Raw genomic sequence first — 55,898 nt, forward strand, 5'->3', positions numbered from 1 at the left:
TTGCCAAGACCTTGGGCATCGATGAATCCCAGGTCAATGTGAAAGCCAAGACGGCCGAGAAAATGGGCCCGGTGGGCCAGGGCGCTGCGATGGAAGCGCGTGCCGTCGTGCTGCTGGTGCGGGCGAACGCCTAGTCCGACCAAGGCTGTGGGTTTGCTGGCGTCCGCCAAGCGTTGAGTGGCAGAAGAGGCGGTAGCGCGTCTTCTGCGCCAGAGTTAGGCGTCATCCGTGGATGCGTCTTCGTACTGCGCCATGACCTGCGCACCGGTCAGTTTGGGCGTGTCGTTGGCCAGGTCGTAGTGGCCTGGCTTTTCATCGATAAAGATCTGCAGTGCCAGCTGCATGCCGTCCTCATCCTGGAACAGGCCGGCCGACAAAAAATGCTCATTGGTGGCCAGCAGGCGGTAGAACAGATGCGTGCCGCAGTGGCTGCAAAAGGCGCGTTCTGCCCAGGGGGATGAGGCGTAGCGGGTGGCAGGGCCCGTCAGCTCCACCTCGGTGCCGCCATGCACAGTAAACGCGGGGCCTCCGCCCCAACGCCGGCACATGCTGCAATGGCAGACGTGGACATCTTGGACAGTCGGGGCAGTCACATGGACCGCACCACAGAGGCACTGGGCTTGCATGTCAACTCCTAGGGCAACGAGGTGCCTGCATTCTATGCACAGAAGGGGCTTTGTGCCAGCGGCGTGTATGCCGCTGGCAGGAGGGCCTTATTGCAGATCTGCCAGGTTGGTCGGGGCGCCCGGCAAATGGCGTTTGATCTGCGGGCGCAGCAGGCGGCGTTTAGGCTCTTTGCCGATGGCCTGATCGGGCGCGCGGCGCAGGTAGATGCTGGTGACGAGGCCGGTGCTGCCGTCCGAGGCATTGACCATGCTCAAGCGGCCGCCCATGCGCTGCACGGTTTTCTCAACAATCGACAGGCCGAGGCCCGCGCCTGCAGCCGCCGTGCGGGCGGTGTCGCCCCGGTAGAACGGCTTGGTCAGGCTGCTGAGCTGATCCTTGGAGACGCCGGTGCCATGGTCGCGCATACGGATGGTGACGGTGCTTTCGCTGAACTTGACCGTGATGTCCACGCGGGTGTGCGAGGCGCCGGGCGTCTTGCCATAGCGGCGGGCGTTTTCCAGCACGTTGGACAGCACGCGCGAGAGCTCGATCTCATCGGCATTCACCATCAGTTCTTCCGGCACCTTCATGTGTACCTGCAGCTCCTGGTGGTCTTGCACCGCATAGACGCAGGACGATACAACGCCGTAGACATTCACCGGCGCAAGCTTGGCGGCGTGGTCGGGGCGGGCGTAATCAAGGAACTTGTCGATGGTGGCGTCGAGCTGCACGATGTCGGCCACCATGTGCTCACGCGCCACCTGGTCGAACACGCTCATTTCGGTCTCCAGCCGCAGCCGGGCCAAAGGGGTGCGCAGGTCATGCGAGATGCCTGCGAGCATGACGGCACGGTCTTGTTCCAGTTTGGACAGGCGCTCGCTCATGCGGTTGAAGCCGATGTTCACCTCACGGATTTCGCTGGTGACGGCATCCTCATCCAGTTGCGCCGCAAAATCACCTTCGCGCAGCCGGTTGGTGGCGCTCGACAGCTGCTTGAGCGGCCGGTTGATGAGACCGGCAATCACTGCCGCACCCGCCAGCGACAGCGCGGCTGCGGTCAGCACCCAGACCAGCCAGGTTTTGCCGCCAGCCGGGTTGAAGCGTGAGGGCTCGATCAGAAACCAATTCTGGTCTCCATCAATGGTGAAGCCGACCCACAGACCTTCTTCTCCATTGACGCTGCTGGCCACGATGGTGCTGGAACCCAGCCGCTTGGTGACTTCCTGGGTCAGGCGTGCGCCCAGCGGGGTGGAGTTGTCGATGGATTCGTAGACGTCCTTGGGTTCGCGCGGGACAATGCGCACCCCTTCCTGGTCGGCCATGGTCTTGACCAGCGACACGCGGGCGATCGCATCCGAGTGCAGCAAGGCGGCACGGCTGAGGTTGACCAGAGAGGCGATCTGCTGGGCGGTCTGGATGGCGCGTGGCTCGGTCTCCAGCGAGCGCAAGGTTTGCACCCAGGCGAGGATGCTGCCAGTGAGCAGGATGGCGAGCAAAAAGAAGGTACGCCAAAAAAGATTGAGGCCGACGCGGGTGCGCTTGTTGCTGTGCGCGGCTGCGGCAGCACTGCCCTCCAAGGGGGCCAGGCCGGATTGGTCGGCGTCGTTAGCGGGAGTGGAGGCCATGGTCCGTGTGCAGGTAAACAGGTAGAAGAGTCGGTTCAGTATGCGGCCCAGAACCTTCATAGGTTCTCACCACATCGCCTATTGGACACCATTGTGTGCCTCAGGTGTAGATATAAAAAACCGCCCTCAGCCAGGCTGGGGCGGTTGCAGGGGTTGTGGGGGCTGAGAATCAGTTAGCACCATCGGGTACGAACACATAGCCCACACCCCAGACGGTCTGGATATAGCGCGGTGCGGCGGGGTCTACCTCGACCAGCTTGCGCAGACGCGATACCTGCACGTCCAGGCTGCGGTCAAAGGGCTCGAACTCACGGCCACGGGCCAGCAGTGCCAGTTTTTCGCGCGACAGCGGCTGGCGCGGGTGGCGCACCAGAGTCTTGAGCATCGCGAATTCGCCGGTGGTCAGGGGCAGCTCTTCGCCATCCTTGGTCAGCACGCGGGTGCTCATATCGAAAGTGAAGGGGCCGAAATTGACAACTTCGTTCTCGCCCGATGGGGCACCAGGCGCTTCTTGTGGCGGGCGACGGCGCAGCACGGCGTGGATGCGGGCCAGCAATTCGCGCGGGTTGAATGGCTTGCCAATGTAGTCATCCGCGCCGACTTCCAGACCCACGATGCGGTCCACGTCCTCACCCTTGGCGGTCAGCATGATGATGGGCGTGCGGTCGTTGCTGGCGCGCAGGCGGCGGCAGATGGACAGACCGTCTTCACCGGGCATCATCAAATCGAGCACGATCAGATCCACCGTCTCACGCAGCAAGATGCGCTGCAGGCCTTTGCCATCCTCGGCAATCATGACTTCAAAGCCTTCATGCGACAGGTAGCGGCGCAGCAGATCGCGGATGCGTGCGTCATCATCCACGACCAGGATTTTGTCGACGCGATTGGTTGCGGTAACCATGGGTGGAGTCCTCCGGTTGATATGTAACTTTTACATTTTGACCGGGTTTTGCGAAAAATGCGCAAGTTGGCGCTTTTTTTGACCCAAAGTTACAAAATTTGCGTTACATATGCACTGAGGGAGCGGAGTGCTTACGCCGAAAATCGACTTTTTCCTGCATTTTTCGATGAATTTGCCTCTTTTGCAGGGCCTGTGGATTTATCTTTCATAGATGTTTCATAGTTATGCGTTTGATGCATGGATTGTGAGTCGTTAAAAAAGGCGCCGTGGCGCCTTGCTGCTGAGGGGCCGAAGAAGCCCTCGCATGCGCGCTATTGCGCGACCCAGCCGCCGTCCATGTTCCAGGCCACGCCGCGCACATTGTTGGCAGCGGGCGAGCAGAAAAATACGGCCAATTCGCCCAGCTCCTCCGGCGTGGTGAACTGCATCGATGGCTCTTTCTCGCCCAGCAGCAGCTTTTTGGCTTCTTCATTGCTGACGCCCATTTGCGCTGCCTTGGCATCGACCTGCTTTTGCACCAGCGGGGTGAGCACCCAGCCGGGGCAGATCGCGTTGCAGGTAATGCCGCTGGCAGCGTTCTCCAGCGCCGTGACCTTGGTAAGGCCCACAATGCCATGCTTGGCCGCGACGTAAGCCGACTTGCCGGCCGAGCCGACGAGACCATGGACCGAAGCAATATTGATGATGCGGCCCCAGCCCGCCTTTTGCATGGGCGGCAGCGCGAGCCGGCTGGTATGGAAGGCACTGGTCAGGTTGATGGCGATGATGGCGTCCCAGCGCTCGACCGGGAAATCCTGCACATTTGCCACATGCTGGATGCCGGCATTGTTGACGAGGATGTCGACCTGTCCAAAGGTTTGCGTGGCATAGTCAAACATGGCTTCGATGTCGGCGGCCTTGCCCATGTCTGCGCCGTGGTAGCCGACCCGGGCGCCCGAGCCTGTGCTGCTGATGATGTCTTGTACCTCCTTGAGTGGACCTTCGGAATCCCCGAAGCCATTCAAGATGATGTTGGCACCCTGGCGCGCCAGTGCCTTTGCGATCCCCAGCCCGATGCCGCTCGTCGATCCGGTGACGAGCGCTGTTTTTGCTTTCAACATCCAATATCTCCAGTTACTCGGTTAGTATTCATGCAAACGCATGCATCCATCCTAAGGCAAACCCCAGCCAAGGTTTGCCTGGTAGCGCTGCGTTCTTCTATATAAGAGGGACCATGTACCAAGATCCACGCTTGCAGTATGTCACCTGTGCGGTGGCGGGGAATACGGACACAGGTCGCCAGGGTGCCACGCACCGCATGGCGTATTGGGAGTGGAACGATACGGGCGATCTTCACCATCCGCACGTGATCGTCTGCGCCCATGGTCTGACCCGGCAAGGGCGTGATTTCGATGTGCTGGCGCGCCAGCTGGCCATGCAGGCCCGGGTGATCTGCCCGGACGTGGTGGGCCGCGGCTACAGCGATTGGCTGGAGGATCCCGCCGGCTACCAGGTGCCCTTGTATGTAGCCGATATGCTGGCCATGCTCCAGCAGGTGCACCAGAGCGCTCCCATTGGCAGGCTCGACTGGGTAGGCACCAGCATGGGCGGCCTGATTGGCATTGCGTTGGCGGGCGAGCCCAGCATTCAGCCGCTGATGCCGGCAGCCATCCGCCGCCTGGTTCTCAATGATGTCGGCCCGACTATTGAGGCCTCGGCACTGGCGCGGATTGGCAGCTATGTGGGCCAGCATATGCGCTATGGCTCCGAGCAAGAGGCGGTTGCAGCCATGGGGCAGCTGTCCAAGGGCTTTGGGCCGCACAGCGATGAAGACTGGCTGGCCTTGTCGCGCCCCATGTTGCGGCCGGAAGCAGGTGGCGCCGTTCGCCTGCATTACGACCCAGCCATTGCGCAACCCATGCTGGCGATGACGCCGGAGATGGCGACCGCTGGCGAGCAGCTGCTTTGGCGACTCTACGACCAGATCCAGGCCACCACCTTGGTGTTGCGAGGCGCAGAATCGGACTTGCTTTCAGAGAAGACGGCCCAATCTATGGGCGCATCCGGCCCACGTGCGCGGGTGGTGGAATTTGCAGGTGTGGGCCATGCCCCCACCTTGGTATCTTTTGATCAAACGGCTGCAGTGCTGGCTTTCTTGTGCGGTACGTAGCGCACGTCCCCGTTGGGGCGTGATGGTGGTGACAACATGAAAAGTCTTACAGCAGTCGCTCAGCCCGCGCCCGGCGCGGAATTCCTTCCTGCAGAACCCGTCTCGCCATTGGTAGCTGCTACTGCCAACGCCTTGCCCATGCAGGACAACGTACTGGCCCGGGCCCGTGCTTTTTCGGTGCCATTGATCGCCGAGGAGACCCTGGATACCGGCGAGAACGCGCTGGTCCATGCAGATGCGGTAGCGGCCATCCTCAAACACATTGGTGGCTCCGAGGCCATGCAGGCTGCGGCTTATCTGGTGCACACCAGCGAACAGCTGAACAAGCCGCGCGAAGTCATTGGCAAAGCTTTTGGTGAGAGCTATGCGGTGCTGGCGGTAGAAACCGTGGCGCTGATGAAGGTGCAGGCCCAGGCGCGCCAGGCCGATGCGGGCCATCTGGTGGACGACCCTGCGACGCAGACCGAGAATATCCGCAAGATGCTGCTGGCGTTCTCGCGCGATCTGCGTGTGGTGATGCTGCGCCTGACTTCGCGGCTGCAGACTTTGCGCTGGTATGCGGCGACCAAGGGCCCCGTATCGCCCGCCGTGGCGCGCGAGAGCCTGCAGGTGTTTGCGCCGCTGGCCAACCGCCTGGGTATCTGGCAGATCAAGTGGGAGCTGGAGGATCTGGCCTTTCGCTTTCTGGAGCCCGACACCTATAAGAAGATCGCCAAGCTGCTCGATGAGACGCGTGTAGAGCGTGAGCTGTATATGGTGAGCCTGCGCGAGCGGCTTGAATCGGAGCTGCGCGCCCACAGCATCAGCGCGACGGTGGCCGGGCGCCCCAAGCATATCTACAGCATCATCAAGAAGATGCGCGGCAAGTCGCTGGGCTTTGACCAGCTCTTCGACATTCGCGCGCTGCGCGTGGTGGTGCCCACGGTCAAGGACTGCTATGCGGCCCTGTCCTTTGTGCACGAGAGCTTTGCACCCGTCGAGTCCGAGTTTGACGACTACATCGCCAAGCCCAAACCCAATGGCTACCAGTCGCTGCACACCGTGGTGCGCGATGAGCAGGGCCGGGCCATAGAGATCCAGATCCGCACCCAGGCCATGCATGACCATGCCGAAAACGGCGTGGCTGCCCACTGGGCTTATAAAGAGGCAGGCACCAAGGGTTATGCGGGTGTATCCGCCACCAGCGACTACGACGCCAAGATTGCCGTGCTGCGCCAGCTGCTGGCCTGGCGCAAGGACATGGTCGGCCAGACCCAGGACAGCGGTCTGTTCGATGACCATATCTATGTATTGACGCCGAATGCGGCCGTGATCGAGCTGCCCCAGGGCGCGACGCCGGTGGACTTTGCCTATTCGGTCCACACCGATCTGGGCCACCGCTGCCGGGGTGCCAAGGTCGATGGGCAGATGGTGACGCTCAACACCGCGCTGCAAAACGGGCAGACGGTAGAGATTGTTTCCGTCAAGGAAGGCCGGCCATCGCGCGACTGGCTCAATGCCGAGCTGGGCTACCTCGTCAGCTCGCGCGCCAAGGCCAAGGTGCGCGCCTGGTTCAATGCCCAGGTCATGCACGAGACGGTCAGCCGTGGCCGTGAACTGGTGGAGAAACTGCTGCAACGTGAAGGCAAGACCTCCATCCGCCACGACGATCTGGCGGAGCTGTTGGGCTTCAAAACGGCAGAGGCGCTGTTTGAAGTGGTGGGCAAGGATGAGCTGTCGCTGCGCACCATCGAGAACATCCTGCGCCCGCCCGAGCCGCTGCAGCCCGATGACGAGTTCTTGCTGAGCCGCCCACGCAAGGCGACCGAGGGCTCTGGCAAGGGCGGCGTGCTGGTGGTGGGCGTTGACTCCTTGATGACCCAGCTGGCCAAGTGCTGCAAGCCCGCACCGCCCGACCGCATCGGTGGCTTTGTCACACGCGGCAAGGGCGTGAGCGTGCACCGCCATGATTGCAGCAACTTCCGCGAGATGTGCGCCCGCAACCCGGAGCGCAGCATTGATGTGGAATGGGGCCAACCGACCAGCGGCCAGCGATCCACGGAAGCTGTCTACCCCGTCGACGTGGCCGTGGAGGCGCACGACCGCCAAGGCCTGCTGCGGGATATCTCCGAGCTGTTTGCGCGGGACAAGACCAATGTCATTGGTGTGCAGACCCAGTCCGTCAAGGGAACTGCCTGGATGACCTTCACGGTGGAGGTCTCGGATTCCGGCAAGCTGGCCAAGGTGTTGGCCTCTGTGGCCACGGTTTCGGGCGTGCGCTCGGTGCGCCGCAAATAGGGCGCAAAAGCACTATTTTCAAAAAAAGGCCCAAGTTTCCATTCGGGCCGTTTTTTCTGGCTATAATTTGAGTCTTCAACGACAGGCGCGTAGCTCAGCTGGTTAGAGCACCACCTTGACATGGTGGGGGTCGTTGGTTCGAGTCCAATCGCGCCTACCAAATTTTCCCTCTGAAGAGAACCAGACTTCAGGATAACAGGGATTTGGTTAGAAACCTCACAGAGGTTTCTATTTGAACAAACCGCCTTCTGGGCGGTTTTTTTATTTCTAGAATCTCTAGGGGCCCTCTGCAAAACTCCCTGCTGTGGCCTGAACGCGGTCTCGGGCGATCCGCTGCGTTGTCTTTCTTGTCAATAACTACGGCTATTGCCTGCAAAAGACGCCTTGCGTCTTATCCCGATCCGCGTCCATCCCGCTTGGCGAGGGTTTTGCGGAGGATCCCTAGCGGAGTGCTTTGGGGTTTTCACTTGCCATTCTCTAGAGTGTTAACGCGGGAGTTTCATCAAATACTTCGCCAATGCCTCGAACGCCGGCAATGATGTCGGATCATTCGCCGCATTGGCCGCAACCGGGTGCGAGCCATATCGGGCAATGACCATCTCCGCCTTGGGATCGATATAGAGCGCCTGGCCATGCACGCCGCGTGCGGCAAAGGCGCCGTGGTCGTTATGCGTGATCCACCACATATTGCGGTAGCTCCAACCGGGCAAGAGGGTGTAGCCGGCGTTGGCGAAATCTGAGCGCTTGCCGCCTTGGCGGATGTCGGCGACCGCGGCAGCAGGGATGATTTGCTGGCCGTTGAAAAAGCCGTTGTTGCGGACCATCTCGCCAAAGCGGGCCAGGTCTCGCAGGCCCGTGTTCAAGCCGCCGCCGGCGAACGGGGTGCCGGTCGAATCGACCGACATGTAGGCATCCTGCTCGGCACCCAGGCGGCTCCAGATGCGGTTGGACAAGAGCTGCGCAACGGACTGCCCGCTAACCCGCGCGATGACCCAGCCCAGCGCATCGGTATTGGCGGTTCGGTAGCCAAAGGCCTCGCCGTGCTGGCCCTGCGCTTGCACCGTTTGCATAAACTCGTAATAGCTGCGCGGGCCGCTGAAGTCTTTGGGTTTGGGCAGCGGATTGCCTGCTGCCGCGTGCGCCCAAACCTCTGCCTTGGGGTCGGCATAGTCTTCGCTGAACCGGATGCCTGTGGTCATGTCCATGAGCTGGCGCACCGTGGCGCTGCCAAAGGCCGATGCGGCGAGTTCGGGGACATAGCTTGCGACTGTGCGGTCTGGATCCAGTTTTCCTTCCGCGACCAGCATCGATGCCAAGGTGCCGATAAAGGACTTGGTGACCGACATGGCCGCATGCTGGCCATCGGGCTGAAGTGCGCCGGCATAGTGCTCGTAAACAATGCGGCCTTGGTGCAGCACGACAATGCCGTCGGTGTAATTGGCGGCCAGCGAGTCACGCCAGCGCATGGTTTCCCCGGTATCCAGGCGCTTGAATTCCACACTGTCGATATCGTCGTGCAAGACCCTTGGCAAGGGTGCCGCGGGCTGGAGGCCTCGCGAGACATTCACGGTGGGCATCAGCTCGCGGAAGTGCGCAACACTCCAGCGCATGGCAGGAAACTGGAAATACGAGCCGTCTTCAAAACGCAAAATGCGGTCTGCCGGTGGCGGAGATCCCACCATCCAGCCCAGTTTGACCGGATCGCTATCGGCGGCGTTGGGGTAGGGCGATGAGGATGGCGCTTGCGCTGCGACTGCGCTGACTGCGAGAAATAGCGCCGCGGCGACACATCCTGAGGAGCGATTCAACCATTGCGGTACTGCCATGTCTTCCTCCATGCATACGTTGTCATGCCAGTATCGTATAGAGTCGGGCCAGATTGCTTAAGCAGGTTGGGTAAACAGCGAGCTACCAAGTTGCTGCCACGTAAGCCCAATGAGAGGACGCAAGCGCTTGCGCCTTGAAATGCACAGGCTCTGCTGATAATCAGCCAATACCCAACGCGGCTCGGGCGGGCCGGTCTGTGCACGGCAGGCCGGCGCAGCAAGGGCCTTGTCCACCATGCTCAGCGCAAAAAACTGAGGACTTTTAGCCTCCACAAAGCGGACTCGCCAGGCCGCATATTCAGCGTGCAGGCACCAAGCCCAATGCGGCCAGCGGCGCATCATGCATCCGCTTGGTGGGGCGCTGACCATCCTTGAGTTCGGCCAGATAGCACTGTCCGGGGAAGAACACGGCCTCGACCTCGCGCAGGGACTGCAGGCCAAAGCCTGCCAGTTTGAGCAAGCGCTCCGGGTAGGCGGCAACGACTTCTTCGACGGTAGTGATGTTGTGGCGGGCCAGCGCGTTGAATGCGCGGTTGGAGAGTTTTCCTGCGAGCGGTGTAACGTGCGCAGCATGCGCATCGGTCAAGGGAGACATCAGATAGAGACGGAGTTGTGTAGCAAGCTTCGATCCTAGCACCCGAGTCCTCATACAAGCTTACAACCCCAGGGTCGCCGTTCGATGCAGCGGATGCCGTTGCGGCATAGAAAAAGCCCTCGGAGAGGGCTTGGGAAAAAGAGGGAGCGTGGTGGCGGGCCACCTGCCAACGGCCATGCGGTGTGCATGGGGGAGGAACGCTAGGACGGGTTGAAAGGACTGACCGAGCTTGCCAAAGTCACAATCGATTTGGGCTTTTGGCCACGGTAGCTGAGTTCATTGCCTTTGTATTCTGGTCTTTCAATCCAGGTGATGCGGGAGTCGGGAACGCCATCGGGATAAGAAATTCGGTCCTTCTCATACCGGGCTTGAATCTCTTCCTGGCTCAATGCCTGAGTCGGAAGGGGTTTAGATGCATAAGTCATGGCTTTCAACTCCTTGAATATCGCTGGAATGCCGGTTCTATGCGAGGCCGCTCCTCGTCGCCACCGCTAGTATGCGCTTTACGCGATGTACTGACCACTAAACGGCCATAGTAAATGCCTTGGTTTGTCGCGCGAGGGTTGAAAAGTGTGCTTGCGTTATGGGCTGTGGGAGAGCCCTTACGGCGATGCTGCTTGAGCGACTGCAACGCTCGGCAGGGGATGGGGTGAAACTAGAACCATAGCAACCGATTAACCCGCTAACCCTGAAGGAGCGATTGATGAACGAAGACACGATCAAAGGCAACTGGAAGCAATTCAAAGGCAAGGTGCAGGAGCAATGGGGCAAGCTGACCAATGACGACCTCGATGTGGTCGACGGCAAGCGTGAGCAGCTCGTTGGCCGCATCCAGGAGCGCGAAGGCATTGCACAGGACGCCGCTGAAAAGCAGGTGAAAGACTGGGAAACCAAGAACAACTACCGCTGGTAAATCATGTGGCCCCCTGGCGTTGTCAGGGAGGCCTTTTTTATTTCTGCGTGCAGGCGGCCATGGTGATATGGCCGCCTTGCTGCGTGATGCACCAGGGCATGTGCCATGAATTCCTCTGATTCCGCATTTCAAATCATTGTCGACACCATTGCTGGCGAGCTGTCTGATCTGACCGATCTGGCACAGGCCACGCGCATTATCTTCAAGCTGCTGCTGGCGGCTTTGCTGGGGGGCATGCTGGGTTATGAAAGAGAGGCCAGTGGCAAAGCCGCAGGCCTGCGCACCCATATGCTGGTAGCCATGGGCGCCGCCACTTTTTTGGCCGTCGCGCAACTGATGGGTATGACTCCGATGGATTCAAGCCGCGTGATCCAGGGGCTGATTGCTGGGGTGGGTTTTCTGGGCGCTGGCGCCATTCTCAAACCTGCTAAAGAAAATACCGAGGACGTGAAGGGCTTGACCACCGCGGCCGGCATCTGGTTTACCGCAGCCATTGGCATGGCTGTGGGAGCAGGGGAGGAAGCTGCCGCGATTCTCTGTACCCTGTTTGCGCTGTTTGTACTGTTGGTTTTGCCCAAGAACGCGGTACCGCGTAAAGGATCCTGAAGCCGTTATGGGGCGGAGGAGGCGCTGTCGGAATTCACCTAGGCCGCTGCGTTGGACGGGCCTACGCAGCCCCGCTGCCATCGGCGGTACAAAGAGGTTTTTATAAAGGAATCGTTTATGCGCAGCAGCCCTGAAACACCTGCCTCCTCCCGCAATTCCTCTTTTCCGCTGGCGATGGCGTTGACCGCAGCAGTATCCGCGCTGTGGTACACCGGCCAGCGTGTGCGGGTACCCAAGAATGTGCGGCCGGTGCAGGATTTTGATGCCGAGCAGTACATGGGCCATTGGTATGAACTGGCGCGGATTGACTATGTGTATGAGCGGGGTCTGACGTCTTGCACCGCCGACTACGCATTGCAAGATGATGGCAGTGTGCAGGTAACGAATCGCGGTTTTGATCCGGAACGGGGCAAGTGGAAGTCGGCAACTGCGGTGGCGAAGTTGCTGTCCGACCCTGAGGTCGGTTCGCTCAAGGTGTCGTTCTTCCGCCCTTTTTATGCGGGCTACCATGTGGTCTATGTCGACCATGCTGCGGGCCATGCGGTGGTGGTGGGCGATGGCGCCAAATACGCCTGGATTCTGTCGCGCACGCCCAGCATCGATGAAGCCTCGTATACCCGTCTGGCTGCGATTGCAGCGAGCAATGGGGTCGATGTCAGCGGACTGATCCGTGTACCCCACGGCGCCGCGCTAGAGGTGGTCGAGACAGCAAAGGCTGCATAACAGGCATGGGTATTAAATGATATTCATTCGCAATTGATTTATGATTCAGCCATCGCAGGACGCAGCCACAGCGCTGCTCCTAGCTTCCGTTTCATCGTGGGGCGACCCGAGACCTCAGCGTCTCCAAGGTCGTTTTTGCTAGCCACCGGTATACCGAGTTTCGGTTTGCCAGCCAGCCAAGCTCTTTTCCACGCATTCGATGACCCGCGCGGTCTGCCAATCGATGTCCAATGCCTCCGCTTCCCCTATGCCTTCCGTCAGCCCAGTAGCTGCGCAGGCGCCCCGCGACCAAGAACACCAGCGCGGTCTGCACCAGGTCGATGCCACCATCGTGAGCTTGCTGCGGCCTTCCGCGCACACCTTGCGGGTGGGCATGCAGTTGGGCGAGGTGGGTGATGACCCCGTTTGGGATGCAGCCAATGTCGCCTTTCGGGTGTACCCCGATGCCCAGGCACCGGCGGTTTCGCGGGTCTATACGGTCAGAAGCTTTGCGCCGCAAACACGCTGCGCCGAGTTCGATGTGGTGATGCACGGCGGGGACAGCCCCATGATGCGCTGGGCCGCGCAGGCGGCCGTGGGCCAGCAGCTGCGTCTGACGGGACCGCGTGTCAACATCGTGCTGCCCCGCGCGCAAGGGCGGCCGGTGGCTTTGTTTTGTGATGACTCCGGCTTGCCGGCGCTGTACTCCATCCTGCAGCGCTGGCCTGCAGGCATGCGGGGGGTGGGCTGGATTGCGAGCGATGATCTGCATGGCTTGGCAGAATTGCCGCCGGTGCCAGGCTTGGAGTTGCAACGCCTGCCGCTGCAAGGGTACGGCCGTGATGTGTTGCTGCAGCAGGCGCGCCAGCTGGTGGCGCCTGAGGGCTATGTGATCTGGGGCGCTGGCGAGCGCGATGAGATGCGCGCCATTCGCAAGTATTTTCAATCCGAAAAGGGCATGGACAAAGCCGATGTTGCCATTGCAGGCTACTGGAAGCGCGGTGCCAGCAATACCGAGATCGACGCCGAGCGCCAGAATGCCTACCAAAAATTTACCGCTGCTGGCGGCAAGTTGGCGGACTGGGATGATTTGGGTATTGCCCTCTAGGGATGCGCTGCAAAACCCTCGCCAAGCGGGATGGACGCGGATCGGGATGAGCCGCAAGGCGTCTTTTGCAGTCAATAGCCGTAGCTATTGACAAGGAAGACAACGCAGCGGATCGCGCGAGTCCGCGTTCAGACCACGGCAGGGAGTTTTGCAGAGGATCCCTAGTTCAGCGGCAACTGTGCCAACCCACCGGGCTACCTGCCCGGTTTTTTACGTCCGTTCAGTGGCGCTTGGCCTGGCTGCCAGCGCTGCGCATTGAATGTGCCCGGGCTTCGCGGCACAATCGATGGCTTTGTCTTGCGCCGCAAGTGTCTGTTGTCCCCGCTGTCTGCCGCCCATGTCTGATTTGAATCTATCGCTGGTATTTCTGTTTGCGCTGTCGGTCATCACCTTGCTGGTCACCCCCGGGCCCGTCACCTTGCTGGTCGCCCGCGCTGGCCTGGTAGGCGGCATGCGCCATGCGTTTGCCACTATTTGCGGCACCAACCTCGCATCGCTGGTGCTGATTTTTCTGTCGGCGCTGCTGATCAAGGGCCTGCTGGTCATTGATGAATCTGCCTTCAAACTGGTGCGCCTGGCTGGCTGCCTCTATATCGTCTGGATTGCCTGGGGCATGGTCCGCGACGCCTTGGCGATGGATGCCCAATCGGGCAGCGCCATGGCTGCCGAAGCGGCCACTGGCAGCACGCAGGGCGGGTTCAGCCAGGGTTTTATCCTCGGTGTCTCCAACCCCAAGGACATCATTTTCTTTGCCTCGTTTTTGCCGCAATTCATCGGTGTGCTGCCCGCGCCCGACCACAGCTTGGCGGTGCTGACTGTTGTGTGGGTGGTGCTGGATTTCAGCATTCTCGGGCTGATTGCGCTCTTGGTGCGCAGCTTGATCTCGCCCGCCCGCGAGAAGCGCATCTTGCTGGTGGCCTCTTGCCTGCTGCTGGCGATTGGTGTCGCCGGTTTTGGCTATGGACTGTACGACCTGCTGGCCTAGCCCCGCGCAACTGCTGCCCCTAAAGATGCGAAAAGGCCTGCGCTATGCAGGCCTGTTTTTTGTCCGCACGCAGTGTGCTGGGGGTGTTTAGCGGCTGTCTAGCGGCTGCGCAGGCTCTGCCTCATTCGCTGGGGCAGGGCGGCATGTGGGCAACGCAGCAGGTGCTGGCAGGCCAGCGGTGACGGCCTTGTCATAGGCTTGCACACGGCGGCGCTGCTCGGCCAAGGCCTGGGCGTCCATGTCCGCAGCACAAGGGCCCAAGCTGGGCACCGCAGTGGGGGCGGAAGCGGCAGCCGGTGCAGCAGACAAGGAAGGCGCTGGCCGCTCGGCAGCCTGCATCTCTGGGGCTGCCTGCTGGGTGGCGGCGGCGGGTGCTGCAGGTGGCATGGATGACGCTGCACGTACTTCGAAGGGTGGAGCGATGGGCGCAGGCGCTTGTGCGGGCGCAGATGCGGGTGCCGGTGCGCGTGCCGGGGCCATGCGGCGCTCTGCCTGTGGCGCTGCGGTGGGTGCGAAGGCGGGCGACGGCCCTGTGTTGGCGCTGCTGGCTCCTGCACCGGCGCTAGCACCGGCGGCGGGAGCAGGCACTGACTGAGGCGCGGCCTCTGCAGCGGGGCTCGCTGCGCTTCCCATCGCTGGCATTTCTTTGCGAGTCTTCGCGCTGCTGGAGCTGGCGGCCAAGTCAGCGGCGGCGGGTGGGGGTGCAGATGCCGGGCTGTCCATCTGGGGCGCGTCCAGCTGCGGCGCGCCGGGCTCATTCAGGTGCTGCAGCGCCAGCCAGCTGACCAAGCCAATGGCTGCCAGGCTGCCCAGCGCCTGCAGCCACCAGCGGCGGTCATTGGCGGCTTCGCCAGTGAACTGCTGGTCTGGCTCGTTCACGTTGTCCAGATTGTTGGAGGTGGCTGATGGGCCCAGCGCGGCTTTTGCGCGCGCATGGGCCAGGATCTGCGCCGAGCTGGCGGCGCTCGGGCCGGCATCTTCTGCACTGGCCTCGCGGTACAGCTCCACCAGCGCATCCGGCCGCTTGCGGTCTTGGGCTTCGTTCATGCGGTCACCTCGATGGCCTGGCGCAGTTTGGCGCGGGCGTAGCGCAGACGGCTTTTGGCCGTCTCCTGGCTCACCCCGGTGGTTACAGCGATGTCGGCAACCGACATATCGGCTTCTGCTTGCAACAAAAACGCCTCGCGCTGTTCGGGGGGCAATTGGGCCAGGGCATTAAGCAACGCGCGGGCCAGGTCCTTGCGGCCCTGTAGGCGCTCGGGGTCAAAGCCGGAGTTGGCAAACAGGGTCTCGGCCAGGCGCATGCCCTCGCTGTCCTCTTCATCCAGGCTGCGGTGGGCCTTGTGGCGGCGCCAGTGATCTACCAGCTTGTGGTGGGCCAAGGTAAAGGCCCAGGTGCTGAACTGTGCCTGGGGCTGGTAGCGCGCGGCGCCATCGACCACGGCAAACCAGGTCTCCTGCGCCAGGTCATCGGCCAGCGCGGCGTTGCCGGTGTTGCGGAAAAAATAGCGCCACAAGCGCTGGCTGTGGCGTTGGTAGAGCTGCTCAAACGCCGCGACCTGACCGCTGGCATAGGCCAGCATCAGTGCTTGGTCGTCTTGCATCGCATCTACCATGCGGCAGATTATGCAAAAGCCTGCGGCTGCTGGTGGCCGGTGTGGAGAAAATCGCACGCCGCAGCCCCGCCATGCCTGCGGCCACCAGCGCTCAGTATGCTGGCGGATCAGGAACATAACCCGAGGGCGTTGCCGGAAAAGGGCGGGGCACCGGCTGCGTTTGCGGGGAGGGTACACGGATGACGCCCTGGGCCACCAGGTTGGCGTAGCTGTCGTAGCGAATGCGGATGATTTGCGCGGGGCTGCTGCTGGCACTGTCAAACGCCGTGCTGCGCGTGACCGAGCGCTCCAGCGCGCCATGGCCAGTGCCAAGGCGTGAGGCCACCGGCGCTGGGGCGGTGGCCTGACGGGCTTCTGCGGCGACCGAGGCATTGGGCGCGGCAGAGGCAGCCGGGCTGGATGGCGGCGGCATGGCGGGCGCTGCGCTGTCGGCGCTGCTGGCCTCGGCGGTTGGCGCGGTGCTTTTTTGCGACTCGCTGTTGCGCAGGATCGGTGGCTGGGGCTGGGGTTGGCGCTCTCGGAACACAGCGACGCCAATCACCCCGGTATCACGTGGCCGGCCGGTGCGTGCGGCGTAAGAGTCTTCGCTGTGCGAGAAGTAAAAGGCAGCGACTTGCTGATCGCTTTTGCGCCATCCTGGAATTGCCCATTGCTGCCGACCGCTCAGCACATAGCCATCGTCCGCCACGGCGGCGGCGGCCTGGCCGCTGATGGCGTTGATGCCATCGATGCTGAGCACGGCCAGAATGCGGCCTCGGCTGCGGTTTTTGATCTCGACGGAATAGCTGCTACCGGGCTGGCCTGCCACCCAGTACTCGCCTTGGTGGTAGTGCAGCGGCAGGCGCTGGCCGCTGCTGCGGTCGATGATCTGCACATCGGCCAGTTGGCTGGCCTGCGCGGGCAGGCCGCCTAACAGGCTGGTGGCAAGCAGGGCCAGCGAGGCCAGGGCTTTGAGGCTGTGGCGCTTGCTTGCGCCAAAGACGGTGGGGGCAGAGGTAGCGTGCATGGTGGGCGGTGGCAGAAGTGGTGGTCTGCTCTGAATCGCGCTACCGGCCTGCAAGGGGTTAAATGGCCCCGGACCCAATCGTATTTATTTGTAAGCCAAGCTGGCAGGCGCCCCTACTGCGGCCACCGCCCCCAGCGCCCCCGCCTGGCAAGCGCGCTTACTTCTGCGTCACCAGCGAGCAAGTGCTCTTGGACAGCGGCTGGAAGGCCTGTTCGCCCGGGATGGTGTCCAGGATCTTGTAATAGTCCCAGGCGCCCTTGGACTCCTTGGGCGTCTTCATCTGCACCAGGAACATGTCATGCACCATGCGGCCGTCTTCGCGCACATAGCCGTTTTGCGAGAACATGTCGTTGATCTTCATGGTCTTGAGCTGCTTGGTGACGGCCAGGCCATCGTCGGTGCCGGCTGCCTCAATCGCCTTGAGGTACTGGGTGACGGCCGAGTAGACGCTGGCCTGGTTCATCGAAGGCATCTTCTTCATGCGGGCCTGGTATTTTTTGGACCACTCGCGCGAGGCATCGTTGCGGTCCCAGTAGAAGGCGGTGGCAAAGGTCAGACCCTGGCCCAGCTCCAGGCCCATCGCATGGGCATCGTTGATATAGACGAGCTGGGGCACAAAGGTGAGGTTCTTGGTCATTCCAAACTCGCGCGCCGTCTTGATGGAGTTGACGGTGTCCTGCGTGGCATTGGCCAGCGCGACCACCTGGGCCTTGCTGGCCTGGGCCTGCATCATGAAGGACGAGAAATCGCTGGCGTTGAAGGGGTGGTAGACGGTGCCCAGCACCTTGCCGCCGCCTTCCTTGACGAAATCGGTGACGGTGGCTGCCGTCACCTTGCCGTAGGCGTAATCGACGGCCACGATGTACCAGTCCTTCTTGCCCTGGGCCAGAATACTTTGCACCGCAGACTTGCCCAGCGAATATGAATCCACCGTGTAGTGGATCGAGGTCGGGCCGCAGAATTCATTGGTCAGCGCGGTGGACAGCGCTCCCGTACTGATGGCGACCTTGCCGCGCTCCTTGGCCATCGTGAACACCGCACCGGCGATGGCAGAGTTGTTGATATCGACGATCATGTCTACACCTTCGGCATCCCACCACTGGCGTGCCTTGGTGCCGCCGATATCGGCCTTGTTCTGGTGGTCGGCAAACACCACTTCCACCGGCTTGCCCAGCACCTTGGCACCAAAGTCCTCGACCGCCATCTTGGCGGCCTCGACCGAGCCTTTGCCGCCCGAGTCGGCATACTGGCCCGACATGTCGCTGAGCACGCCGATCCTGACCTTGCCATCGGAGATGCCGGCGGCCTGAACGGCCAAAGTGGCGCATGCCAGCAAGCTGGCAGCGGCGGTGGATTTGCAAAGGGTCATGCTGGTCTCCTGTCTTTTTTTGGTCGTCGTTGGCGATGCCGGGCCTTGCTGCTGCATGGGTCTGGCCTCCGCAGGAATTATCAAAAGCGTTGTGGCTGTCCTTCACGGTGCTTCCCCTAGGACGCTGGGCAAACCAGTCCCATCTGCGACAAAATGCAAGAATGATGGCTATTACTGTCCTATGGCTTGAAAGGCCCCGATGGATCCCACGCCCCCCAACCCAGCCCCTTTTGAGACCATGCCGTTCAACGCGATGAAGCTATTGGTCTTGCTGGTGCTCGCTATCAGCACCTTCGGCGGCCTGTACTGGGCGCCCGAGATCGACGCGATCTGGGGCAGCGGCACCGCCTACCTCTATGGCGCATCGGTGCTGCCCGTGCTGTATGTGCTGCTGGTCGCCGCCTATGCCTTGTACATGCACCGCCATCCTGAGAAAGATGTGCAGGTTGCCCGCAGTCACCATGGCACGCATCCATAAGTTCTTTGTCTTCTACCTGCTGGGCCTGGGCTGCTTTATCGGCCTGGTCGCCTGGGCCGAGCGCGCCGGTCTGTCGCGCCAGTGGATCGGGCCGCTGTTCCTGTTTGTGCCAGTGATGATGTATGCGGCTATTGGCGTGTGGGGGCGCACGGCCGATTCCGAGGAGTACTACGTTGCCGGGCGGCGCATTCCACCGGTCTACAACGGCATGGCCACGGCTGCCGACTGGATGAGTGCGGCCTCGTTTCTGTCGCTGTCGGGTGCGCTGTATTTGCAGGGCTTTGCCGGCACCAGCCAGCAAGCCGGTGGCCTGGCCTACCTGCTGGGCTGGAGCGGCGGCTTTGTACTGGTGGCGCTGCTGATTGCGCCGCAGCTGCGGGCGCTCAATCTCTACACCTTGCCGGACTTTTTTCAGCTGCGCTACGGCGGACGCTGGCCGCGCGTGATTGCGGCCGTGGCTGCGGTGATGTGTTCGTTTTCCTATGTGGTGGCGCAGATCTATGCGGTGGGGCTGATTGCCTCGCGGCTCACCGGCGTGCAGTTCGAGATCGGCATCATGCTGGGCCTGGGCGGCGTGTTGGTGTGCTCCTTTCTGGGCGGTATGCGGGCCATCACCTGGACCCAGGTGGCGCAGTACGTGATGATCCTGCTGGCCTTCCTGATCCCGGTGTCCTGGCTGGCCTACCAGCGCCTGGGCAACCCGGTGGCCGCCGTGGCCTACACGCAGGACCTGGGCAAGATCGCCGCGTATGAAAAAGGGCTGCTGAGCGACCCAGCCGAGCGCGATGTGGAGCTGGTGTTCTTGCAAAAGGGCATGCTGTATGAATCGCGGCTGCGCAATATTCCGGCAGCGCTGGAGGCCGAGCGCGCGCGCCTGCACGAGAAGGTGCAGCAGCTGCGCATCAGCAATGCAGAGCTGAGCCAGGTGCTGGCCGCCGGGCGGGAACTGGCGGCCCTGCCGCAGGACGAGGCCAGCGCGCGCGAGCTGTGGACGGCGGCGATGCGCGAGAACTATGCGCGGGCCCAGCCGCTGGGCGGCATGCCGCAGCACACCTTGCCCTATGCGCCGATGCTGGGCTCCGAGCAAAGTGCGCAGGAGCAAGAAAGCCTGTCACGCCGCAACTTCATGGCGCTGATGTTCTGTCTGATGCTGGGCACCGCAGGCTTGCCGCATTTGCTGACACGCTACTACACCTTGCCCAGCCCAGCGGCGGCGCGCAGTTCGGTGGTCTGGACCTTGTTCTTTGTGGTGCTGCTCTACACCAGCGCGCCTGCGCTCGCCGCGCTGGTCAAGCTGGAGGTGATGCAGAGCCTGGTGGGCAGCCATTTCGATGCGCTGCCGGCCTGGATCGCGCAGTGGACGCGCATGGACAATGCCTTGCTGTCGATCGAGGATGTGAACGGCGATGGCATTGTGCAGTGGGGCGAGATCCACCTGGGGGCGGACCTGATCATGCTGGCCACGCCTGAGCTGGGCGGCCTGCCGTTTGTAGTCTCGGGCCTGGTGGCCGCGGGGGGGCTGGCTGCTGCACTGTCCACAGCTGATGGCCTGCTGCTGACCATCAGCAATGCGCTGGTGCGCGACCTTTATTTGGTGGAGCGGGGCAAATCGGTGACCCCGCAGCAGCGCGTGATTTTGTCCAAGTTCACCTTGCTGCTGGTGGCGCTGGCAGCGGCGGCCGTGGCCTCGGTGCGCAGTTCGGGCATTCTGGTGCTGGTGTCGGCCTCGTTCTCGATTGCCGCTGCCGCCTTTGTGCCGGCCATGCTGTTGGGCCTGTACTGGCGCGGTGCCACCCGGCGGGGAGCGGTGTGTGGCATGGTTGCTGGCCTTGGCATCACCTTGTACTACATGGTGGCCAATATGCCGCTGACCAGCGCATCGCCTGGCGCGCTCCATCTATGGTGGGGCATACAGCCCACCTTGGCTGCCGTGTTTGGTGTGCCCTTAGGTGTTGTGGTGACCTGGGCAGTGAGCTGCTGTACAAGGCCCCGGCCCGCGCCGCCTGCTTGATGCCGTATAGCGCGGCGCAGGCATAAAAAAACTGCACTGGCTTGCGGCCATGTGCAGTTTTCGCGGGGAGTAAACGCTTATGCAGCCAGCAGGCCGGAGCGCCTTAAACCTTCAGCAGTTCCACGTCGAACTTGAGCGTGGCGTTCGGGGGAATCACACCGCCAGCGCCGCGTGCGCCATAGCCCAGCTCGGCAGGAATGATCAGGGTGCGCTTGCCGCCCACCTTCATGCCTTGCACGCCTTCGTCCCAGCCCTTGATGACCATGCCGGCACCCAGCGGGAACACGAAGGGATCGTTGCGGTCCTTGCTGGAGTCAAACTTGGCGCCTTGCTCACCATTGTTGAACAGCCAGCCGGTGTAGTGCACGGTAACTTGTTGGCCCTTGGCCGCTTCAGCGCCGGTGCCGACTTCGGTGTCTTCGTACTGCAGGCCGGTGGGTGTGGTGACGGTGGTCATGAAAATCCTTTGTAAGTGCTTTGCTACCAGCCGCGATCATACCCGCGTACCAAACACAGAGCCCGCACATGGCGGGCTCAGGGGGCCAAAAATGGCATGGGCGGGCGGAATTTACTTCTTGGTCTGCGCAGCCACCCAGCGCGTGGCAAAGGCCTGCACATCGGACAGGCGCTTGAGGAGGTCCTGGCCGGAGGGGGTGACCGTGTAGCCGTCGCTGTTATGGTCGAGGAAGCCGGCCTCGCGCAGCTCCTTGATGCGGGTGTTAAGCGTATTGGGCGTAATGCCGCCCACGCTGTCCTGCAGCAGGCGGAAAGTTTGCGGATGCCCGTCGCGCAATGCCCAGAGCACACGCAACGCGTATCGGCATTCCAGCCGACCAAACAGCTGGTTGATAGCGGTATTTTCCTTGGCGCTCATGTCAGGGTCTCCTTGCGCTGTGTTGAGGAGCGAGGCCCAAGCCTTCGCATGCAAATCCACTGAGAGGGTGCGATCGGCGTCGCGGCAACATCTGCTACAAGTTTAATAGCTCTTCATTGAAGGTGTATAGGCACAGCTACTGATTGCGGCGTGGCGGCCGTTGAAGTGTTGTTGAATTGCTACGTTTTTTGAGTATGCAAAGGGCGCCTGCAAGCCGCTGCAGCGCAGAATCGCCACCCCCGCGGAGCCCGGGAAGCGCCCGGTTTTGAGCGCGCAAAGTCCATGGATGGCCGGGCCTTAGCAGCCGCGTGGCGCCAGTCAGCAGTGGCTGTAGCGCACCACGCGCGGGCCCCGGCAGAGGCCAAACAGGCGCATGCCTGCCTGGTTGGCCACCTGGATCGCCAAGCTGGTGGGCGCCGAGATGGTGGCCAGCACCGGCAGGCCCATGCGCGCGCATTTGCGCACCAGCTCATAGCTGGCGCGGCTGGTCATCACCACCAAGCCGGGCTGGCCCAGCATCTGCTGCTGCGCCATATGGCCCAGCAGCTTGTCCAGTGCATTGTGGCGGCCGACGTCCTCCAGCACCACCTGCAACTGGCCGCTGGGCGTGGCCCAGCCGGCGGCATGCACGGCACCAGCCTGCTGGTTGAGCAACTGTAGCTGGGGCAACTGAGAAAACGCCGTCTGCAAGGCGGCCAGGTCCAGCTGGCTGGCCCATTCTGGGAGCTGCGGCAGGGGTTCGGGCACCAGATCCAGCGCGTCCATCGAATCAATACCGCAGATGCCGCAGCCGGTGCGGCCGGTGAGCACGCGGCGCCGTTCTTTGAGGCGGGCAAAGCAGCGGCTGGCGATCTGCATTTCCACGTTGATACCGGGTGCTTCCGGGTCGGTGCCGCAGGGCGGCAGTGCTTGGACCTCGATCCCATAGCAGTCGGCCGCCTGGTCGATGATGCCCTCGGAGAGCGCAAAGCCCAGCGCAAAGACTTCCAGGTCCTGGGGGCTGCACATCATCACCGCATGCGATATGCCGTTGAATACCAGCGCCACCGGCACTTCGGCCGCAATCGCATCCAGGCGCGAGACCGAGGCCTCGGGCGTGATCACGGTGGCGGGCAGTTGCTGGACGGCGCTGGGCAGATCAGAGGACATGGCGCTGATTGTGACGCAAAGCGAATGCCGGCGTTCGGGCCTGGGCAGGCCCGCCAAAAAACAAACCCCGCCGAGGCGGGGTTTGCGGACAAGACCAGGTCTTGAAAAGGCGCTTAGATAAAGCTGCGCAGCTTATCCGAACGGCTAGGGTGCTTGAGCTTGCGCAGCGCCTTGGCTTCAATCTGGCGGATGCGTTCGCGCGTCACGTCAAACTGCTTGCCCACTTCTTCCAGGGTATGGTCGGTGGACATTTCAATACCGAAACGCATGCGCAGCACCTTGGCTTCACGCGGGGTCAGGCCATCGAGGATGTCCTTGACGACATCGCGCAGGCCCGCCTGCATGGCGGCATCGACCGGCGCGGTGTTGGCGCTGTCTTCGATGAAGTCACCCAGGTGGCTGTCGTCATCATCACCGATCGGCGTTTCCATCGAGATTGGCTCTTTGGCGATCTTCATGATCTTGCGGATCTTGTCTTCCGGGATCTCCATCTTCTCGGCCAGGATGGAGGCATCAGGTTCAAAGCCAAACTCTTGCAAGTGCTGGCGGCTGATGCGGTTCATCTTGTTGATGGTCTCGATCATGTGCACCGGAATACGGATCGTGCGTGCCTGGTCCGCGATGGAGCGCGTGATCGCCTGGCGAATCCACCAGGTGGCATAGGTCGAGAACTTGTAGCCACGGCGGTATTCGAACTTGTCCACGGCCTTCATCAAGCCGATGTTGCCTTCCTGGATCAGATCCAGGAACTGCAGACCGCGGTTGGTGTACTTCTTGGCGATCGAGATCACCAGACGCAAGTTCGCCTCGATCATTTCCTTCTTGGCATTGCGCGATGCGCGCTCGCCATCGTTCATGCGCTTGTTGATGAGCTTGAGCTCATCGAGGGGCACCACAACGCGGGCTTGCAGATCGATCAGGTTCTGCTGCAGCTCTTGCACCGGCGGAATGTTGCGGCCCATGATGGCGCTCCAGCTGTTGCCAGCCTGCGCTTCCTTCTCAATCCATTGCAGGTTGAGCAGGTTGGCAGGGAACAGCTGGATGAACTTTTCCTGGGGCAGACCGCACTTGTCGACAATGATCTTGCGCAGTGCGCGCTCTTTTTGGCGCACGCTGTCGACCTGCTCGCGCAGCATGTCGCAGAGCTTTTCAATGGTCTTGGCGGTAAAGCGGATGGTCATCAGCTCGGCCGACAACTGGCTCTGCACCTTCGTGTACTGGGCCGTGCCGTAGCCGCTCTTGTCATAGGCAGCGTGCAGCTGCTCGAACAGCGACTGCAGCTTGGCAAAGCGCGACAGTGCTTCGTTCTTCAGCTCTTCGAGCTTCTTGGTCAGTGCCTTGGAGCCGCCCTTGCCGTCGTCGTCGTCTTCCTCGTCGTATTCGTCAAAGTCTTCTTCGGCCACATAGTCGTCGTTCTCGTTGGAGTCCGAGAAACCATCCACCACGGTGGAGATGACGACCTTGCCTTCACGGATCTCTCCGGCCATCGACAGAATTTCTGCAATGGTGGCGGGCGATGCGCTGATGGCCAGCATCATGTCCTGCAGGCCGCCTTCGATACGCTTGGCGATTTCGATTTCGCCTTCGCGGGTCAGCAGCTCGACCGTGCCCATTTCACGCATGTACATGCGGACGGGGTCGGTGGTGCGGCCAAACTCCGAATCCACCGTCGACAAAGCCGCTTCGGCTTCTTCTTCAGCTTCTTCTTCGGTGGTGGCGGACTGGCCAGTGTTGTTCAGCAACAGGGTTTCGGCATCAGGCGTCTGCTCGTAAACGGCCACACCCATGTCGTTCAACATGGAGATCACCACTTCCAGCGTCTCGGCATCGACCAGCTTGTCAGGCAAGTGGTCGGAGATTTCGGCATTGGTCAGGTAGCCACGGGTCTTGCCCAGCTTGATCAGGGCCTTGAGGCGCTGACGGCGGGTGAGCATTTCCTCTTCGGTCAGCACGGCTTCGTCGAGGCCGAACTCCTTCATCAGCGCACGTTCCTTGGCCTTGGAGACCTTCATACGCAGTGGCTTGACCTTTTCGGCAGGTGCGTCAGGGGAGGCCGCAACCACTTCTGTCACTTCTTCGCTGTCGCCCGCGATATCTTCTTCGATGTCCGAGAAATCGGTGTCGTCGATATCTTCCTCGCCCTTGTCCTTGGCTTTGGCCTTGGTGGTCTTGGCGGCGGCGGTCTTGCGAGGCGCCTTGGGCTTGTCGTCTTCGGCCTTGACAGCCTTGGCCTTGGCGACGGTCTTGGTGGCGGCCTTGGCCTTCACCGGGGTCTCATCATCAGCGGCTTCGCTTTTCTTGGCGGCGGCACGCTTCTTGGGGGCACCTGCATTGAGCAGGGCATCGGCTGCCTTGAGCAGTTCGGCCTGGGACAGGCGTTGTTTATCGGACACGGAGCTAACCTTCTTCGTCGCTGCCTTGGCTGGGGTGGGCACAGCACTGGCTTTTACGGTTTTGCCAGCTGCAGCAGTTGCACGCTTGGCCGCCGGTGTGGCGGCAGGGGGCGCTGCTGTAGCTTTGGCACTTTTGGCCGCGCTGGTAGTGGTGGACGACTTGACGGACGACTTCGCGGACTTTGTAGCAGGCATGGACACCCTCAGATCAAAGAGAACACACAAAGAAAACTGGCAAGCGCCATCACCGGCGCATTAAATATGGCAGCGGTCAATCGCAACAAATGTGGCGAATAACGCGGCTGCACAAGGCGTTAAGCCTCAAGGCAAGATGGAGGGGCGAACATTTGGAGTGCAGTCCTTGCGGTATTTTGGGCACTTGCGCTGGTGGCAAATCGCATGATTCTTCATGCGGGCCCGGTCCGGAGGTGCTGCTGTCGCTCTTGCCGATGTGTCAAATATTATACCTTTTTAGCCAATGTCAAGAGTCCACCAGGCATTTTTAGCAAATATTTTTAAGGGGCTTGGCGCAGACCAGCGCTTGCTTATTTGTTGACCTGGCGTTTGAGCAGGCCGATGCGGTGGAAATTGCTTTGGTAGCGGCGCAGCGCCTGGGGGTCGGAGGCCTGGGTCACCAGCTGGCGGTTCTGCTCTTCGAGCTGGTCGAGCACGATGCGGCTGAGCGAATCGCGCAGCTCGGCGCGAATCTCGTCAAGCGGGCCATTGATCTGGGCATGCTGACCCTGCATCAACTCTGCGGCAAACCCTTCGATGGCATGGCCGCGCATGTGCTCGCGCAGCACGGCCCAGGACTGGGCGCCATGGGCCAGAAACTGCTGCTCCACCCAGGCGAAGAGGGGGCCGTGGGGGGCGGAAAGCTGGGCCAGGGTGGCCGCATCCTCGGGAGAGAAATTCTCCAGAAAAGCCATGTGCGACAGCAGCAGGCGGGCGGCCTGGTCCTCGCGGGCCACCGCCACGCTGGGCATCGGCGGCTGCGGCACGGGCCGGGCCTGCCAGCCGCCTTTGCGGCCGCCTCGGCCATCGGGGCGCCATTCACCGCTGCGCTTGGCGTAGCCGTTGCCGCCGCCATTGGGGCTGCGCGGCTCGCCATAGCTTTCATTGCGCTGGCCGGGATAACGATCCATGGCGGGGTCTTGTCCCCAGGGCGGCGCGTCGCCGTAGGATGGGATGGCCTCGGCGCCCATCGCAGCTGCATCCCAGGCGGGGGCGTGGCGGGATGCGCTGCCGGCGGCTGCCTGGGGGCTGCCGCTTTGGCGTGCCAGCTCCTGCGCGGTGGTTTTTTGCCAGAGGCTCTCCAGCTCGGCAGCAGGCAATTGGGCTTTGTCGGCTATCTCCGCCAGCAACTGGCGCTTGAGCGCGCCATCGGGCAGCAGGTTCCACAGCGGGCGGGCGTTGCTGGACATGCGCGCCCGGCCTTCGGCCTGACCCAGGTCGCAGAGCTCGCTGGCGGCTTCCAGCAAAAAGCGCGACAGCGGCGTGGCGTCATGGACATGGCGGGCAAAGGCATCGGCGCCATATTCGCGCACAAAACTGTCGGGGTCGTGCTCGGCCGGCAGAAACAAAAACTTGATGCTGCGGGTGTCGGTGGCGTAGGCCAGCGCGCCGTCGAGTGCCTTGCGCGCGGCGCGGCGGCCGGCGGCATCGCCGTCAAAGCTGAAGACGACGGTATCGGTAAAGCGGAAGAGCTTATGTACATGGTCGGGCGTGCAAGCGGTACCCAAGGTGGCTACGGCATTCGGGAAGCCGAGTTGCGCCAGGGCCACCACGTCCATATAGCCCTCGGTCACCAGCGCATAGCCTTGCTCGCGGATGGCGGTGCGGCCTTCAAACAGGCCATAGAGCTCGCGGCCCTTGTGGAAGACCGGGGTTTCGGGCGAATTCAGGTATTTGGGCTTTTCATCGCCAAACACCCGGCCGCCAAAGCCGATGCATTCGCCCTTGATATTGCGGATGGGGAACATCACGCGGTCACGGAAGCGGTCGTAGCGCTTGCCTTCGCCGTCGTCGGACTCGATGACCAGGCCGCATTCGACCAGTTTGGCATCGTCATAGGCGGGGAAGATGCTGGCCAGGCTGCGCCAGCCCTCGGGCGCATAGCCCAGGCCAAAGCGCTTGGCGGTGATGCCGCTGACGCCCCGGCCTTTCAGGTAGGCAATGGCCTTGGGCGACTGCGACAGCTGCTTGCGGTAGGCATCGCCGGCTTTTTCCAGCAGATCGGTGAGGGAGGCCTGCTTTTCGCGCGCCTGCGCGGCGCGCTCGCGCTGCTGGGGGGATACATCATCTTCGGGCACCGGCAGGCCCACGCTTTGGGCTAGGTCGGTCACCGCTTCACGGAAACCCATGCCGGTGTGGTCCATCAAAAAGCCGATGGCATTGCCGTTTTTGCCGCAGCCAAAGCAGTGGTAGAACTGCTTGGAGGGGCTGACGCTGAAGGAGGGCGATTTCTCGCCATGGAAGGGGCAGAGCCCCATGAGGTTGGCACCGCCTTTTTTCAGCTGCACATAGCGGCCCACCACATCGACCACATCGACGCGGGACAGCAGCTCCTGGATAAATGACTGGGGAATGGACACCCGGCTATTGTCGCGCATGCCGGGCCGCGCCGCAGCAGGGCAGCGGCAATCTGCCCCCGGGTCGATGGCAAATCTTGGCTATCGATAGGGTGACAGCGCGCAATCTTCAGGTCAGCCGCTTGTGGCACAGTGTTTGCCGAGGAGACAAGCACTGATGAACAGCATTTTTGACACCGGCCTCGAACAAAACGGGGCCAACCACACGCCCATGACCCCGCTGGGCTTTATCGCCCGCACGGCCGAGGTCTACCCCGACCGGCTGGCGATCGTCCACGGCGAACTGCGCCAGAGCTGGGCGCAAACCTATGCGCGCTGCCGGCGGCTGGCCAGCGCCTTGCAGCAGCATGGCATCGGCAAAAACGACACGGTGGCAGTGATGCTGCCCAACACCCCCCCGATGGTGGAGGCGCATTTTGGCGTGCCCATGGCAGGCGCGGTGCTCAATGCCCTGAACACCCGGCTCGATCCGCAGACCATCGCCTTCATGCTGGACCATGGCGAGGCCAAGGCGCTGATTGTCGACCCCGAATATGCCGGCGTGGTGGCCAAGGCCTTGGCGCTGCGCCAATCGCAGGCGCCCATCCTGCTGATCGATGTGGAAGATGCGCTCTATGGCGAGGCCAGCGAGCGGCTGGGCCGCCTGAGCTACGAGGCTTTGCTGGCCCAGGGCGATGCCGGTTTTGACTGGCAGCTGCCCGGCGATGAATGGGATGCCATTGCGTTGAACTACACCAGTGGCACCACCGGCAACCCCAAGGGCGTTGTCTACCACCACCGGGGCGCAGCGGTGAACGCCATCAGCAATGTGCTGGAGTGGGACATGCCCAAGTTTGCGGTCTATCTGTGGACCCTGCCGATGTTCCACTGCAATGGCTGGTGCTTTCCCTGGACGGTGGCGCTGCGCGCAGGGGTCAATGTCTGCCTGCGCCGCGTCGATGCGCAGGCCATTTTCTCGGCGATCAAGCAGCATGGCGTCAGCCACTACTGCGGTGCGCCGATTGTGCACAGCCTGCTGGTCAACGCTCCTGCAGCGCTGAAGGAGGGTGTGCCCGCCGGCGTCAAATGCATGGTGGCCGGTGCCGCGCCGCCGGCGGCGATGATCGAGGGCATGGAGCAGCTGGGTTTTGACCTGACCCATGTCTATGGGCTGACGGAGGTCTATGGCCCGGTGATGGTCTGCGCCCAGCAGCCCGACTGGCAAGCGATGGATATTGGCGAGCGCGCCCGGCTCAATGCCCGCCAGGGCCTGCGCTACCACCTGCAGCGCGATGCCCAGGTGCGCGACCCGGAGACCCTGGCGCCCGTGCCGCAGGATGGCCAGACCATGGGCGAGATCATGCTGCGGGGCAATATTGCAATGAAGGGCTACCTGAAAAACCCCGAGGCCACGCAGGAGGCGTTTCGCGGAGGCTGGTTCCACACTGGCGACCTGGCGGTGCAGGACCCCGATGGCTATATCAAGATCAAGGACCGCAGCAAGGACATCATCATTTCGGGCGGCGAGAACATCTCGTCCATCGAGGTGGAAGATGTGCTCTACCGCCACCCCGCCGTGCTGGCTGCGGCCGTGGTGGCCAAGCCCGATGCGCGCTGGGGCGAGACGCCTTGCGCTTTTGTCGAGCTCAAGCCTGGCGCGCAAGTGAGCGCCGAGGACATCGTCGCCCACTGCAAAAAGCATCTGGCCGGCTTCAAGATCCCCCGTGCGGTGGTGTTTGGCGAGCTGCCCAAGACCAGCACCGGCAAGATCCAGAAGTTCGAGTTGCGCAAGCAGGCCGGCTCGGCGGATGCCATCGACAGCTGATCCAGCCTGAACCCCAATGAAAAAACCCGCCGCAGCAAGCTGGGGCGGGTTGGGTTCGGCGGATCAGGCCCTGGCGCTTACTTGCCCCAGGAATCCTTCAAGCCGGTGATCTTGTTGAACACCGGCTTGTCGCTGCGGTGGTCATGGCGGTCGGCCACAAAGTAGCCAAAGCGCTCGAACTGGAACTTGTCATCGGGCTGCGCCGACTGGAGCGAAGGCTCCACATAGGCGGTCACCACCTTGAGGCTGTCCGGGTTGAGCAGGGTCAAAAAGTCCTTGCCGCCGGCATCGGGCTGCGGATCGGTGAACAAACGGTCGTAGATACGCACTTCAGCGGTCACCCCATCGGCCACGCCGACCCAGGTGATGGCCGCCTTGACCTTGACGCTGTCCGCGCCAGGGGTGCCGCTCTTGGTGTCAGGTACCACGGTGGCCAGCACCTTGGTGATCACGCCATCGGCATCCTTCTCACAACCAGTGCACTCGATCACATAGCCGCCCTTGAGGCGCACCTTGTTGCCGGGGAACAGGCGCTTGTAGCCCTTGGGCGGCACTTCGGCAAAGTCCTCGCGCTCGATCCAGACCTCGCGGCCCAGGCTGAAGTGGCGCTCAGGGACGGTCTGGCCTTCTGCCGGGTGGGGCAGGGCAGGCAGGCTGCAGGCTTCCAGGTGGTCGGCGCTGCCAAACACCTCGGCCCAGTTGCTCAGCTCCAGCTTGACCGGCTCCAGCACGACCATGGCACGGTAAGCCTGGTTTTCCAGGTCTTCGCGCAGACAGCCGTCCAAGGTCGCGTAGTCGATCCAGGCGTAGTCCTTGGTGACACCGATGCGCTCGCAGAAATTGCGGATCGATGCGGGTGTGTAGCCCCGGCGGCGCAGGCCGACGACGGTAGGCATGCGCGGGTCGTCCCAGCCGCTGACCAATTGGTTGTCCACCAGGTGCTTGAGCTTGCGCTTGCTGGTGATCACATAGGTCAGGTTCAGGCGCGAGAACTCGTACTGGCGCGGCTGGGGCGCATCAATCAGGCCGCCGGTGCGCAGGTGGTCCAGCAACCAGTCATAGAAGGGGCGCTGGTCCTCGAACTCCAGGGTGCAGATCGAGTGGGTGATGTGCTCGTAAGCGTCCTCAATCGGGTGCGCAAAGGTGTACATCGGGTAGATGCACCATTGGTTGCCGGTGTTGTGGTGCTCGGCATGGCGCACCCGGTAGATCGCAGGATCACGCAGGTTGATATTGGGCGCCGCCATGTCGATCTTGGCGCGCAGCACGGCAGCGCCATCGGGCAGCTTGCCCTCCTTCATGTCGGCAAAGCGCTGCAGGTTTTCGGCCACGCTGCGGTCGCGGAAGGGGCTGTTCAGGCCAGGGCGGGTGAAGTCGCCCCGGTTGGCGCGCATCTCGTCGGCCGATTGCTCATCGACATAGGCCAGGCCTTGCTCGATCAGGTAGACCGCGCAGCGGTGCATGAAACCGAAGTAGTTGCTGGCGTAGTACAGGTTCTGCTCGCCGCTCGGGTCCTTCCAGTCAAAGCCCAGCCAGCGGACTGCATCAATGATGCCGTCCACATATTCCTGGTCTTCCTTTTCGGGGTTGGTGTCGTCAAAGCGCAGATGGCAGACGCCGCCAAAGTCACGGGCGAGACCAAAGTTCAGGCAAATGGCCTTGGCATGACCCACGTGCAGGTAGCCGTTGGGCTCGGGGGGGAAGCGGGTACGAATCTTGGCCTGGTCGACAGGGCCCTGCTGGTGGTGCTGGGCATCGCCAGGCGTGCCACCCCAGTGGCGCTGGGCGTAGCTGCCTTTTTCGAGGTCGGACGCGATGATTTGTCGCAGGAAATTGGTGGGTTTGACCACTTCGTCACTACCGTTGTGCGAAGCGCTCGGGGCAGGTGCATTCATATTTGTCTATTCTAAGGGAGTACCCTGATGGCTGGAACGTATTGCGGTTTCTAAGGATCCCACTCAACCTCAGGTCGGCTGTTTACGCTTTGCAACAGGATATCTTGTCTTGAAACCAGAATTTGCACAGCGTTTGGTATCTTTCTGCCTGCTTGCCGCGTTGAAAGTTCAATGACATTTTTCAGGGATTCTCGCAAGGAGATCAATATGCGCAACTCAATGCTCAAACAAGGCTCTCGCTGGGCCACCGCTGCGGTGCTGACTGGCTTGGCGCTGATGAGCGCTGGCGCCCATGCCAGCCGGGTGTCCTGGTCGGTGGGCATCAATGTGCCGGGCCCCGTGTACGCGGCCCCCGCGCCGGTCTATGCGCCTCAGCCTGTGTATGCACCGCAACCGGTCTATGTGGCGCCACCGCCCGTATATGCGCCTCAGCCGGTGTACGCACCGCAACCGGTGTATGTGGCCCCGCCCGCCGTGGTGTACCGCCCGGCCCCGGTTTACCGGCCTGCACCGGTGTACTACGGCCCGCCTCCCGGCCGTTACCGCCACCATCGCCACGACCGCGATTACTACCGCTACTGAGCAGCAACGCTGTCTCCGCAAACCAAGCCCTGGCCTGCCAGGGCTTTTTTGTGTCCATTTGCCAAGCCGTTGAACCGCGCAGCTGTCGCTTGGGCTGTGCAGCAGCGGCCCGAATGCTCGGATAATCCACAGCTGTTGTCCGTTGTGGAAGCTGAGATGAAAACTGTTTTTGTACTGAACGGCCCGAACCTGAACCTGCTGGGCCTGCGCGAACCCAGCATTTACGGCGCCCATAGCCTCGCCGATGTGGAGCAGCTGTGTGCCCAGGCGGCAGCGCGCAACCAGCTGGCACTGCGTTTTCACCAGAGCAACCATGAAGGCGCCTTGATCGACTGGCTGCACGAGGCGGGCCAGCTGCAGCGCCAGGGCCTACTGGCCGGCGTGGTGCTCAATGCCGCCGCCTACACCCACACCAGTGTGGCCTTGATGGATGCCATCAAGGGCGCGGAGCTGCCGGTGATTGAGCTGCATATCAGCAATGTGCATGCCCGCGAAGCCTTCCGCCACCATTCCTATATTGCGCCCGTCGCCAAGGCGGTCATCTGCGGCCTGGGTGTGCAGGGCTACAGCATTGCGATTGATGCGGTGGCCCAGGTGCTGCTCGGCCAAACCGCTTGAGCGCCGCGATGTCGGATGCGATTGACACCCCCGCTGCGGGCCTGCTGCCGCTGCCTGCGCTGTACCCAACTTTGCTGGCCAAGGCGACACGGCAAACCACCCTCTACGAAGGCCAAACCCTGGTCTGGCACACCTGGGGCGAGCGCCGCCCCGGCAAGCTGCCCTTGGTGATGCTGCATGGCGGCAGTGGCAGCTGGACCCACTGGATCCGCAATATCGATGCGCTGCTGGCCCAAGGCTATGAGCTCTGGCTGCCCGATCTGCCGGGCTTTGGAGACTCCGACCCGCCAGCGCAGGGCGCCGATGCCGATGCCATGCTGGCGCCTTTGCATGCCGGCATGGCGCAGCTGGGCTTGCTGCCTTGCCAGTTGATGGGCTTCTCGTTTGGCGGCATGACGGCGGCGATGCTGGCTGCTGCCTATCCCGATGCGGTCGAGCGCCTGGTGCTGGTGGGGGCCCCCGCCATGGGGGTGGTGCCTGAGAAGCAATTCAGCCTCAAGGGCTGGCGCCATCTGAGCGACCCGGCCGAACAGCTGGAGATGCACCGCTACAACCTGGGCGCGCTGATGCTCTGGGATGCCACCCAGATCGACGATGCGGCCTTGGCTTTGCACCAGCACAATGTGCTGCGTGATCGCCTGCCACGCCGTCGCTTGGCCAATACCGACATCCTGGCGCAATCCCTGCCGCAGATTGCCTGCCCGGTCGCCGCCATTTATGGCGCCTACGACGCCTTGTACAAAAGCTATATGCCCGCGCTGGAGCACAAATACCGCGCGGTCACGCCGCAGTTGCAGGCCTTTGTGCTGCTACCGGACAGTGGCCACTGGGTGCAGTATGAGCAGCCAGAAGCCTTCCTGGCCACGCTGCTGCCGCTGCTGGCTTCCTGATTCTTCCACCTGAACCCTGCTGGCCCCGTCTGCTTGCGCGGCCGGCCCAAGAACTATGACCACCTCCACCACCTTCCGCCCTGTGATCGCCATCCATGGCGGTGCCGGCACCATCACCCGCGCCTCCATCACCCCCGCCCAGCAGCAAGCCTACCGCGATGCCTTGCGCGATGTGCTGCAAGGCGCGCAGCAAAAACTGGCGGCAGGTGCGCCGGCCGAAGAGGTAGCCGTGGAGGCCGTGCGTCTCCTCGAAGAATGCCCGTTGTTCAATGCCGGGCGCGGCGCCGTGTTCACGGCCGATGCCACGCATGAGATGGATGCCTGTGTGATGCGCGGGCGCGATCTGGCCTGCGGGTCACTGGCGGGTATCAGCACCGTACGCAACCCGGTGCGCGCGGCTTTGGCGCTGATGGAGGCGGGCGGGCCGGTCTTCATGATTGGCGAGGCGGCCGAGCACTTTGCCCAAGCCCAGGGCTGCGAGATGGTGGCGGCCGACTGGTTCTCTACCGAGCAGCGCCTGGCCCAACTGCGCACGGTGCAGGCGGCAGCGCTGGCCTCTGGCCGCGAGCAGATGGCGCTGGACCACACCGCCCAAAGCCAGACCCAGGCCCCAGCGGCGCCGCTGGATGAGCGCAAGAAGATGGGCACCGTCGGCGCCGTGGTGCTGGATGTGCATGGCCACCTGGCCGCCGCCACATCGACCGGCGGCTTGACTAACAAGAAGCCCGGCCGTGTTGGCGATTCGCCCGTCATCGGCGCGGGCACCTATGCGAAGAACGCCGTGGTGGCCGTCTCCTGCACGGGCGTGGGCGAGGCTTTTATCCGGGGCTCGGCCGCCCACACGGTGGCAGCGCGCATCGAGCTGCTGGGCGAGTCGGTGGCCCAGGCCACGGCTGAAGTGATCCACCGCGTGCTGCCGCCACTGGGTGGCGATGGCGGCCTGATTGCGGTGGGCGCCGATGGCGAGGTGTCGCTGTGCTTCAATTCCGAAGGCATGTACCGGGGCCAGATTGGCATTGACGGTGATGCGCTGGTGGCCATTTACGCCAACGACGCGCTGGCACCCGCTTGATATTGCATCGCTGAGTCGGGGACCAGAAAACGGCCCCCCTCCGTCCCTCGCGAGTTGCTTGCCTGCAACGGGCAAGCCACCGCACCACGATGGTGCGCGCCTCTGCGGGTACTGCGTAGGTGAAAACCATAGGCAGTTTTGCCTTCAAACACCATCCCCGGCTTTCTACAATTGCAAACACTGTCACCCAGGTGAAAGTGTAAGCCCCAGTGTTCTTGCTAATACGGGGATTTTTCTCAAGGATTTGTCCCAACCCGGGTGCCTGTCCTGCATTACGGCTCGTGCCTTCTTCCCGAAGCCCGGCACTGCCCCTTCTACCTATGTCCAACCCCAGTTCTCCTCCCGTGCACGATGATCTGACCTCGCCTGTTTTGCAAGTGCGGGATCTGTCCGTGAGCTTCAAGACCGAGCAGGGGCGGGTGCAGGTGGTCAAGAACCTGAACATGGATGTCTACGCGGGTCAGACCCTGGCCGTGGTGGGCGAGTCCGGCTCGGGCAAATCGGTCACCTCACTGGCGCTGATGCGGCTGGTGGAAACCGGTGGCGGCCAGATCGACAGCGGCTCCATGCTGCTGCGCGGCCGCCATGCGGGCGCCATTGACCTGGCCAAGGCCACGCCGGCGCAGATGCGCAAGGTGCGTGGGGCGGACATGGCCATGGTGTTCCAAGAGCCGATGACCTCGCTGAACCCGGTGTTCACCGTGGGCGAGCAGATTGCGGAATCGATTCGCCTGCACCAGGGCAAGTCCCACAGCGCCGCGATGGCCGAGGCCTTGCGCATGATGGAGCTGGTGCGCATTCCCGAGGCGCGCAATGTGCTCACGCGCCACCCGCACCAGCTGTCGGGCGGCATGCGCCAGCGCGTGATGATTGCGATGGCGCTGTCTTGCAAGCCCTCGCTGTTGATTGCCGATGAGCCGACCACGGCGCTGGATGTGACCATCCAGGCACAGATCCTGGCGCTGGTGCAAGAGCTGCAGCGCGAGATGGCCATGGGCGTTATCTTTATCACCCATGACATGGGCGTGGTGGCCGAGGTGGCCGACCGTGTGCTGGTGATGTACCGGGGCGACAAGGTGGAAGAGCAAGACTGCGTGCAGCTGTTTGCCAATCCCCAGAAGGACTACACCCGCAACCTGCTGGCGGCAGTGCCGCAGCTGGGCGCCATGCGCGGCAAGGATCTGCCCGAGCGCTTCAGCCTGCTGGGCCAGGATGCGCAGACGGAGGTAGCGCCCACCTCGACGGTTCAGCCCGGCGCGCCGGTGCTGCAGGTCAACAAGCTGGTGACGCGCTTCCCGATCAAGGAAGGCCTGTTTGGCGGCGTCAAGCGCCAGGTGTACGCGGTCGAGCAAGTGAGTCTGAGCCTGCAGCCGGGCGAGACCTTGGCGGTAGTGGGTGAGTCCGGTTGCGGCAAGTCCACCACGGGCCGGGCATTGGCCCGTTTGATCGATTTCCAGTCCGGCGATGTGCAAGTGGCCGGGCGCGATATTGCCAAGCTGCAAGGCGCGCAGCTGCAGGCGCTGCGCCGCGATATCCAGTTTATTTTCCAGGATCCGTTCGCCTCGCTCGATCCGCGGCTGACCGTGGGCTACTCCATTCTGGAGCCCATCCTGATCCACAAGCTGATGCCGCGCGAGCAGGCCGAAAAGAAGGTGGAGTGGTTGCTGGAGAAGGTGGGTCTGCCGTCGGCAGCTGCCAACCGCTACCCGCATGAATTCTCGGGCGGCCAGCGCCAGCGCATTGCCATTGCCCGCGCACTGGCCTTGAACCCCAAGGTGGTGATCGCCGACGAGGCCGTCTCTGCGCTTGATGTATCGATCCGCGCGCAGATCATCAACCTGATGATGGACCTGCAGCGCGAGTTCGGTATTGCCTTTTTGTTCATCTCGCATGACATGGCCGTCGTCGAGCGGGTCAGCCACCGGGTGGCGGTCATGTACCTGGGCCAGATTGTCGAGATCGGGCCGCGCCGCGCGGTGTTCGAGAACCCGCAGCACCCCTATACCAAGCGCCTGATGGCCGCCGTGCCGATTGCCGACCCGACCCAGCGCCGCCAGCACACCTTGAATGTGGCCGAGATCCCCAGCCCCGTGCGCGGCGTGGATGACCCGCCGCGTGTGCTGCCGATGCTGGAGGTGGGGCCAGGCCACTGGGTGGCGCAAGAGACACCGCAGCCTGCGGTGCCCGCCGGCCAAGTGCAGGATCTGCAGCCGGCTTGAGCCTGCGCAGTGCCTGTGGAGATGGATGAAACAAAGAATGTGTGGGGTCTGGCCGCCGCTGTGGTGGGCCAGCCGATGCAAAACCTGAAGAGGAAAGTTGATATGCAACGACGTTTGACTTCGATCGCCGCCGCCATGCTGCTGGCGGGTACTGCGTTTTCGGCCCACGCGGCCAAGGACGTGGTGGTAGCGGTGGCTTCCACCTTCACGACCACCGACCCCTACGATGCCAATGACACCTTGTCGCAAGCGGTAGCCAAGTCCTTCTACGAAGGCCTGTACGGCTTTGACAAGGACATGAAGATGATTCCCGTGCTGGCCACGGGCTTCGACGTGAGCAAGGATGGCCTGGTCTACACCTTCAAGCTGCGCAGCGGCGTGAAGTTCCACGACGGCACGCCTTTCAACGCAGAAGCGGTGAAGCAGACCTTTGAGCGCGTGATCAACCCGGACAACAAGCTAAAGCGCTACAACCTGTACAAGAACATCGCCAAGATTGAAGCGGTGGACGATCTCACCGCCAAGTTCACGCTGAAAGAGCCCTTTGCGCCTTTCGTCAACTCGCTGGCCCACCCATCGGGCGTGATCATCTCGCCCGCTGCGCTCAAGCAGTACGGCAAGGACATCGTGCAGCACCCCGTTGGCACCGGCCCCTTCAAGTTTGTCGAGTGGAAGCCTTCGGATTACATGAAGGTGGCCAAGTTTGACGGCTACTGGCAAAAGGGCTTGCCCAAGGTGGATTCGATCACCTGGCGCCCGGTGGTGGACAACAACACCCGTGCATCAATGATGCAGACCAACGAAGCGCATTTCGCCTTCCCGGTGCCGCCAGAAGCGGTGGCCACCCTGGAGAAGAAGGCCAGTCTGGAAGTCACCAAGGCCCCGTCGATCATCCATCGCTACATCTCGATGAATGTGACGCAAAAGCCCTTTGACAACCCCAAGGTGCGTGAGGCGCTGAACTACGCCATCAACAAGGAAGCGCTGTCCAAGGTGGCTTTTGCCGGCTCGGCCATTCCTGCCGAAGGTGTGCTGCCCAAGGGTGTGGAATTTGCCACCAAGCTGGGCCCCTGGCCCTACGATCCAGCCAAGGCCAAGGCCTTGCTGAAGGAAGCCGGTTATCCCAACGGCTTTGAGAGTACCTTGTGGTCGGCCTACAACCACTCCACCGCCCAAAAGGTGATCCAGTTTGCACAACAGCAACTGGCGCAGGTAGGAGTGAAGGTAACGGTGCGCGCGCTGGAAGCGGGCCAACGTGTGGCGGAAGTGGAATCGGTGCAGGACGCCAGCAAGGCTGCGGTGCGCATGTACTACGTGGGCTGGTCCTCGTCCACAGGTGAAGCGGACTGGGCCATGCGCCCACTGCTGGCCGGTGAGAGCGCGCCTCCACGCGGCTTCAACACTGCGTACTACAACAACGCCGAAGTGAATGCCGATATTGCCAAGGCGCTGGTGACCACCGACACCGCAGCGCGCGGCAAGATCTACGCCGATGCCCAGCAAAAGATCTGGAAGGATGCGCCCTGGATCTTCCTGAACACCGAGCAACTGGTGTCCGTGCGTGCCAAGAACCTGTCTGGCTTCTACGTCATCCCTGACGGTAACTTCAACTTTGTTGACCTGGACCTGAAGTAATCCATGTTTCGCTACCTGCTCAAACGCTTGCTGGGGCTGATTCCAACGCTGCTGATCGTGGCGGTGTTGGTGTTTGGCTTCGTGCATATGCTGCCCGGTGACCCCGCGCGCCTGGCTGCTGGCCCCGAAGCCGGCCCGGAGACGATCGAACTGGTCCGCAAGGACCTGGGGCTGGACCTGCCCTTGCACCAGCAGTTCGTCCGTTTCTTCAGCAACGCGTTGCAGGGCGATTTTGGAAAATCCATCCGGACCAAGCGCCCGGTCTCGCAAGAGATTGCCGAGCGCTTTGGCCCCACCTTCTGGCTCACCTTGATGGCCATGGGCTGGTCGGTGGTGCTGGGCATGTTCCTGGGCATTGTCTCTGCCGTCTGGCGTAACCAGTGGCCTGACCGCCTGGGCATGACCTTGGCGGTATCGGGCATCTCCTTCCCCTCGTTTGCGCTGGGCATGCTGCTGATGCAGTTCTTCTCGGTCAAGCTCGGCTGGCTGCCCACCGTGGGTGCGGACAGCTGGAAGCACTATGTGCTGCCGTCGCTGACCCTGGGCGCGGCCGTGGCGGCGGTGATGGCGCGTTTCACCCGCAGCTCCTTTATCGACATCCTCAAAGAGGATTACGTGCGCACTGCGCGAGCCAAGGGTTTGAAGGAGACGGTCGTCGTCATCAAGCATGGCCTGCGCAACGCGATGATTCCGGTGGTCACCATGATGGGCCTGCAGTTCGGCTTTTTGCTGGGCGGCTCCATTGTTGTCGAGGTGGTCTTCAACTGGCCGGGCATGGGCCGCTTGCTGGTCGATGCTGTCGAGATGCGCGACTATCCGATCATCCAGGCCCTCGTGCTGCTGTTCTCGCTGGAATTTATCCTGATCAATCTGGTGGTGGATCTGCTCTATGCCTGGATCAACCCCACCATCCGTTACCGCTAAGCAGGTGCTTTGGCTATGACTACTCCGAACGCTCCTGAATCTACCGACCGCGCAGTGGCGGCCGCAACGGCGGTCCCCGCCGGCGCTGCAGCGCCATCGCTGCCCGCCAACCTGGCTGCATCGACGCGTATGCGCACGCCGATGGCCGAGTTCTGGCGCAAGTTCAAGCGCCAAAAGCTGGCCTTATTTGCTGGCGGCTTTATCTTGCTGCTGGTGCTGGTTGCCATCCTGGCGCCGTGGATCACCCCCTACGATGCCGAGAACTTTTTTGACTACGATGCGCTGAACTCGCCCCCCACGGCCAAGCACTGGTTTGGCGTGGATTCGCTGGGCCGGGATATCTTCAGCCGCATTCTGGTGGGCGCGCGAATCTCGCTGGCTGCCGGCTTTGTGTCGGTGGCGATTGGCGCGGTGATTGGCGCCATTCTGGGCCTGCTGGCTGGTTACTACGAAGGCTGGTGGGACCGCTGCGTGATGCGCATGTCCGACGTGCTGTTTGCCTTCCCCGGCATCTTGCTGGCCATCGGTATCGTTGCCATTCTGGGCAACGGCATGATCAATGTGATCATGGCGGTCGCTGTGTTCAGCGTGCCGGCCTTTGCCCGCCTGGTGCGCGGCAATGTGCTGGCGCTCAAGCAGCAAACCTATATCGAGGCCGTGCGCTCCATCGGTGCGCCGGACTGGGTCATCATGCTGCGCCACCTGCTGCCCGGCACCGTGTCTTCTGTGGTGGTCTACCTGACGATGCGCATCGGCACCTCGATCATCACTGCGGCCAGCCTGTCCTTTCTGGGCATGGGCGCGCAGCCGCCTACGCCGGAGTGGGGCGCCATGCTGAACGAGGCGCGCAGCGATATGCTCAACGCCCCGCATGTGGCCCTGTTCCCCAGCCTGGCGATCTTTGTGACCGTGCTGGCCTTCAACCTGCTGGGGGACGGCCTGCGCGATGCGCTGGACCCCAAGCTTGACAACTGATTGGACTGCGGATCAGCAGGGCGCTGAAAGCGTCCCAGCAAAAGCGGCAAGCGCCTTGAGGTGCTCGCCGCTTTTTTAATGGCCGGTGCCGTGTCAGGACGGTGCCGCATCCAGTTTCTGCAGGCGCTTGAGGAACACCGTCATCTCCTTGACCGTCTGCGTATCGCCTTGCTGCTCTGCCACCTGCAGGCCTTGCTGCCAGCTGGCCTGGGCCTGTGCACGGGCGTCGGGCGCGCCCGATTCCAGCTGCGCCTTGCCCAGCAGCTTCCAGGCGGCCGAGTACTGCGGGTTCTGCGCAACGGCCTGTGCCAGGTGCAGCGCAGCGGCCGCATAGTCGGCTTCCTTCAAGCAGGCCTGGCCCAGCCCAAAGCGCAGCACGGCGCTGTCTTGCCCCTTGGCCAGCAGTTTTTCCAATCCTTCGCGCATGCGGTCTCCTCTGTGTTGCGCCCAGCATAGTGCGCGGGCTTTGTCCGCAGAGTCTGTGCGCATAAAAAAGGCGCTCCGAAGAGCGCCTGGGGCTGGGCTGAGGCGGGTGGCGATCAGCGCTTTTTCTTGGTGGTGCTGGTGCTGCGCTTGGAGGGCGCCTTCTTGGTAGCGGTCTGGCGCACCGCGGGCTTGCGCGCATTGCTGCTGTTGCGCGCGCTGGCCCTGCCACGCGGGGCAGGGGCGGCGCCCACGCGCACGGGCATGTACAAAACCACCTGGTGGCCGACCTTGAAGGCACTCTTGACGCCGACATCGTTCCAGTCGGCGACCTGCGAGGCGGTGACCCGGTAGCGCTGGGCGACGCGGGCGACGGTATCGCCCTTGCGGGCCTTGACGGTGGTGCGGCGGGTGACGACTTCCGGCGTCAGCGCGATGTGGGCGTTGTCGGCCAGGTGGCTGGACACATCTTGCTTGACGGCGGCCGAGCGCGGCACCATCAGCGACGAGCCGCCCTTGACCATCATGCGCGGCGGAATGTTGTTGACCGCGCGCAGGTCGTTCTCGCTCATGCTGACCATGCCGGCGGCGGTGGCCACGGTCATGGTGCTGGGGACGGTCCAGACGGTCCAGCTCGCGTACTGGCCTTTTTCATGGGCCTGCAGGTTGCGGCGGAACACATTGGCGTTGTCCCAGGGCAGCAGCACCTGCGGCGTGCCGGCCTTGAAGATCACCGGGCGGTTGAACGAGGGGTTGAGCGATTTCAGCTCATCCATCGTGACGCCGGCCATCTCGGCGACCTGGGCGGTGTCGATGTCGCGGTCCAGCGTGACGGCCTGGAAGTAGGGGTGGTTTTCGATCAGCGGCAGCTCGGCCTGGAAGCGCTCGGGGTGGGCAATGATGTTCTTGACCGCCTGCAGCTTGGGCACATAGTTGCGCGTCTCATCGGGCATGCTCAGGTCGGTGTAGGCGCCGCCCAGCCCTTGCTTTTGGTTGCGCGCAATCGCGCGGCCCACGCTGCCTTCGCCCCAGTTGTAAGCGGCCAACGCCAGGTGCCAGTCGCCAAACATGTTGTAGAGCTTTTGCAGGTAGTCCAGTGCTGCGCGGGTGGAGGCCAGCACATCGCGGCGGTCGTCGCGGAACATGTTCTGCTTGAGGTCGAAATAGGTGCCCGTGGCCGGCATGAATTGCCACATGCCGGCGGCCTTGGCGCTGGACACCGCCTGCGGGTTGTAGGCGCTCTCGATGTAGGGAAGCAAGGCCAACTCGGTGGGCATGCCCCGACGTTCCAGCTCCTCGACGATGTGGAACATGTACTTGGACGAGCGCGCCGTCATGCGCTGGATGTAATCGGGGCGGGTGGAGTACCACTGCTCCTGGCTGGCGACCAGGTCATTTTCCAGATCGGGCATCGCAAAGCCGCGGCGGATACGGTCCCAGAGATCGTCAGGCACCGCCAAGTTGGTGACCGCGCCATTGCCCTGCAGGTTGGTGGCATTGATGGGGCTGAGCGGGCCGCTGGGGTAGCTGGGCGTGTGGGGGGCGGTGCTGGCTTTGAGGGGCGGGTCCACCGGCAGGCTGTTGGGGGCGCCAGTTTCGGTCGTGGCGCAGCCGGTGAGGGCGAGTAGGGCGCTCAGGCTCCACAGGTACAGATGCTTCATCAAAATTGGTTCTTCCAGCGACGCAGCGCGGCAAAAACGGCGACCGAGTCGCTGCTAGGGGTGGAGGGATCAAACTGCTGCGCAGCGCGGGCCACGGGGGCCAGGCTGCAACGCAAGAAGGGGTTGATGCGCAGCTCGTTGCCAAGCTGCGCGGGCAGGGTGGGCTCGCCTCGGTCGCGCAGCTGCTCGCAGTGCGCCAGATAGCGGGCGATGTCCTGGTTGTCGGGCTCCACCGCCTGGGCAAAGCGCAGGTTGGAGAGCGTGTACTCGTGGGCAGCACAGACCCGCGTGTTGGCGGGCAGCGCAGCCAGGGCCGACAGCGATGCATGCATCTGCGCGGGCGTGCCTTCAAAAAGGCGACCGCAGCCGCCTGAGAACAAGGTGTCGCCACAAAACAAAATGGGCTGGCCCGCTACATCGGCGCAGTAATAAGCGATATGACCGGCGGTATGGCCGGGCACATCGATCACCTGCCACTGCAGGCCGAGCAGCACCAGGCTGTCGCCGCCCTGCATGGGCTGGCAAGGCTGGGGAATGTCTTCGGTAGCGGGGCCGTAAACGCGGGCACCGGTGGCTTCGCGCAGCTCGGCCACGCCGCCGGTATGGTCGCCGTGGTGGTGGGTCACTACAATGGCTTGCAGCTGCAGATCCAGGCGGCGCAGCGCCTCAAGCGCGGGCGCGGCCTGGCCTGGGTCGACGATCAGCGCGTGCTGTCCGTCGTGCAGCAGCCAGATGTAGTTGTCGTTGAAAGCGGGCAGAGGTAACAGATGCATGAATGACCAAATTATAGGCACGCAAAACTGGTGGCAGACGCCGCTGGGCAGCTACATGCTGTCCTGGGAGCAAACATGTTACGACGATGCAGTGGCTGATATTTTTGGCTTCCATAGTCTGCAGATCGGGCTTTTCCCGCTCCAGGGTCTGCGCAATAATCGCACGCCCCACCGCTGGCTGGCACTGGATTCGACCGAACAGATGCTGCAGTGGCAGCAAAGCAGGCTGGCAGATGTACAGAGCTTTGCGCCGCCTTTACAAAGCGAGGGCTGCCTGCCTGCAACAGCCACTACCCCGATAACCGCCAGCTTGGTGTGCGATGCCCACGCCTTGCCGTTTGGCCCCGATACGCTGGACCTGGTGCTGCTGCCCCATACCTTGGAGCTGAGTGCCGACCCGCATGCGGTGCTGCGCGACGTGGCCCGGGTGATGGTGCCCGAAGGGCGGGTGCTGATCAGCGGTATCAACCCGGCCAGCCTCTGGGGTATGCACACCTGGAGCCGCCGCATACCGGGTCTGCAAAAGCTGCCGCCCATGCCCGATGACCACAACCTGATTGGCTATGGCCGTTTGCGCGACTGGCTCAAGCTGTTGGGTCTGGAGTTGCAAAGCGCCAGTTTTGGCTGTTTTCGCCCTGCGATGCGCAGCGATGCCTGGTTGAGCCGCTGGGAATGGATGGACCGGCTGGGGCCCGCGGCTTGGCCAGTGCTGGGTGGTGTGTATTTTGTCGAGGCGGTCAAGAAAGTGCCCAGCGTCCACAAGCTGGCCGCGCCCTGGAAGGCGCCAGCGCCCAGCGGCGTGGGGCGCCCTGCAGTCGCAGCGCGTGAGCGGTTGACCGAGACCCATCGCCGCCCGGATTAATGCCGCTGGGCAGTTGGCATGCGGCGCCGGGCCCGGGCTGAAAACCGCCGCAAATGCGCTTATAGTGGCCCCCTGTTATTGATGCTAGTGCCAAGGAGTGGCTGTGAACCAAGTGGTGATTTATACGGACGGCGCCTGCAAAGGCAACCCGGGCCCCGGCGGCTGGGGTGCTTTGCTGAGCGCGGGCACGGCGCAAAAGGAGCTGTTCGGCGGCGAGCTGGGTACCACCAACAACCGCATGGAGCTGATGGCCGTGATCCAGGCCCTGGAGGCTTTGAAGCGCCCCTGCGATGTGCAGCTGTATCTGGACAGCCAGTATGTGCGCAAGGGCATCACCGAATGGATCACGGGCTGGAAAGCCAAGGGCTGGCGCACGGCCAGCAAGGAGCCCGTGAAGAATGTGGATTTGTGGCAGCGCCTCGATGCGCTGGTCCATGGCGGCGAGCACCGCATCACCTGGCACTGGGTCAAGGGCCATGCCGGCGATCCGGGCAATGAGCGCGCAGATGCGCTGGCGAACAAGGGTGTGGCGGTGGCGCTAGGCCGCGCCTAAAACTTTTCCGGTAATACAAAGCACAACGCAGGGAGCAAGATATGGGACGCATCATGCGCATTCTGGCCGTCATTGGCGTGCTGGCCGCTCTGTACGTGGCTTACCGCTACGGGGTGTTTTAAGAGCCGCAAACACAACCCTTGATACGTCGTTGCCTCGCCGGCCGCGCCAAGCCTTGTCGTACGTCTGTACTGCCTGCAGCTTGGCGCCTAGTCGGGGACGCCTAGTCGGGGGCGCCCAGCCTCAACCGCAAACCTTCGGTTTGCTGGGTCGTGTTACCGGCGCTAAGCAACGCGCCCACCAGCGCAGGCCGCTGGTGTGCGGAATGGCGTGGTTTACTCCGACGCTGCAATGCGGCGCAGCGCATTGCTGTCGCGCACCGTCAGGCCCGAGGGCTCGATGCGGATGGAGGATTCGCGCTCCATCGATTTGAGCTCTTGGTTCACCCGCTGGCGCGAGGCGCCCAGCAGCTGGGCCAGCTCTTCCTGGGCCAGTTGCAGGCCGATACGGGTTTCGCTGACTTCCTTGCCGGGCACGCCGTAGCTGCGCGAGAGGTGCAGCAATTGCTTGGCCAGGCGCGCGCGCAGCGGCAGGGTGTTGAGATCTTCCACCATGCCGTAGAGGCTGCGGATGCGGCGGGCATGCATGCGGGCCAGCGCCTGGTAGAACTCCACATGGGTTTGCAGAATGCGCTGGAAATCCGCTTTGCTGACGCAGACCAGGGTGGTCTCGCCATGGGCATAGACGTCATGTGTGCGGCTGTCTTCGTCGAACAGACCTACATCGCCAAACCAGGTGCCGGGCTCGACATAGGTCAAGGTGATCTGCTTGCCGGTGAGCGATGCCGAGCTGACTCGTGCCGAGCCTCGGGCCACGGACACCCACTCTTCGGGCTCATCGCCGCGCGAGAAGATCAGGCCGCCATCCTTGAAGCGCTTGACATAGGCGCAGCGCAGGATGTCGTGGCGCAAAGTGGGCGACAGGGTGCTGAACCAGCGCCCTGTGTTGATAGCTTCGCGCTCTTCGGGGGTCAGGATTGGATCGTCCATGGCATGTCGTCTCGGTGACTGGAATTATGAATTTTGTCGCTTGTGCGACGGTCATCATCGAATGTATAGCATTGACGCCAGATTGTTAATTGTCACCCGGGCCTCTCAGGCATGCGGCAATCCAAGTTGTCCGCTTTTGCAACCTTTTGCTGCGCAACAAATGAGCCTTATATGCTCATTGGGTTTGCATATATCGCTATCAATTTGATATTTGGGTTTCCCCGGTGTGCGCGAATGGCGAAGGGGTACTTCTTCAATGGTGAAGCTGGTCTTAAATGCTGGGGTATTGGGCTGCAGCCCCAGCGCTTTCCCTCTTGTATTCGCAGGCTATTTCAGGCTGCCAGCCGCTTGCGCAGGCGCTGTTGCCACACCTCCACCAGCACCACCCCTAGGCCCGCGCAGCAGATCAAGGCCATGCCGGCGGCAGTCGCCGCATCGGGCAATTGGCCAAAGATCAGCCAGCCCAAGGTGGTGGCCGAGACGATCTGCAGGTAGTTGAAGGGTGCGAGCAAGGTGGCGTTGGTTTTGCTGTAGGCAGTAATTTGCAGCCAGTGGCCGACAAAGCCCGACAGACCGGTGGAGGCCAGCAGCAGCCATTGCCAGATCGTCAGATCCAGCTGCTTCCAGAAAAACGGCAGCAAGGCACTGAGCACCAGCGCGCCCAGCAGGCCGCCATAGAAGTTGCTGGTGAGCGGGTCATCGGCTGCCACGCGGCGGGTGCTGATCTGGAACAGCGCAAAGGTGCTGGCCGTGACCACGCCCCAGATGGCGCCTTCGGTGGACAGCTGGCCGCCCGGGCGGATGACCACCAGCATGCCGACAAAGCCCAGCAGCACGCCCGCCCAGCGGTGCCAGGCTGGCCGCTCACCCAGCAGCCAGGGCGCCAACACCATCAGCAGCAGCGGGGCCATGAAGTTCATCGCCGTGCCTTCGGCCAGCGGCACCATGCTCAGCACATGGAAGAACAGCAAGGTGGTGGCAATCATCAGCACCGAGCGCTGGATCTGGCGCGACAGCGACTGGGTGCGGAACAGGCTCCTGCCGCGCTTGGGCAGCACAAACACCCCCATCAACACCACATGGCCCACATAGCGGAACCAGGCCACCATCAATACCGGTACCCCTGCCAACACCAGCAGCTTGCCGCTCGCATCGAGGCTGGAGAGAATCCACAGCCCGCAGACATGCAGGACGATACCGAGTTGGCTCATGAGGGGAAGTTTTTAGCGCAGCAGAGGCGGCCGATTGTAACCAGGGGTTGACAGTTTTTCAGTCACTGCGGCAATAGGCTGATTCAGCGGCCTGCCTTGTCATGCAGACGCAAAAAAGCCGATCGGAAGGTGGTCCTTCAGATCGGCGACAAAACCCGGGCACTGGGTGGTAGGTGCTGGGCTGCAGTCGGAGGATAGGGGCACTGGGCACCCCGCCTCCTGCTGTTCAAGCCTGTGGCAATCAGGCCGCTACGGTCTGCTGCATCGGCGTTGCAACGGCTCGGGCAATCTCGGCCTCGGCCTTGCTGATGGCGGCGGCGCGGGCTTCCGGGCCCATGGCCAGGCCTTCGGCGCGGGCAAAGTGCACATCGGTGATGCCGATAAAGCCAAAGATGGTTTGCAAGTAGGTTTCCTGGTGTTCCATCGCACGGCCGCCTTCGCTGGTCGAGTAGACACCGCCACGCGATTCCAGCACGATCACCTTCTTGCCACCGGCCAGGCCTTCGGGGCCATTGGCGGTGTAGCGGAAGGTGCGGCCGCCTTGCAGCACACGGTCAATCCAGCTACGCAGCTGGGTGGGGATGCTGAAGTTGTAGAAAGGTGCGCCGATGACGATAACGTCGGCTTCGAGCAGCTGGCTCACCAAGGTTTCGGAGATGGCATTTTGCTCACGCTCAGCTTCGGTCTTGGCATCCTGGCCGGTACGGAAGCCCATGGCCTCGGCGCTCAGGTGGGGAGGCGTGTTGACGGCCAGGTCCAGGTATTCCACCTTGGTGTTGGGGTGTACGGCGACCCAGGCCTTGACGGCTTCGGCGCTCAGCTGGCGGGAGACGGAGTTGGCGCCCAGGATGGACGAATCGATATGCAGCAGTTTCATGGTCAGTCCTTCAATCAGGTGACGGCTTTTGCTGCACTCGCAGCATTTTTGCCAATGGCTGAATTCTGTCACTCTCAGCGCGCCGGATTGAGGGGTGGAATTGGGTTGGATTGTTCTATTTTTAGAACTATGATGGGCAAACTTTTTGCCGCCCTTCTGCCCGCGCAGACCGCGCTAACGCTGCCCCCACCATGAAATACGACCTCAACGACATGTACTACTTTGCCGAGGTGGTCGAGCGCGGCGGCTTCGCTGCGGCAGGACGGGCGCTGGGGGTGCCCAAATCCCGGTTGTCGCGCCGCATCGCCGATCTGGAGGCGCAGCTAGGTGTGCGCTTGCTGCAACGCACCACGCGCCGCCTGTCGCTCACCGATGCCGGCGAGACCTTTTTGCGCCATGCCCAAACCGCCCGCGAGGCGGCGCAAAATGCGCAGGCCGAGATGGAGCAAACCCAGCGCGAGCCCTCGGGCACCGTGCGGGTGTCCTGCCCGGTGACCTTGGCGCAGGGCGCGGTGGGCAAGCTGCTGCCCGCTTTTTTGCGCACCTATGCCAAGGTGCGCATCGAGATGCTGGTGACCAACCGCACCATCAACCTGATTGAAGAGGGCATTGATGTGGCACTGCGGGTACGCGCCAATCTCAATGACAGCGGCAGCTTGGTCGTCAAACGCCTGGGCATGACCCGCCAGCGGCTGGTGGCGAGCCCCGAGCTGCTGGCCGTGCATGGCGTGCCGCAAACCCCGCAAGATTTAGGCAGCAAGCTGCCCACGATGTCGCTGACCAGTGCCGATGGCAACAGCACCCTGCAACTGGTGGGCCCGGAAGGCGAACATGTGACCATCCACCACCAGGCGCGCTATGTGGCCGATGACCTGGTGACCCTGAAATATGCGGTGCTCGATGGCATTGGTGCTTGCTGGATGCCTGCGGCCATGGTGCGTGATGAGGTGGCCAATGGCGACTTGGTGGAGCTGCTGACCGACTGGAGCATCCCCGAAGGCATCTTGCACGCAGCCTTTGTCTCGCGCCGCAATATGGCGCCGGCCCAGCGGGCGTTTCTGGACTTTATGGGTGAGAACCTGCCGCTGCAGCGCATTGGCCAAAACGACGGAACCTGATCGGTCGCCTGTCTTGATATTATTTTTGGAAATAACAATACTAAAAAATAGTCGTTGTTGATCTAAGAGCCTGCTTTGACAATGCATCCATGTCCGGTGCCTGTCTTGTCACGATCCCATCCTCCACCCCGCCACGCTCTGCTGCCATTGCGGCTGCACAGCGCCATGGCCAGACCCCGGTTCAGCCGGGCTGGCGCGGGGAGGCCGAAACGGGCGCTCCTGTATCGGTGGTGATCGTGCCGGGCTGGCGCAACTCCGGCCCTGGCCATTGGCAAAGCCTCTGGGCCGAGCGCATTGTCGGTGCCTTGCGGGTGGAGCAGGAAGACTGGCTGCAGCCCCATCGCAGCCCCTGGGTGGCGAGTGTGGAGGCAGCCATTGCGGCGGCACCCCACCCGGTCATCCTGGTCGCGCATTCGCTGGGCTGTATTGCCAGCGTGCATGCGGTGGAGCAGTTGCGCGATCAGCGGGACGACACCATTGCTGGCGCGCTGTTTGTGGCGCCTGCTGACCCGGAGCGCCGCGCGCTGTTTGAAGACTTCACCCCCGTGCCCGCCAATAGCTTGCCGTTTCCCAGCATCGTGGCTGCCAGCAGCAATGACCCGTATTGCCCCATCCGCATGGCCAGCGCCTATGCCAAGAGCTGGGGCAGCACTTTTGTGCGGGTGCCATCGGCTGGCCATATCAATGTGGAATCCGGGCATGGCGAATGGCCGCTGGGTTGGGCGTTGTTGGGCGCCTTGGCCGCGCTGGCGCCTGTGCAGGCCCAGGCTGCCGCCTGATTTTTACCCTCTCTCCCTTACTCCACTTGTCTGCGCAAGCGAGGCTGGCTTCGTTCGGCTGCTGGCGCACGGTGTACACGCCATTTTTTGGGCAAAAAAATGCCAGCAATGAATGCTGGCCAAGGAGGGGTTCCGTTGAATCAATGGGCTTATATTGCCTTAATTTAAGCCGCTCAGATTCAAAATTTGTATGTGTTGGTGACGTTCATCGATAGGGCTGTTACACCCCCGATGAACATCTGGCCTTACAGGCGCTTCTTGGCTGCGTCGGCAGCGTCCTTGACGGCTTCCTTGACGTCGCCGGCCTTCTTCTGGATCTCGCCTTCGGCTTCCAAAGCCTTGCCCTTGGCCACTTGGCCTGGGCTGTTGATGGCCTTGCCTACGCCCGCTTGTGCTTCACCGGCCAGGTCCTTGATCTTGCCTACGACTTGGTCTTTGTTCATTGCAGTACTCCTTGGGTTGGTCAATGTGTAGCCATTGTGCGCAAGGCCATGGCACGGCCTTGTCAGTGCAGCCTTGTGCTTGCTGTGCGACACCGCCGACAGCATGCTAAAACACTAATTACAAATTGAGGCCTGAGAAAATGCGTTCAACCGCCGCAGCCGCTGCGCTTAGGGCGCCGACTTGAGCGGGCTGTGGTCCTGCAGTGCGCGCTGGTACTCGGCCATGCCCTGCGATTCGCGGTCCAGGTAGCGCTCTACCGCCTGGGCAAAGCCGGCATGGGCCAGCCAGTGGGCGCTGGGCGTGCGTAGCGGCATCAGGGCGCGGGCCATCTTGTGCTCGCCCTGGGCACCGCCTTCAAAGCACTGCAGGCCATGGCGAATGCACCATTCAATCGGTTGGTAGTAGCAGGCTTCGAAGTGCAGACAGTCCACCCGTTCGATCGCACCCCAGTAGCGGCCATAGGCATGGCGCGGCGCCGTACCTTCGGCATCGATGGCGATCAAACTGGCGGCGATGGGCTGGCCCTCGCGCTCGGCGATAAACAGCAGCCAGTTCTCGGCCATCTCTGTACGCATGGCCTCAAAGAAGGCGGGGGTCAGGTAGGGCGCGTTGCCGTGCTCCAAATAGGTGCGCTCATAGCATTGGTAGAAAAACGCCCAGTCCGCATCGCTGATCTGCGCACCGGTCGCATGGCGGAACGTCACCCCGGCCGCCTGCACCTTGCGCCGCTCCTGGCGGATCTTTTTGCGCTTCTCCTGCTGCAAGTCGTTCAGAAAATCGTCGAAATCGGCATAGGGCTTGGCATCGGCCATTGGGGCGCTATCGCGGTTGCGCCAGTGGAACTGCACATTCTCGCGCTGCATCAGCGCAATGTCGTCCGCGGCCTGCAGATCGGCACCGCTGCCAAACAGCAGGTGCAGCGACGAGATCTCTTGCTGCTCGCAAAACTGCGTGGCGGCATGCAGCAAGGGCGCGCGAAAGCTGTCATCGGCCACCAGCAGGCGGCTGCCCGGCACGGGGGTGAAGGGCACCGCAATCACCGCCTTGGGAAAGTAATCCAACCCATGCTCGGCATAGGCCCGCGCCCAGGCAAAGTCAAACACATACTCGCCGTAGGAATGGCTTTTGAGGTACATCGGGCAGGCGCCGACCAGCGCGTCGTCCTGCCACAGGCTCAGGTGGCAAGGCTGCCAGCCGCTGGCCAGGGTGGCGCTGCCGCTGTCCTCCAGCGCCTGCAGATAGGCGTGGCGCATGAAAGGGGTAGGGCGCTGCTGCAAGGCCAGCAGCCCATCCCAGGCGGGGGCATCGAACGCGGCCATGCTTTGCACAATGCGCAGCTCCAGGCTGGGGCCGGGTTGGGGGGCGGGCGAGGGTGCGACAGGCAGCGAGGTCATGGCCCGATTGTGGTCTGCCTGCTGCGCCACTGCAGGGGGCAGGTTATGCGGCTTTGCGCTGCTCGCTGTGCACCAGCGCCATCAGCGCGGCAATCTCTTCGTCGGTGCTGGACCAGGAGGTGACAAAGCGCACTACCACCTCGCCGGCCTCCACCACGGTGCCTGCTGGCACGCTGCTGGCATACCAGTCAGAGCAGCGCACGCCCTGGGCGCGCAGCTGCTCATACAGCGTGATGGGCATCAGCACAAACACTTCATTGGCCTGCGTGGGCCAGCTCAGGCGCACACCAGGGGTGGCGACCAGCGCGGCCGACAGCTTGGATGCCATCGCATTCGCATGACGGGCAAGGTCCATCCAATGGCCATCCTCCAGCCAGGCGCAGAACTGCGCGCCGATGCTGCGGCTTTTGGACACCAGCTGGCCGCTGCGTTTGATGCGCAGCGAGAAGTTCTGGGCCAGCGCCGGGTCGAAAAACACCACCGCCTCGGCCATCAACGCGCCGTTCTTGGAGGCGCCCAGGCTCAGCACATCGACACCGGCGCGCCAGGTGATATCGCCGGGGTGGCACTGCAGCGCTGCGATGGCATTGGCCAGGCGTGCGCCATCCATGTGCACGCGCAGGCCCAGCGCATGCGCCTGCGCGGCCAGTGCGGCAATCTCTTGCGGCTGGTAGACCAGGCCGTTCTCGGTTACCTGGGAGATGCTCAGACCGCTGATCACCATGTTGTGGGGCGCGTCATGGGGCGTGCGTGCCACAAAGGCGGCCAGGTCGTCAGCGCTGATCTTGCCGTTGTCGGTGGCCATCGGCAGCAGGCTGGCACCTCCGGTAAACAAGGCGGGTGCGCTGTTCTCGTCGACCGCGATATGGGCCATGTGGTGGCAGACCACGGCGTTCCAGGGCTGGGCGATGGTGGACAGCGCCAGGCAATTGGCTGCCGTGCCGGTGGTGACAAAGAACACCTTGACGGGGGTGCCAAAGGCCTCACCCAGCATGTGCTCGGCGCGTTGGCTCCATTCGTCATTGCCGTAGGCGGACTGGATGCCGCTGGCGGCCTCCACCAGGGTGTGCAGGATGCGGGGGGAGACGCCGGCTTGGTTGTCGCTGCCAAAGTTCATGGGACGCTGCGGGTAGTGGTGCAAAAGCCTGATTCTGCCCGCAAACCGCCGGCGCCCGCTGTCCCGGATTGGCGGGATTTGTGCGCTGCCCCGGAGGGCTGCGGCTTTGTAGGCTAGACTCTTTGGCTGCACCAGGCGCGGGCTCCGCCCCTGCGCCCTGTGGCCCTGGTGCGCCGACCATTGCCATTGAACCATCCATGTCCCAATTTTCCATCGCAAGCGCCCAGCTGAACTTTGTTGTGGGTGATATGCCGGGCAATGCCCGCAAGATCATTGATGCAGCGGCCCAGGCTGCCGCCCAGGGCGTGCAGCTGCTGCTGACACCCGAGCTGGGCATTTGCGGCTATGCCGCCGAAGACCTGTTCCAGCGCCCCTCGTTCCTGACAGCTTGCGATGCGGCCGTGGCCCAAGTGCTGGAGGCCAGCCGGCAATGGCCGGATTTGACGGTTGTGCTGGGCCACCCGCAGGCGGCGCAGCACGCAGCCCATGGGCGCTGCTACAACGTGGCCAGCGTGCTGCGTGACGGCCAGGTGGAGGCCAGCTACCGCAAGCAGCTGCTGCCCAACTACCGCGAATTTGACGAGACCCGCTACTTTGTCGAAGGCTCGCAGACCTGCGTGTTCGACGTGGCCGGCACCCGCATTGGCCTGCTGATTTGTGAAGACGCCTGGGCCAGCCAGCCCGCACGCGCGGCCAAGGCGGCCGGTGCGCAGCTGCTGGCTATCATCAACGCCTCGCCGTTCCAGATGGACAAGCCCGGCCACCGCGAGGCCTTGCTGGCCGAGCGCACGCGCGAGACCGGCTTGCCGCTGGTCTATGCGCATTTGGTGGGTGGGCAGGATGAGCTGGTGTTCGATGGCCATTCCTTCGCGCTGAATGCCGATGGCACCGTGGCCGCCCGCGCGCCGGGCTTTGACGAGCATCTGCTGTCCGTGCAGGTCGAGGCTTCGGCCGCTGGCCTGCAGCTGTCCGGCCCCATCGCCCAACCCGGCGACACCAACCAGCAACTGTGGCAGGCGCTGGTGGTTGCGGTGCGCGATTACCTGGGCAAGACCGGTTTCCCCGGCGCGGTGCTGGGCCTGTCCGGCGGTATCGATTCGGCGCTGGTGCTGGCGATTGCGGTGGATGCGCTGGGAGCAGACAAGGTACGCACGGTGATGATGCCGTCGCCCTATACAGCGGACATCAGCTGGATCGATGCGCGCGAAATGGCCGAGCGCCTGTCGGTGGCCTACGAAGAAATCTCGATTGCGCCGCAGTTTGAGGCCTTCAAGGCCGCACTGGCGCATGATTTTGCCGGCCGTGCTGAAGACACGACCGAGGAAAACCTGCAGGCCCGCATCCGTGGCACTTTGCTGATGGCGCTGTCGAACAAGTTCGGCTCCATCGTGCTGACCACCGGCAACAAGAGCGAGATGGCTACTGGCTACTGCACTTTGTACGGCGATATGGCGGGCGGCTTTGCGGTGCTGCGCGATGTGCCCAAGACCCGTGTGTTTGAGCTGGCACGCTGGCGCAATGCGCATGACCCTTTTGGCACCGGCAGCAACCCGATTCCGGAGCGCATCATTACCCGCCCACCCAGCGCCGAGCTGCGCGCCGACCAAAAGGACCAGGACAGCCTGCCGCCTTATGAGGTGCTGGACGCCATCATCGAGCGCTATATGGAGCAGGACGCCGACATCGACAGCATTGTGGCCGCCGGCTACCCCCGTGCCGATGTCGAACGGGTGGTGCGCCTGATCCGCATCAACGAATACAAGCGCCGCCAAGCCGCCGTGGGCCCGCGCCTGTCGGCCCGAGGTTTTGGCCGCGACTGGCGCTACCCGATCACCAACGGTTTTCGGGGCTGAGCGGCCAGGCCGTTCCCCACGCCTTACCCATGCCCTGGATGCCCTGTGCCTGCCCATCCCTCGCGCTTGATGCGGGGCGGCTGGGGGCTGCGCGTTTTCTGAGCTTTGTGCGTGCACGCATCGCGCGCCAGGCCGCCACGCGCCAGTCCGGCTTCTCGCGGCTCAATCCGCCATAGCGCGGGGCGCGTTCCTCTTCATTCTTTGACCGCGGCACAGCGCAGCCCGTCTGCACCGCCGCCACTCCTCCGTCTTTTTTTGGAGCTGCACCCGGTGATGCCGGGTGCGCGCTTTGCCATGTCCCCTTTTCTTCATTATTTTCGCGCCCAATGGGCGCCGAGCGTGCCGCGCGAGCTGATGGCCGGCGCGGTCGCCACGTTTGCGCTGATCCCCGAGGTCATCGCCTTTTCCTTTGTCGCCGGTGTGGATCCGTCGGTGGGGCTGTTCGCCTCGTTTGTGATCAGCATCGTCATCGCCTTTGCCGGCGGCCGGCCGGCCATGGTGTCGGCCGCTGCGGGCTCGGTCGCCCTGGTGGCTGCGCCGCTGGTGCAGGCCCATGGCGTGCAGTACCTGTTTGCAGCCGGCTTGCTGGCGGGCGCCATGCAGATGCTGTTTGGCTGGCTGCGCATGGGCGTGTTGCTGCGCTTTGTCTCGGGCTCCGTGCGTACCGGTTTTGTGAACGCGCTGGCCATTTTGATTTTTGCGGCCCAGCTGCCGCACCTGGTGGGCGCCAATGCTGCGACCTGGGCCATGCTGGCGCTGGGCTTGGTCGTCATCTATGGGCTGCCGCGCATCAGCACGGCTATCCCGTCGCCGCTGATCTGCATCCTGGTACTGACGGGCGTGGCACATGCATTGGATCTGCCGCTCAAGACCGTGGCCGATCTGGGCCTGCTGCCCGACACCTTGCCCAGCTGGTCGCTGCCCGATGTGCCGTTCTCATTGCAGACCTTGCAGCTGATTGCGTTGCCGGCGCTGGCCATTGCGATGGTGGGTCTGCTTGAATCCTTGATGACCGCCAGCGTGGTCGATGAGCAGACCGACACCCCCAGCGCCAAGAACCGCGAATGCACCGGCCTGGGCCTGGCCAATGTGGCGGCCAGCTGCTTTGGCGGCATTGCGGGCTGCGGCATGATCGGCCAGAGCGTGAGCAATGTGCGCTATGGCGGGCGCGGGCGCTTGTCCACCTTGTTTGCTGGTGCCTTCTTGCTGGGCTTGATGGTGCTGCTCAAGCCCTGGGTGGCCCAGGTGCCGGTGGTGGCGCTGGTGGCGATCATGGTCATGGTGTCGGCCTCCACCCTGGACTGGGGATCGGCCCGCGCGCTGCTCAAGCACCCCAAGCTGTCGAGCCTGGTGATGCTGGCCACCGTGGTGGTCACCATCGCCACCCACA

General features: G+C 62.8%; 53 protein-coding genes and 1 tRNA gene (2 of these 54 cut by a window edge). 28 read left to right on the top strand and 26 right to left on the bottom strand.

Going from position 1 to position 55,898, the window contains the following annotated elements; genetic code table 11:
- Positions 1-134, top strand: the 3' portion of a protein-coding gene (gene ispF, locus HS961_RS09605; protein WP_238347855.1) for a 2-C-methyl-D-erythritol 2,4-cyclodiphosphate synthase. 361 nt of this gene lie to the left of the window's left edge; the window shows 134 of its 495 coding nt (coding positions 362-495); its start codon lies beyond the left edge, outside the window; it ends in the stop codon at positions 132-134.
- An 81-nt stretch (positions 135-215) separates the two neighbouring features.
- On the opposite strand, the gene HS961_RS09610 is transcribed toward ispF, so the two are convergent.
- The 4 genes from HS961_RS09610 to HS961_RS09625 form a co-directional block, all read right to left on the bottom strand.
- Positions 216-626 carry a GFA family protein gene (locus tag HS961_RS09610; protein WP_182327476.1) on the bottom strand — a complete coding sequence of 137 codons (411 nt, stop codon included), beginning with the start codon at positions 624-626 and terminating at the stop codon, positions 216-218.
- Between the two features lie 87 nt (positions 627-713).
- Positions 714-2,231, bottom strand: coding sequence for a sensor histidine kinase (locus HS961_RS09615; RefSeq protein WP_182327477.1), 1,518 nt, complete (start codon positions 2,229-2,231; stop codon positions 714-716).
- Positions 2,232-2,400: 169 nt separating this feature from the next.
- Positions 2,401-3,132, bottom strand: a complete 732-nt coding sequence (gene ompR / locus HS961_RS09620) for a two-component system response regulator OmpR (RefSeq protein ID WP_021027409.1) — start codon at positions 3,130-3,132, stop codon at positions 2,401-2,403.
- 311 nt (positions 3,133-3,443) lie between these two features.
- A complete protein-coding gene (locus tag HS961_RS09625; RefSeq protein WP_182327478.1) occupies positions 3,444-4,232 on the bottom strand; it encodes a 3-hydroxybutyrate dehydrogenase in 789 nt (262 codons plus the stop codon).
- 113 nt (positions 4,233-4,345) lie between these two features.
- Here HS961_RS09625 and HS961_RS09630 point away from each other — a divergent pair, with 113 nt between their 5' ends.
- From HS961_RS09630 to HS961_RS09640, 3 genes are all read left to right on the top strand, one after another.
- Entirely contained in the window at positions 4,346-5,281 is a 936-nt protein-coding gene (locus HS961_RS09630; RefSeq protein WP_238347870.1) for an alpha/beta fold hydrolase, read from the top strand.
- A gap of 36 nt (positions 5,282-5,317) precedes the next feature.
- Positions 5,318-7,558 carry a RelA/SpoT family protein gene (locus HS961_RS09635; protein WP_182327479.1) on the top strand — a complete coding sequence of 747 codons (2,241 nt, stop codon included), beginning with the start codon at positions 5,318-5,320 and terminating at the stop codon, positions 7,556-7,558.
- Between the two features lie 83 nt (positions 7,559-7,641).
- Positions 7,642-7,718: transfer RNA gene (locus tag HS961_RS09640), tRNA-Val, on the top strand.
- Between the two features lie 325 nt (positions 7,719-8,043).
- On the opposite strand, the gene HS961_RS09645 is transcribed toward HS961_RS09640, so the two are convergent.
- The 3 genes from HS961_RS09645 to HS961_RS09655 all read right to left on the bottom strand — a co-directional run bounded on the left by HS961_RS09645 (position 8,044) and on the right by HS961_RS09655 (position 10,404).
- Positions 8,044-9,240, bottom strand: coding sequence for a serine hydrolase domain-containing protein (locus tag HS961_RS09645; protein WP_238347929.1), 1,197 nt, complete (start codon positions 9,238-9,240; stop codon positions 8,044-8,046).
- 442 nt (positions 9,241-9,682) lie between these two features.
- Positions 9,683-9,979 (bottom strand): DNA-directed RNA polymerase subunit alpha C-terminal domain-containing protein, encoded by a 297-nt coding sequence (locus HS961_RS09650; RefSeq protein WP_182327481.1) that lies wholly within the window; start codon positions 9,977-9,979, stop codon positions 9,683-9,685.
- Positions 9,980-10,179: 200 nt separating this feature from the next.
- Positions 10,180-10,404 (bottom strand): hypothetical protein, encoded by a 225-nt coding sequence (locus HS961_RS09655; RefSeq protein WP_182327482.1) that lies wholly within the window; start codon positions 10,402-10,404, stop codon positions 10,180-10,182.
- Between the two features lie 278 nt (positions 10,405-10,682).
- Here HS961_RS09655 and HS961_RS09660 point away from each other — a divergent pair, with 278 nt between their 5' ends.
- The 5 genes from HS961_RS09660 (at position 10,683) to HS961_RS09680 (ending at position 14,293) form a co-directional block, all read left to right on the top strand.
- Positions 10,683-10,892: a CsbD family protein gene (locus HS961_RS09660; protein WP_182327483.1), complete on the top strand. Its 210-nt coding sequence runs from the start codon at positions 10,683-10,685 to the stop codon at positions 10,890-10,892.
- Positions 10,893-10,997: 105 nt separating this feature from the next.
- Positions 10,998-11,498: an MgtC/SapB family protein gene (locus HS961_RS09665; protein WP_182327484.1), complete on the top strand. Its 501-nt coding sequence runs from the start codon at positions 10,998-11,000 to the stop codon at positions 11,496-11,498.
- A gap of 117 nt (positions 11,499-11,615) precedes the next feature.
- Complete coding sequence (locus HS961_RS09670) at positions 11,616-12,221, top strand: lipocalin family protein (RefSeq protein WP_182327485.1); 606 nt, start codon at positions 11,616-11,618, stop codon at positions 12,219-12,221.
- A 247-nt stretch (positions 12,222-12,468) separates the two neighbouring features.
- A complete protein-coding gene (locus HS961_RS09675; RefSeq protein WP_182327486.1) occupies positions 12,469-13,308 on the top strand; it encodes a siderophore-interacting protein in 840 nt (279 codons plus the stop codon).
- A 337-nt stretch (positions 13,309-13,645) separates the two neighbouring features.
- Complete coding sequence (locus HS961_RS09680; protein WP_182327487.1) at positions 13,646-14,293, top strand: LysE family translocator; 648 nt, start codon at positions 13,646-13,648, stop codon at positions 14,291-14,293.
- Between the two features lie 87 nt (positions 14,294-14,380).
- Here HS961_RS09680 and HS961_RS09685 read toward each other — a convergent pair whose 3' ends face one another.
- The 4 genes from HS961_RS09685 to HS961_RS09700 form a co-directional block, all read right to left on the bottom strand.
- The gene (locus HS961_RS09685; protein WP_182327488.1) at positions 14,381-15,340 is read right to left on the bottom strand and encodes a hypothetical protein; all 960 of its coding nucleotides are present in this window, start codon (positions 15,338-15,340) and stop codon (positions 14,381-14,383) included.
- Positions 15,337-15,897: a sigma-70 family RNA polymerase sigma factor gene (locus HS961_RS09690; protein ID WP_238347872.1), complete on the bottom strand. Its 561-nt coding sequence runs from the start codon at positions 15,895-15,897 to the stop codon at positions 15,337-15,339. The genes HS961_RS09685 and HS961_RS09690 overlap by 4 nt, the downstream gene beginning before the upstream one ends.
- A 103-nt stretch (positions 15,898-16,000) precedes the next feature.
- On the bottom strand, positions 16,001-16,915 hold the full coding sequence (locus tag HS961_RS09695; RefSeq protein WP_238347873.1) for a hypothetical protein: 915 nt from the start codon (positions 16,913-16,915) through the stop codon (positions 16,001-16,003).
- Positions 16,916-17,072: 157 nt separating this feature from the next.
- Positions 17,073-18,284: an ABC transporter substrate-binding protein gene (locus HS961_RS09700; RefSeq protein ID WP_182327489.1), complete on the bottom strand. Its 1,212-nt coding sequence runs from the start codon at positions 18,282-18,284 to the stop codon at positions 17,073-17,075.
- Between the two features lie 199 nt (positions 18,285-18,483).
- On the opposite strand from HS961_RS09700, the gene HS961_RS09705 reads away from it, so the two are divergent.
- Both HS961_RS09705 and HS961_RS09710 read left to right on the top strand, forming a co-directional pair.
- Positions 18,484-18,762: a hypothetical protein gene (locus HS961_RS09705; protein WP_182327490.1), complete on the top strand. Its 279-nt coding sequence runs from the start codon at positions 18,484-18,486 to the stop codon at positions 18,760-18,762.
- Positions 18,746-20,773 (top strand): VC_2705 family sodium/solute symporter, encoded by a 2,028-nt coding sequence (locus HS961_RS09710; protein WP_238347875.1) that lies wholly within the window; start codon positions 18,746-18,748, stop codon positions 20,771-20,773. The genes HS961_RS09705 and HS961_RS09710 overlap by 17 nt, the downstream gene beginning before the upstream one ends.
- A gap of 103 nt (positions 20,774-20,876) precedes the next feature.
- Here the strand turns inward: HS961_RS09710 and HS961_RS09715 are convergent, their stop codons facing one another.
- The 5 genes from HS961_RS09715 to dnaG form a co-directional block, all read right to left on the bottom strand.
- Positions 20,877-21,230, bottom strand: a complete 354-nt coding sequence (locus tag HS961_RS09715) for an FKBP-type peptidyl-prolyl cis-trans isomerase (RefSeq protein WP_182327492.1) — start codon at positions 21,228-21,230, stop codon at positions 20,877-20,879.
- A 111-nt stretch (positions 21,231-21,341) separates the two neighbouring features.
- Positions 21,342-21,647, bottom strand: a complete 306-nt coding sequence (locus tag HS961_RS09720) for a winged helix-turn-helix transcriptional regulator (protein ID WP_182327493.1) — start codon at positions 21,645-21,647, stop codon at positions 21,342-21,344.
- Between the two features lie 318 nt (positions 21,648-21,965).
- Positions 21,966-22,796, bottom strand: coding sequence for a formate dehydrogenase accessory sulfurtransferase FdhD (gene fdhD / locus HS961_RS09725; protein ID WP_182327494.1), 831 nt, complete (start codon positions 22,794-22,796; stop codon positions 21,966-21,968).
- A gap of 113 nt (positions 22,797-22,909) precedes the next feature.
- A complete protein-coding gene (rpoD, locus tag HS961_RS09730; protein ID WP_182327495.1) occupies positions 22,910-25,384 on the bottom strand; it encodes an RNA polymerase sigma factor RpoD in 2,475 nt (824 codons plus the stop codon).
- 350 nt (positions 25,385-25,734) lie between these two features.
- A complete protein-coding gene (dnaG, locus tag HS961_RS09735) occupies positions 25,735-27,783 on the bottom strand; it encodes a DNA primase (protein ID WP_182327496.1) in 2,049 nt (682 codons plus the stop codon).
- A 154-nt stretch (positions 27,784-27,937) separates the two neighbouring features.
- On the opposite strand from dnaG, the gene HS961_RS09740 reads away from it, so the two are divergent.
- Positions 27,938-29,584: an acyl-CoA synthetase gene (locus tag HS961_RS09740; protein WP_182327497.1), complete on the top strand. Its 1,647-nt coding sequence runs from the start codon at positions 27,938-27,940 to the stop codon at positions 29,582-29,584.
- Between the two features lie 77 nt (positions 29,585-29,661).
- Here HS961_RS09740 and HS961_RS09745 read toward each other — a convergent pair whose 3' ends face one another.
- Positions 29,662-31,479 carry a glutamine--tRNA ligase/YqeY domain fusion protein gene (locus HS961_RS09745; protein ID WP_182327498.1) on the bottom strand — a complete coding sequence of 606 codons (1,818 nt, stop codon included), beginning with the start codon at positions 31,477-31,479 and terminating at the stop codon, positions 29,662-29,664.
- A gap of 207 nt (positions 31,480-31,686) precedes the next feature.
- Here HS961_RS09745 and HS961_RS09750 point away from each other — a divergent pair, with 207 nt between their 5' ends.
- The 8 genes from HS961_RS09750 to gsiD all read left to right on the top strand — a co-directional run bounded on the left by HS961_RS09750 (position 31,687) and on the right by gsiD (position 40,394).
- Positions 31,687-32,061: a hypothetical protein gene (locus tag HS961_RS09750; protein WP_182327499.1), complete on the top strand. Its 375-nt coding sequence runs from the start codon at positions 31,687-31,689 to the stop codon at positions 32,059-32,061.
- A 156-nt stretch (positions 32,062-32,217) separates the two neighbouring features.
- The gene (aroQ, locus tag HS961_RS09755; protein WP_182327500.1) at positions 32,218-32,679 is read left to right on the top strand and encodes a type II 3-dehydroquinate dehydratase; all 462 of its coding nucleotides are present in this window, start codon (positions 32,218-32,220) and stop codon (positions 32,677-32,679) included.
- Between the two features lie 8 nt (positions 32,680-32,687).
- Positions 32,688-33,569, top strand: a complete 882-nt coding sequence (locus HS961_RS09760) for an alpha/beta fold hydrolase (RefSeq protein ID WP_182327501.1) — start codon at positions 32,688-32,690, stop codon at positions 33,567-33,569.
- Positions 33,570-33,624: 55 nt separating this feature from the next.
- Positions 33,625-34,641: an isoaspartyl peptidase/L-asparaginase family protein gene (locus tag HS961_RS09765; RefSeq protein WP_182327502.1), complete on the top strand. Its 1,017-nt coding sequence runs from the start codon at positions 33,625-33,627 to the stop codon at positions 34,639-34,641.
- 320 nt (positions 34,642-34,961) lie between these two features.
- On the top strand, positions 34,962-36,860 hold the full coding sequence (locus HS961_RS09770; protein ID WP_182327503.1) for a dipeptide ABC transporter ATP-binding protein: 1,899 nt from the start codon (positions 34,962-34,964) through the stop codon (positions 36,858-36,860).
- A gap of 102 nt (positions 36,861-36,962) precedes the next feature.
- Positions 36,963-38,495 carry a glutathione ABC transporter substrate-binding protein GsiB gene (gene gsiB / locus HS961_RS09775; RefSeq protein ID WP_182327504.1) on the top strand — a complete coding sequence of 511 codons (1,533 nt, stop codon included), beginning with the start codon at positions 36,963-36,965 and terminating at the stop codon, positions 38,493-38,495.
- Positions 38,496-38,498: 3 nt separating this feature from the next.
- Complete coding sequence (gene gsiC, locus HS961_RS09780) at positions 38,499-39,419, top strand: glutathione ABC transporter permease GsiC (RefSeq protein ID WP_182327505.1); 921 nt, start codon at positions 38,499-38,501, stop codon at positions 39,417-39,419.
- A 15-nt stretch (positions 39,420-39,434) separates the two neighbouring features.
- A complete protein-coding gene (gsiD, locus tag HS961_RS09785) occupies positions 39,435-40,394 on the top strand; it encodes a glutathione ABC transporter permease GsiD (RefSeq protein ID WP_182327506.1) in 960 nt (319 codons plus the stop codon).
- A gap of 93 nt (positions 40,395-40,487) precedes the next feature.
- On the opposite strand, the gene HS961_RS09790 is transcribed toward gsiD, so the two are convergent.
- The 3 genes from HS961_RS09790 to gloB form a co-directional block, all read right to left on the bottom strand.
- Complete coding sequence (locus tag HS961_RS09790; RefSeq protein ID WP_182327507.1) at positions 40,488-40,820, bottom strand: hypothetical protein; 333 nt, start codon at positions 40,818-40,820, stop codon at positions 40,488-40,490.
- A 113-nt stretch (positions 40,821-40,933) separates the two neighbouring features.
- Entirely contained in the window at positions 40,934-42,478 is a 1,545-nt protein-coding gene (locus HS961_RS09795) for a transglycosylase SLT domain-containing protein (RefSeq protein WP_182327508.1), read from the bottom strand.
- Complete coding sequence (gene gloB, locus HS961_RS09800) at positions 42,478-43,251, bottom strand: hydroxyacylglutathione hydrolase (RefSeq protein ID WP_182327509.1); 774 nt, start codon at positions 43,249-43,251, stop codon at positions 42,478-42,480. Before gloB ends, HS961_RS09795 begins: the two co-directional genes overlap by 1 nt.
- Between gloB and HS961_RS09805 the strand changes: the two genes are divergently transcribed.
- Positions 43,250-44,113 (top strand): class I SAM-dependent methyltransferase, encoded by an 864-nt coding sequence (locus tag HS961_RS09805; protein ID WP_182327510.1) that lies wholly within the window; start codon positions 43,250-43,252, stop codon positions 44,111-44,113. The genes gloB and HS961_RS09805 overlap by 2 nt on opposite strands.
- A 103-nt stretch (positions 44,114-44,216) precedes the next feature.
- Complete coding sequence (rnhA, locus tag HS961_RS09810; protein WP_182327511.1) at positions 44,217-44,666, top strand: ribonuclease HI; 450 nt, start codon at positions 44,217-44,219, stop codon at positions 44,664-44,666.
- 335 nt (positions 44,667-45,001) lie between these two features.
- On the opposite strand, the gene HS961_RS09815 is transcribed toward rnhA, so the two are convergent.
- The 3 genes from HS961_RS09815 to HS961_RS09825 all read right to left on the bottom strand — a co-directional run bounded on the left by HS961_RS09815 (position 45,002) and on the right by HS961_RS09825 (position 47,803).
- Positions 45,002-45,715, bottom strand: coding sequence for a Crp/Fnr family transcriptional regulator (locus HS961_RS09815; RefSeq protein WP_182327512.1), 714 nt, complete (start codon positions 45,713-45,715; stop codon positions 45,002-45,004).
- 332 nt (positions 45,716-46,047) lie between these two features.
- A complete protein-coding gene (locus HS961_RS09820; protein ID WP_182327513.1) occupies positions 46,048-46,926 on the bottom strand; it encodes a DMT family transporter in 879 nt (292 codons plus the stop codon).
- Between the two features lie 241 nt (positions 46,927-47,167).
- On the bottom strand, positions 47,168-47,803 hold the full coding sequence (locus HS961_RS09825; RefSeq protein ID WP_182327515.1) for an FMN-dependent NADH-azoreductase: 636 nt from the start codon (positions 47,801-47,803) through the stop codon (positions 47,168-47,170).
- Between HS961_RS09825 and HS961_RS09830 the strand changes: the two genes are divergently transcribed.
- From HS961_RS09830 to HS961_RS09840, 3 genes are all read left to right on the top strand, one after another.
- Positions 47,789-47,998, top strand: coding sequence for a hypothetical protein (locus HS961_RS09830; RefSeq protein ID WP_182327516.1), 210 nt, complete (start codon positions 47,789-47,791; stop codon positions 47,996-47,998). The two genes, HS961_RS09825 and HS961_RS09830, sit on opposite strands and share 15 nt — an antisense overlap.
- The gene (locus HS961_RS09835) at positions 47,995-48,921 is read left to right on the top strand and encodes a LysR family transcriptional regulator (protein WP_182327517.1); all 927 of its coding nucleotides are present in this window, start codon (positions 47,995-47,997) and stop codon (positions 48,919-48,921) included. The genes HS961_RS09830 and HS961_RS09835 overlap by 4 nt, the downstream gene beginning before the upstream one ends.
- A gap of 89 nt (positions 48,922-49,010) precedes the next feature.
- Positions 49,011-49,700 carry an RBBP9/YdeN family alpha/beta hydrolase gene (locus tag HS961_RS09840; protein WP_182327518.1) on the top strand — a complete coding sequence of 230 codons (690 nt, stop codon included), beginning with the start codon at positions 49,011-49,013 and terminating at the stop codon, positions 49,698-49,700.
- Positions 49,701-49,945: 245 nt separating this feature from the next.
- Here the strand turns inward: HS961_RS09840 and HS961_RS09845 are convergent, their stop codons facing one another.
- The 3 genes from HS961_RS09845 to HS961_RS09855 form a co-directional block, all read right to left on the bottom strand.
- The gene (locus HS961_RS09845; RefSeq protein ID WP_182327519.1) at positions 49,946-50,143 is read right to left on the bottom strand and encodes a CsbD family protein; all 198 of its coding nucleotides are present in this window, start codon (positions 50,141-50,143) and stop codon (positions 49,946-49,948) included.
- A 168-nt stretch (positions 50,144-50,311) separates the two neighbouring features.
- Complete coding sequence (locus HS961_RS09850) at positions 50,312-51,538, bottom strand: GNAT family N-acetyltransferase (RefSeq protein ID WP_182327520.1); 1,227 nt, start codon at positions 51,536-51,538, stop codon at positions 50,312-50,314.
- A 43-nt stretch (positions 51,539-51,581) separates the two neighbouring features.
- Positions 51,582-52,655 (bottom strand): threonine aldolase family protein, encoded by a 1,074-nt coding sequence (locus HS961_RS09855; RefSeq protein WP_182327521.1) that lies wholly within the window; start codon positions 52,653-52,655, stop codon positions 51,582-51,584.
- A 197-nt stretch (positions 52,656-52,852) separates the two neighbouring features.
- On the opposite strand from HS961_RS09855, the gene HS961_RS09860 reads away from it, so the two are divergent.
- The 3 genes from HS961_RS09860 to HS961_RS09870 all read left to right on the top strand — a co-directional run.
- Entirely contained in the window at positions 52,853-54,508 is a 1,656-nt protein-coding gene (locus HS961_RS09860) for an NAD+ synthase (RefSeq protein WP_182327523.1), read from the top strand.
- 29 nt (positions 54,509-54,537) lie between these two features.
- Positions 54,538-54,684 (top strand): hypothetical protein, encoded by a 147-nt coding sequence (locus HS961_RS09865; protein ID WP_182327525.1) that lies wholly within the window; start codon positions 54,538-54,540, stop codon positions 54,682-54,684.
- 118 nt (positions 54,685-54,802) lie between these two features.
- Positions 54,803-55,898 carry the 5' portion of a SulP family inorganic anion transporter gene (locus HS961_RS09870; RefSeq protein ID WP_182327527.1) on the top strand. The gene runs 362 nt beyond the window's last position, so only the first 1,096 of its 1,458 coding nucleotides appear in the window; it begins with the start codon at positions 54,803-54,805; the stop codon falls past the right edge of the window.

The organism is Comamonas piscis (genome assembly GCF_014109725.1).
Lineage (GTDB): Bacteria > Pseudomonadota > Gammaproteobacteria > Burkholderiales > Burkholderiaceae_C > Comamonas > Comamonas piscis.

Coding starts and splice junctions, on each gene's coding strand:
- HS961_RS09845 (WP_182327519.1), bottom strand. CDS start 50,143: ATGAACAAAGACCAAGTCGTAGGCAAGATCAAGGACCTGGCCGGTGAA.
- HS961_RS09695 (WP_238347873.1), bottom strand. CDS start 16,915: ATGCACGCTACCTCTGCCCCCACCGTCTTTGGCGCAAGCAAGCGCCAC.
- HS961_RS09720 (WP_182327493.1), bottom strand. CDS start 21,647: ATGAGCGCCAAGGAAAATACCGCTATCAACCAGCTGTTTGGTCGGCTG.
- HS961_RS09615 (WP_182327477.1), bottom strand. CDS start 2,231: ATGGCCTCCACTCCCGCTAACGACGCCGACCAATCCGGCCTGGCCCCC.
- HS961_RS09760 (WP_182327501.1), top strand. CDS start 32,688: ATGTCGGATGCGATTGACACCCCCGCTGCGGGCCTGCTGCCGCTGCCT.
- HS961_RS09700 (WP_182327489.1), bottom strand. CDS start 18,284: ATGACCCTTTGCAAATCCACCGCCGCTGCCAGCTTGCTGGCATGCGCC.
- HS961_RS09850 (WP_182327520.1), bottom strand. CDS start 51,538: ATGACCTCGCTGCCTGTCGCACCCTCGCCCGCCCCCCAACCCGGCCCC.
- HS961_RS09715 (WP_182327492.1), bottom strand. CDS start 21,230: ATGACCACCGTCACCACACCCACCGGCCTGCAGTACGAAGACACCGAA.
- HS961_RS09795 (WP_182327508.1), bottom strand. CDS start 42,478: ATGAAGCATCTGTACCTGTGGAGCCTGAGCGCCCTACTCGCCCTCACC.
- gsiC (WP_182327505.1), top strand. CDS start 38,499: ATGTTTCGCTACCTGCTCAAACGCTTGCTGGGGCTGATTCCAACGCTG.
- HS961_RS09740 (WP_182327497.1), top strand. CDS start 27,938: ATGAACAGCATTTTTGACACCGGCCTCGAACAAAACGGGGCCAACCAC.
- HS961_RS09805 (WP_182327510.1), top strand. CDS start 43,250: ATGAATGACCAAATTATAGGCACGCAAAACTGGTGGCAGACGCCGCTG.
- HS961_RS09820 (WP_182327513.1), bottom strand. CDS start 46,926: ATGAGCCAACTCGGTATCGTCCTGCATGTCTGCGGGCTGTGGATTCTC.
- HS961_RS09835 (WP_182327517.1), top strand. CDS start 47,995: ATGAAATACGACCTCAACGACATGTACTACTTTGCCGAGGTGGTCGAG.
- HS961_RS09625 (WP_182327478.1), bottom strand. CDS start 4,232: ATGTTGAAAGCAAAAACAGCGCTCGTCACCGGATCGACGAGCGGCATC.
- HS961_RS09830 (WP_182327516.1), top strand. CDS start 47,789: ATGCAGCAGTTTCATGGTCAGTCCTTCAATCAGGTGACGGCTTTTGCT.
- gloB (WP_182327509.1), bottom strand. CDS start 43,251: ATGCATCTGTTACCTCTGCCCGCTTTCAACGACAACTACATCTGGCTG.
- HS961_RS09865 (WP_182327525.1), top strand. CDS start 54,538: ATGCCCTGGATGCCCTGTGCCTGCCCATCCCTCGCGCTTGATGCGGGG.
- HS961_RS09765 (WP_182327502.1), top strand. CDS start 33,625: ATGACCACCTCCACCACCTTCCGCCCTGTGATCGCCATCCATGGCGGT.
- HS961_RS09665 (WP_182327484.1), top strand. CDS start 10,998: ATGAATTCCTCTGATTCCGCATTTCAAATCATTGTCGACACCATTGCT.
- HS961_RS09825 (WP_182327515.1), bottom strand. CDS start 47,803: ATGAAACTGCTGCATATCGATTCGTCCATCCTGGGCGCCAACTCCGTC.
- HS961_RS09815 (WP_182327512.1), bottom strand. CDS start 45,715: ATGGACGATCCAATCCTGACCCCCGAAGAGCGCGAAGCTATCAACACA.
- HS961_RS09840 (WP_182327518.1), top strand. CDS start 49,011: ATGTCCGGTGCCTGTCTTGTCACGATCCCATCCTCCACCCCGCCACGC.
- HS961_RS09660 (WP_182327483.1), top strand. CDS start 10,683: ATGAACGAAGACACGATCAAAGGCAACTGGAAGCAATTCAAAGGCAAG.
- HS961_RS09750 (WP_182327499.1), top strand. CDS start 31,687: ATGCGCAACTCAATGCTCAAACAAGGCTCTCGCTGGGCCACCGCTGCG.
- HS961_RS09705 (WP_182327490.1), top strand. CDS start 18,484: ATGGATCCCACGCCCCCCAACCCAGCCCCTTTTGAGACCATGCCGTTC.
- HS961_RS09790 (WP_182327507.1), bottom strand. CDS start 40,820: ATGCGCGAAGGATTGGAAAAACTGCTGGCCAAGGGGCAAGACAGCGCC.
- HS961_RS09770 (WP_182327503.1), top strand. CDS start 34,962: ATGTCCAACCCCAGTTCTCCTCCCGTGCACGATGATCTGACCTCGCCT.
- HS961_RS09650 (WP_182327481.1), bottom strand. CDS start 9,979: ATGTCTCCCTTGACCGATGCGCATGCTGCGCACGTTACACCGCTCGCA.
- HS961_RS09745 (WP_182327498.1), bottom strand. CDS start 31,479: ATGAATGCACCTGCCCCGAGCGCTTCGCACAACGGTAGTGACGAAGTG.
- HS961_RS09635 (WP_182327479.1), top strand. CDS start 5,318: ATGAAAAGTCTTACAGCAGTCGCTCAGCCCGCGCCCGGCGCGGAATTC.
- HS961_RS09690 (WP_238347872.1), bottom strand. CDS start 15,897: ATGCAAGACGACCAAGCACTGATGCTGGCCTATGCCAGCGGTCAGGTC.
- rpoD (WP_182327495.1), bottom strand. CDS start 25,384: ATGCCTGCTACAAAGTCCGCGAAGTCGTCCGTCAAGTCGTCCACCACT.
- fdhD (WP_182327494.1), bottom strand. CDS start 22,796: ATGTCCTCTGATCTGCCCAGCGCCGTCCAGCAACTGCCCGCCACCGTG.
- HS961_RS09655 (WP_182327482.1), bottom strand. CDS start 10,404: ATGACTTATGCATCTAAACCCCTTCCGACTCAGGCATTGAGCCAGGAA.
- HS961_RS09630 (WP_238347870.1), top strand. CDS start 4,346: ATGTACCAAGATCCACGCTTGCAGTATGTCACCTGTGCGGTGGCGGGG.
- HS961_RS09670 (WP_182327485.1), top strand. CDS start 11,616: ATGCGCAGCAGCCCTGAAACACCTGCCTCCTCCCGCAATTCCTCTTTT.
- HS961_RS09680 (WP_182327487.1), top strand. CDS start 13,646: ATGTCTGATTTGAATCTATCGCTGGTATTTCTGTTTGCGCTGTCGGTC.
- HS961_RS09860 (WP_182327523.1), top strand. CDS start 52,853: ATGTCCCAATTTTCCATCGCAAGCGCCCAGCTGAACTTTGTTGTGGGT.
- HS961_RS09685 (WP_182327488.1), bottom strand. CDS start 15,340: ATGAACGAAGCCCAAGACCGCAAGCGGCCGGATGCGCTGGTGGAGCTG.
- ompR (WP_021027409.1), bottom strand. CDS start 3,132: ATGGTTACCGCAACCAATCGCGTCGACAAAATCCTGGTCGTGGATGAT.
- HS961_RS09855 (WP_182327521.1), bottom strand. CDS start 52,655: ATGAACTTTGGCAGCGACAACCAAGCCGGCGTCTCCCCCCGCATCCTG.
- HS961_RS09710 (WP_238347875.1), top strand. CDS start 18,746: ATGGCACGCATCCATAAGTTCTTTGTCTTCTACCTGCTGGGCCTGGGC.
- HS961_RS09610 (WP_182327476.1), bottom strand. CDS start 626: ATGCAAGCCCAGTGCCTCTGTGGTGCGGTCCATGTGACTGCCCCGACT.
- aroQ (WP_182327500.1), top strand. CDS start 32,218: ATGAAAACTGTTTTTGTACTGAACGGCCCGAACCTGAACCTGCTGGGC.
- HS961_RS09645 (WP_238347929.1), bottom strand. CDS start 9,240: ATGGTGGGATCTCCGCCACCGGCAGACCGCATTTTGCGTTTTGAAGAC.
- gsiB (WP_182327504.1), top strand. CDS start 36,963: ATGCAACGACGTTTGACTTCGATCGCCGCCGCCATGCTGCTGGCGGGT.
- gsiD (WP_182327506.1), top strand. CDS start 39,435: ATGACTACTCCGAACGCTCCTGAATCTACCGACCGCGCAGTGGCGGCC.
- HS961_RS09675 (WP_182327486.1), top strand. CDS start 12,469: ATGCCTTCCGTCAGCCCAGTAGCTGCGCAGGCGCCCCGCGACCAAGAA.